The organism is Streptomyces sp. NBC_01429 (assembly GCF_036231945.1).
Taxonomy (GTDB): Bacteria; Actinomycetota; Actinomycetes; order Streptomycetales; family Streptomycetaceae; genus Streptomyces.
This window is the reverse complement of record NZ_CP109599.1, coordinates 4694693-4751797: the sequence shown is the minus strand read 5'-3', so window position 1 is coordinate 4751797 and position 57105 is coordinate 4694693. Positions and strand designations below refer to the sequence as shown.

The 57105-nt window shown below is 70.2% G+C and carries 53 protein-coding genes (2 of these 53 only partly in view); 13 read left to right on the top strand and 40 right to left on the bottom strand.

The window, feature by feature from the left end:
• Positions 1-247 carry the 3' portion of an EamA family transporter RarD gene (gene rarD, locus OG627_RS20795; protein WP_329067281.1) on the top strand. Its footprint begins 857 nt before the window's first position, so only the last 247 of its 1104 coding nucleotides appear in the window; its start codon lies off the left edge, out of view; it ends in the stop codon at positions 245-247.
• A 12-nt stretch (positions 248-259) separates the two neighbouring features.
• Here the strand turns inward: rarD and OG627_RS20790 are convergent, their stop codons facing one another.
• On the bottom strand, positions 260-898 hold the full coding sequence (locus OG627_RS20790) for a CGNR zinc finger domain-containing protein (RefSeq protein ID WP_329067279.1): 639 nt from the start codon (positions 896-898) through the stop codon (positions 260-262).
• 22 nt (positions 899-920) lie between these two features.
• Here OG627_RS20790 and OG627_RS20785 point away from each other — a divergent pair, with 22 nt between their 5' ends.
• On the top strand, positions 921-1379 hold the full coding sequence (locus tag OG627_RS20785; RefSeq protein WP_329067277.1) for a VOC family protein: 459 nt from the start codon (positions 921-923) through the stop codon (positions 1377-1379).
• A 255-nt stretch (positions 1380-1634) separates the two neighbouring features.
• Positions 1635-2567: a M28 family metallopeptidase gene (locus OG627_RS20780; protein ID WP_329067276.1), complete on the top strand. Its 933-nt coding sequence runs from the start codon at positions 1635-1637 to the stop codon at positions 2565-2567.
• An 82-nt stretch (positions 2568-2649) separates the two neighbouring features.
• Here the strand turns inward: OG627_RS20780 and OG627_RS20775 are convergent, their stop codons facing one another.
• From OG627_RS20775 to OG627_RS20760, 4 genes are all read right to left on the bottom strand, one after another.
• Positions 2650-3609, bottom strand: a complete 960-nt coding sequence (locus OG627_RS20775) for an ABC transporter permease (RefSeq protein WP_329067274.1) — start codon at positions 3607-3609, stop codon at positions 2650-2652.
• The gene (locus OG627_RS20770; RefSeq protein ID WP_329067272.1) at positions 3596-4660 is read right to left on the bottom strand and encodes an ABC transporter ATP-binding protein; all 1065 of its coding nucleotides are present in this window, start codon (positions 4658-4660) and stop codon (positions 3596-3598) included. Before OG627_RS20770 ends, OG627_RS20775 begins: the two co-directional genes overlap by 14 nt.
• Before the next feature lie 126 nt (positions 4661-4786).
• On the bottom strand, positions 4787-6091 hold the full coding sequence (locus OG627_RS20765; protein WP_329067270.1) for a LolA family protein: 1305 nt from the start codon (positions 6089-6091) through the stop codon (positions 4787-4789).
• Between the two features lie 354 nt (positions 6092-6445).
• The gene (locus OG627_RS20760) at positions 6446-7456 is read right to left on the bottom strand and encodes a polyprenyl synthetase family protein (protein WP_329067268.1); all 1011 of its coding nucleotides are present in this window, start codon (positions 7454-7456) and stop codon (positions 6446-6448) included.
• 155 nt (positions 7457-7611) lie between these two features.
• Here OG627_RS20760 and OG627_RS20755 point away from each other — a divergent pair, with 155 nt between their 5' ends.
• The 3 genes from OG627_RS20755 (at position 7612) to fahA (ending at position 12559) form a co-directional block, all read left to right on the top strand.
• Entirely contained in the window at positions 7612-9117 is a 1506-nt protein-coding gene (locus OG627_RS20755) for a peptide MFS transporter (protein ID WP_329067266.1), read from the top strand.
• Positions 9118-9162: 45 nt separating this feature from the next.
• Complete coding sequence (locus tag OG627_RS20750) at positions 9163-11166, top strand: CocE/NonD family hydrolase (protein ID WP_329067264.1); 2004 nt, start codon at positions 9163-9165, stop codon at positions 11164-11166.
• 169 nt (positions 11167-11335) lie between these two features.
• Positions 11336-12559, top strand: a complete 1224-nt coding sequence (gene fahA / locus OG627_RS20745; protein WP_329067262.1) for a fumarylacetoacetase — start codon at positions 11336-11338, stop codon at positions 12557-12559.
• An 81-nt stretch (positions 12560-12640) separates the two neighbouring features.
• On the opposite strand, the gene nuoN is transcribed toward fahA, so the two are convergent.
• Genes nuoN through OG627_RS20675 form a run of 14 tightly spaced genes read right to left on the bottom strand, consistent with a single transcriptional unit; the run spans position 12641 to position 28628 of the window.
• Positions 12641-14293 carry an NADH-quinone oxidoreductase subunit NuoN gene (nuoN, locus tag OG627_RS20740; RefSeq protein ID WP_329067260.1) on the bottom strand — a complete coding sequence of 551 codons (1653 nt, stop codon included), beginning with the start codon at positions 14291-14293 and terminating at the stop codon, positions 12641-12643.
• A complete protein-coding gene (locus OG627_RS20735; RefSeq protein ID WP_329067258.1) occupies positions 14290-15867 on the bottom strand; it encodes an NADH-quinone oxidoreductase subunit M in 1578 nt (525 codons plus the stop codon). The genes nuoN and OG627_RS20735 overlap by 4 nt, the downstream gene beginning before the upstream one ends.
• A gap of 6 nt (positions 15868-15873) precedes the next feature.
• Positions 15874-17769 (bottom strand): NADH-quinone oxidoreductase subunit L, encoded by a 1896-nt coding sequence (nuoL, locus tag OG627_RS20730; protein ID WP_329067256.1) that lies wholly within the window; start codon positions 17767-17769, stop codon positions 15874-15876.
• A 14-nt stretch (positions 17770-17783) separates the two neighbouring features.
• Positions 17784-18083 (bottom strand): NADH-quinone oxidoreductase subunit NuoK, encoded by a 300-nt coding sequence (gene nuoK / locus OG627_RS20725; RefSeq protein WP_114622923.1) that lies wholly within the window; start codon positions 18081-18083, stop codon positions 17784-17786.
• The gene (locus OG627_RS20720) at positions 18080-18892 is read right to left on the bottom strand and encodes an NADH-quinone oxidoreductase subunit J (protein WP_329067252.1); all 813 of its coding nucleotides are present in this window, start codon (positions 18890-18892) and stop codon (positions 18080-18082) included. Before OG627_RS20720 ends, nuoK begins: the two co-directional genes overlap by 4 nt.
• A complete protein-coding gene (gene nuoI, locus OG627_RS20715) occupies positions 18889-19470 on the bottom strand; it encodes an NADH-quinone oxidoreductase subunit NuoI (protein ID WP_329067250.1) in 582 nt (193 codons plus the stop codon). Before nuoI ends, OG627_RS20720 begins: the two co-directional genes overlap by 4 nt.
• A gap of 28 nt (positions 19471-19498) precedes the next feature.
• Positions 19499-20899, bottom strand: coding sequence for an NADH-quinone oxidoreductase subunit NuoH (gene nuoH, locus OG627_RS20710; RefSeq protein ID WP_329067248.1), 1401 nt, complete (start codon positions 20897-20899; stop codon positions 19499-19501).
• Positions 20896-23406 (bottom strand): NADH-quinone oxidoreductase subunit G, encoded by a 2511-nt coding sequence (locus OG627_RS20705; protein ID WP_329067246.1) that lies wholly within the window; start codon positions 23404-23406, stop codon positions 20896-20898. Before OG627_RS20705 ends, nuoH begins: the two co-directional genes overlap by 4 nt.
• Positions 23403-24764, bottom strand: coding sequence for an NADH-quinone oxidoreductase subunit NuoF (gene nuoF, locus OG627_RS20700; protein ID WP_329067244.1), 1362 nt, complete (start codon positions 24762-24764; stop codon positions 23403-23405). The genes OG627_RS20705 and nuoF overlap by 4 nt, the downstream gene beginning before the upstream one ends.
• Positions 24764-25576, bottom strand: a complete 813-nt coding sequence (gene nuoE, locus OG627_RS20695; RefSeq protein ID WP_329072831.1) for an NADH-quinone oxidoreductase subunit NuoE — start codon at positions 25574-25576, stop codon at positions 24764-24766. Before nuoE ends, nuoF begins: the two co-directional genes overlap by 1 nt.
• A gap of 35 nt (positions 25577-25611) precedes the next feature.
• Positions 25612-26976: an NADH-quinone oxidoreductase subunit D gene (locus OG627_RS20690; RefSeq protein ID WP_329067242.1), complete on the bottom strand. Its 1365-nt coding sequence runs from the start codon at positions 26974-26976 to the stop codon at positions 25612-25614.
• Positions 26976-27698, bottom strand: coding sequence for an NADH-quinone oxidoreductase subunit C (locus OG627_RS20685; protein ID WP_329067241.1), 723 nt, complete (start codon positions 27696-27698; stop codon positions 26976-26978). The genes OG627_RS20690 and OG627_RS20685 overlap by 1 nt, the downstream gene beginning before the upstream one ends.
• The gene (locus tag OG627_RS20680; RefSeq protein WP_329067240.1) at positions 27695-28249 is read right to left on the bottom strand and encodes a NuoB/complex I 20 kDa subunit family protein; all 555 of its coding nucleotides are present in this window, start codon (positions 28247-28249) and stop codon (positions 27695-27697) included. Before OG627_RS20680 ends, OG627_RS20685 begins: the two co-directional genes overlap by 4 nt.
• A gap of 19 nt (positions 28250-28268) precedes the next feature.
• A complete protein-coding gene (locus tag OG627_RS20675; protein ID WP_329067237.1) occupies positions 28269-28628 on the bottom strand; it encodes an NADH-quinone oxidoreductase subunit A in 360 nt (119 codons plus the stop codon).
• Between the two features lie 816 nt (positions 28629-29444).
• Between OG627_RS20675 and OG627_RS20670 the strand changes: the two genes are divergently transcribed.
• Entirely contained in the window at positions 29445-30326 is an 882-nt protein-coding gene (locus tag OG627_RS20670) for a C40 family peptidase (protein ID WP_329067236.1), read from the top strand.
• 277 nt (positions 30327-30603) lie between these two features.
• The gene (locus OG627_RS20665) at positions 30604-31155 is read left to right on the top strand and encodes a glycoside hydrolase family 25 protein (RefSeq protein WP_329067234.1); all 552 of its coding nucleotides are present in this window, start codon (positions 30604-30606) and stop codon (positions 31153-31155) included.
• 32 nt (positions 31156-31187) lie between these two features.
• On the opposite strand, the gene OG627_RS20660 is transcribed toward OG627_RS20665, so the two are convergent.
• Entirely contained in the window at positions 31188-32474 is a 1287-nt protein-coding gene (locus OG627_RS20660; RefSeq protein WP_329067232.1) for a geranylgeranyl reductase family protein, read from the bottom strand.
• A 107-nt stretch (positions 32475-32581) separates the two neighbouring features.
• Between OG627_RS20660 and OG627_RS20655 the strand changes: the two genes are divergently transcribed.
• Positions 32582-33103 carry a GNAT family N-acetyltransferase gene (locus OG627_RS20655; RefSeq protein ID WP_329067230.1) on the top strand — a complete coding sequence of 174 codons (522 nt, stop codon included), beginning with the start codon at positions 32582-32584 and terminating at the stop codon, positions 33101-33103.
• Between the two features lie 62 nt (positions 33104-33165).
• Here the strand turns inward: OG627_RS20655 and OG627_RS20650 are convergent, their stop codons facing one another.
• From OG627_RS20650 to OG627_RS20635, 4 genes are all read right to left on the bottom strand, one after another.
• Positions 33166-33858 (bottom strand): demethylmenaquinone methyltransferase, encoded by a 693-nt coding sequence (locus tag OG627_RS20650; protein ID WP_329067228.1) that lies wholly within the window; start codon positions 33856-33858, stop codon positions 33166-33168.
• A gap of 38 nt (positions 33859-33896) precedes the next feature.
• Positions 33897-35015, bottom strand: coding sequence for an acyltransferase family protein (locus tag OG627_RS20645; protein ID WP_329067226.1), 1119 nt, complete (start codon positions 35013-35015; stop codon positions 33897-33899).
• Positions 35015-37237, bottom strand: a complete 2223-nt coding sequence (locus OG627_RS20640) for a bifunctional polysaccharide deacetylase/glycosyltransferase family 2 protein (RefSeq protein WP_329072830.1) — start codon at positions 37235-37237, stop codon at positions 35015-35017. Before OG627_RS20640 ends, OG627_RS20645 begins: the two co-directional genes overlap by 1 nt.
• Before the next feature lie 97 nt (positions 37238-37334).
• Positions 37335-37727 carry a hypothetical protein gene (locus OG627_RS20635; protein WP_329067224.1) on the bottom strand — a complete coding sequence of 131 codons (393 nt, stop codon included), beginning with the start codon at positions 37725-37727 and terminating at the stop codon, positions 37335-37337.
• Between the two features lie 284 nt (positions 37728-38011).
• Here OG627_RS20635 and OG627_RS20630 point away from each other — a divergent pair, with 284 nt between their 5' ends.
• On the top strand, positions 38012-39061 hold the full coding sequence (locus OG627_RS20630) for a chitinase (RefSeq protein WP_329067223.1): 1050 nt from the start codon (positions 38012-38014) through the stop codon (positions 39059-39061).
• A 41-nt stretch (positions 39062-39102) separates the two neighbouring features.
• Here OG627_RS20630 and OG627_RS20625 read toward each other — a convergent pair whose 3' ends face one another.
• From OG627_RS20625 to OG627_RS20615, 3 genes are all read right to left on the bottom strand, one after another.
• Positions 39103-39519 carry an imidazolonepropionase-like domain-containing protein gene (locus OG627_RS20625; RefSeq protein ID WP_329067221.1) on the bottom strand — a complete coding sequence of 139 codons (417 nt, stop codon included), beginning with the start codon at positions 39517-39519 and terminating at the stop codon, positions 39103-39105.
• Positions 39520-39534: 15 nt separating this feature from the next.
• Complete coding sequence (gene mqnC / locus OG627_RS20620) at positions 39535-40749, bottom strand: cyclic dehypoxanthinyl futalosine synthase (RefSeq protein WP_329067220.1); 1215 nt, start codon at positions 40747-40749, stop codon at positions 39535-39537.
• Positions 40750-40958: 209 nt separating this feature from the next.
• The gene (locus OG627_RS20615; protein ID WP_329072828.1) at positions 40959-41771 is read right to left on the bottom strand and encodes a menaquinone biosynthetic enzyme MqnA/MqnD family protein; all 813 of its coding nucleotides are present in this window, start codon (positions 41769-41771) and stop codon (positions 40959-40961) included.
• A gap of 464 nt (positions 41772-42235) precedes the next feature.
• Between OG627_RS20615 and OG627_RS20610 the strand changes: the two genes are divergently transcribed.
• Positions 42236-42439 carry a cold-shock protein gene (locus OG627_RS20610; RefSeq protein ID WP_017948713.1) on the top strand — a complete coding sequence of 68 codons (204 nt, stop codon included), beginning with the start codon at positions 42236-42238 and terminating at the stop codon, positions 42437-42439.
• A gap of 188 nt (positions 42440-42627) precedes the next feature.
• Here OG627_RS20610 and OG627_RS20605 read toward each other — a convergent pair whose 3' ends face one another.
• The 6 genes from OG627_RS20605 to OG627_RS20580 all read right to left on the bottom strand — a co-directional run bounded on the left by OG627_RS20605 (position 42628) and on the right by OG627_RS20580 (position 47830).
• Positions 42628-44004, bottom strand: coding sequence for a dicarboxylate/amino acid:cation symporter (locus OG627_RS20605; protein ID WP_329067218.1), 1377 nt, complete (start codon positions 44002-44004; stop codon positions 42628-42630).
• A gap of 354 nt (positions 44005-44358) precedes the next feature.
• Positions 44359-44667 carry a DUF4229 domain-containing protein gene (locus OG627_RS20600; RefSeq protein WP_329067216.1) on the bottom strand — a complete coding sequence of 103 codons (309 nt, stop codon included), beginning with the start codon at positions 44665-44667 and terminating at the stop codon, positions 44359-44361.
• 94 nt (positions 44668-44761) lie between these two features.
• Complete coding sequence (locus OG627_RS20595) at positions 44762-45292, bottom strand: GNAT family N-acetyltransferase (protein ID WP_329067215.1); 531 nt, start codon at positions 45290-45292, stop codon at positions 44762-44764.
• A 13-nt stretch (positions 45293-45305) separates the two neighbouring features.
• The gene (gene mqnE / locus OG627_RS20590) at positions 45306-46484 is read right to left on the bottom strand and encodes an aminofutalosine synthase MqnE (RefSeq protein WP_443073512.1); all 1179 of its coding nucleotides are present in this window, start codon (positions 46482-46484) and stop codon (positions 45306-45308) included.
• Between the two features lie 99 nt (positions 46485-46583).
• Complete coding sequence (locus OG627_RS20585) at positions 46584-47036, bottom strand: Lrp/AsnC family transcriptional regulator (RefSeq protein ID WP_114625838.1); 453 nt, start codon at positions 47034-47036, stop codon at positions 46584-46586.
• Between the two features lie 95 nt (positions 47037-47131).
• On the bottom strand, positions 47132-47830 hold the full coding sequence (locus OG627_RS20580; protein WP_329067208.1) for a UbiX family flavin prenyltransferase: 699 nt from the start codon (positions 47828-47830) through the stop codon (positions 47132-47134).
• A gap of 83 nt (positions 47831-47913) precedes the next feature.
• On the opposite strand from OG627_RS20580, the gene OG627_RS20575 reads away from it, so the two are divergent.
• Positions 47914-48519, top strand: coding sequence for a rhomboid family intramembrane serine protease (locus OG627_RS20575; RefSeq protein WP_443073511.1), 606 nt, complete (start codon positions 47914-47916; stop codon positions 48517-48519).
• Positions 48520-48550: 31 nt separating this feature from the next.
• On the opposite strand, the gene mqnP is transcribed toward OG627_RS20575, so the two are convergent.
• Both mqnP and OG627_RS20565 read right to left on the bottom strand, forming a co-directional pair.
• Positions 48551-49456, bottom strand: a complete 906-nt coding sequence (gene mqnP / locus OG627_RS20570; RefSeq protein WP_329067206.1) for a menaquinone biosynthesis prenyltransferase MqnP — start codon at positions 49454-49456, stop codon at positions 48551-48553.
• Positions 49453-50904 carry a menaquinone biosynthesis decarboxylase gene (locus OG627_RS20565; protein WP_329067203.1) on the bottom strand — a complete coding sequence of 484 codons (1452 nt, stop codon included), beginning with the start codon at positions 50902-50904 and terminating at the stop codon, positions 49453-49455. The genes mqnP and OG627_RS20565 overlap by 4 nt, the downstream gene beginning before the upstream one ends.
• Positions 50905-51073: 169 nt before the next feature.
• Between OG627_RS20565 and OG627_RS20560 the strand changes: the two genes are divergently transcribed.
• Positions 51074-51490, top strand: coding sequence for a PLD nuclease N-terminal domain-containing protein (locus tag OG627_RS20560; RefSeq protein ID WP_329067202.1), 417 nt, complete (start codon positions 51074-51076; stop codon positions 51488-51490).
• A gap of 83 nt (positions 51491-51573) precedes the next feature.
• Here OG627_RS20560 and ccsB read toward each other — a convergent pair whose 3' ends face one another.
• From ccsB to OG627_RS20535, 5 genes are all read right to left on the bottom strand, one after another.
• Positions 51574-52659, bottom strand: a complete 1086-nt coding sequence (gene ccsB / locus OG627_RS20555) for a c-type cytochrome biogenesis protein CcsB (protein WP_329067200.1) — start codon at positions 52657-52659, stop codon at positions 51574-51576.
• Positions 52656-54473 carry a cytochrome c biogenesis protein ResB gene (resB, locus tag OG627_RS20550; protein WP_329067198.1) on the bottom strand — a complete coding sequence of 606 codons (1818 nt, stop codon included), beginning with the start codon at positions 54471-54473 and terminating at the stop codon, positions 52656-52658. The genes ccsB and resB overlap by 4 nt, the downstream gene beginning before the upstream one ends.
• 4 nt (positions 54474-54477) lie before the next feature.
• Positions 54478-55215 (bottom strand): cytochrome c biogenesis CcdA family protein, encoded by a 738-nt coding sequence (locus tag OG627_RS20545; RefSeq protein WP_329067195.1) that lies wholly within the window; start codon positions 55213-55215, stop codon positions 54478-54480.
• A gap of 67 nt (positions 55216-55282) precedes the next feature.
• On the bottom strand, positions 55283-55903 hold the full coding sequence (locus tag OG627_RS20540; protein ID WP_329067193.1) for a TlpA family protein disulfide reductase: 621 nt from the start codon (positions 55901-55903) through the stop codon (positions 55283-55285).
• 88 nt (positions 55904-55991) lie between these two features.
• Positions 55992-57105: the 3' portion of a hypothetical protein gene (locus OG627_RS20535; protein WP_329067191.1), read on the bottom strand. The gene runs 131 nt beyond the window's last position; 1114 of the gene's 1245 nt are visible here — the last part of the coding sequence; its start codon lies off the right edge, out of view; the stop codon is at positions 55992-55994.

Here is a 57105-nt window from a genome sequence, read left to right as displayed (position 1 = left end):
GGACGCGCTGCGCACGGCGCGCCACAACCGGGGCAAGGCGCTGCGACTGGCGGCGGAGGCGGCCCGGCGGACGGCCGCGGAGCAGGGACAGGAACAGGGACAGGGACAGGGACAGGGACAGGGACAGGAACAGAGACAGGGCGGCAGCAGGCCGGAGCGGAGCCAGGGCAACGGGCCGGAGCGGGAGGGCTCCCCCGCCCCTGCCCCCGCCCCCGCGGCCGCGCCGTCGCCGGACGCCCGCGCCTGAGGCCGTACGCGGCTACGCTCCCGGCGCCGGGGTCCCGCGTCCGCGCGCGCGGTGGGCGCGGGCCTTGTGGCGGTTTCCGCACCGCTCCATCGCGCACCAGCGGCGGTGCCCCGGGCGCGAGGTGTCGACGAAGAGCAGGGAGCAGTCGGGGGAGCCGCATTCGCGGATCCGGTGGGCGTACGGTCCGGTGAACAGCTCGACGGCGTCGCGGGCGACGGCCGACAGCAGCCCGGTCCCGGTGGCACCGGGCGCCCAGGCCCGGCGGCCGTCCCGGGTCATACGGGGGACGAGCGGGGGCCCGGCCGCCGCCGTGTTCAGCGTCGCGAGGTCGGCCTCGTCCGGGGTCAGGTCGTGGACGCGGGCCAGGGTCAGCCGCAGCAGCGCGTCCCGCACCGCGCGGGCGGCCCCCAACTCCGCCTCGCTCACGGACAGTTCGAGGCCGGGCGTCAGCCGGCTCCGCTGCGCCCACGCCACCAGCGCGTCCGGTTCGTCGAGCGCCTCGTGGCGCCCATAGGAGCCGGGGCCACCGGTCGTCAGCAGCTCCAGACAGAGCGCGCCCGCGTCGAAGCGGTACGGGCGGCCCTCGGGGGTGTGGAGCACGAGACCGGGCGCGGCCGGATCGCTCGCCCATTCCCTTGCGGACGCCTTCATGTAACCAGTATGAGTGGTTGCCATGACTGTGACACCCGTGCACTGGAAACTCGTCGTCAACGCGAACGATCCGCATGCCCAGGCCGACTTCTGGGCGGCCGCGCTGGGCTATCTCGCCGAGGACAACAGCGCGCTCATCGCCCGCCTGCTCGGGCTCGGCGCGCTCGCCGAGGCGGACACCGTCGCGTTCCACGACCGCCGCGCCTTTCGCGATCTGGTCGCCGTCCGCCATCCGGACGACCCGTACGAGGAGGCGACCGGCACCGGGCTCGGGCGGCGGATCCTGTTCCAGCGCATGTCCGAGCCGAAGACCGGCGGGAACCGGCTCCACCTCGACCTGCACCCCGGTCCGGGGCGGCGGGACGGGGAGGTCGAGCGGCTGGCGGGGCTGGGGGCGACGGTGCTGCGGCGGGTGAGCGAGCCCGGCGGGGAGTTCGTGGTGATGGCGGATCCCGAGGGCGACGAATTCTGCGTCGCGTAGGCGGGTGAGCGGTCCGGTCGGCGATCCGGTCGGCAGTCCGGTCAGCGGACGCCGCTGACCGGATCACCCTCTTGACGGGGGGTCAAGCTGTCGTTGACCATTCAGCACGCCGCACTCGCACATCCGTGCCACCAGTGCCACCAGTGCCACCAGTGCCACCAGCACGATGGGTACCACCTGTACGCCTCACGCCGTCGTCGTCGTGGGGCGTCCTACGTTCCACCCCCCACTCCCGTACGGAAGCCGGAGCCCCCCATGAAGTTCTCCGTTCCCGCCGTCGTCGGTCTCGCGCTCGCGGGGCTGATCGCCACCACCGCGCCGAGCGCGTCCGCCGCCCCCGCCCTCGCGGCGCCCGACATACCCGTCGCCAACGTGAAGGCGCATCTGACCCAGCTGTCGTCCATAGCCGCGGCCAACGGCGGCAACCGCGCCCACGGCAGGGCCGGTTACCTGGCGTCCGTCAACTACGTGAAGGGCAAGCTGGACGCGGCGGGGTTCACCACCACCGTGCAGCAGTTCACCTCCAGCGGGTCCACCGGGTACAACCTGATCGCGGACTGGCCGGGCGGCGACACGAACAGCGTTGTCATGTCCGGGTCGCATCTTGACTCGGTGACCGCGGGCGCCGGCATCAACGACAACGGCTCGGGCTCCGCCGCCGTACTGGAGACCGCGCTCGCCGTCTCGCGGGCGCAGCTCAAGCCCACCAAGCACCTCCGGTTCGCCTGGTGGGGCGCGGAGGAGCTGGGCATGGTCGGCTCCCGTTACTACGTCAACAACCTCCCGACCGCCGACCGGGCGAAGATCAGCGGCTATCTCAACTTCGACATGGTCGGCTCGCCGAACCCGGGCTACTTCGTCTACGACGACGACCCGACGATCGAGCAGACCTTCAAGAACTACTACGCGGGCCTCGGCATCCCGACGGAGATCGAGACCGAGGGCGACGGCCGCTCGGACCACGCCCCGTTCAAGAACGTGGGCATCCCGGTGGGCGGGCTCTTCAGCGGCGCCGACTACATCAAGACCGCCGCGCAGGCGCAGAAGTGGGGCGGCACCTCCGGGGTGGCCTTCGACGCCTGCTACCACCGCTCGTGCGACACCACGGCGAACATCAACGACACCGCGCTCGACCGCAACAGCGACGCCATCGCGTACGCCGTCTGGTCGCTGTCGGGCGCCAGCTGAGCCCTCGGCGCCCGCCTGTGGCACCCGCCCTCGGCAACCCGCCTGTGGCGTCCGTCGGACGGACGCCACAGGCGCTGCCGCCTCAGGCCGTGATGTCCCGCGTCGTGAACCGCGCCCAGGCCGCCGAGCCGAACACCGCCGCGTACAGCGCCTGGATCTCCAGGTTCTTGACGATGTCGTCCCAGTAGAACGGCGCGCGCAGCAGATCCGCGAACGACAGCCAGTAGTGCGAGAAGAGATACGGCTGTATGCCGTGCAGCTGCGGGATCGTGTCCAGGATCTGCACCGTGATCAGCAGCCCGACCGTGGCCGCCATGGCCGCGATACCGCTGTTGGTCAGCGTGGAGACGAACAGGCCGAGCGCGGCGAGGCCGGTCAGCGAGGCGGCGACGACCAGCGCGATCAGCAGCGCGCGTATCAGCCCGTCCCCGAACGAGATCCGGGTGCCCGAGATCGTGGTGACCTCGCCGAGCGGGAACAGCAGCGCGCCGACGACGAGCGCGGAGACCGCCACGACCACCGTCGCGACCAGGCAGAAGGCCATCGTGGCGGCGTACTTGACGAGCAGCAGCCGGGTCCGGCCCGCCGGGGCCACCAGCAGATAGCGCAGGGTGCCGCCGTGGGCCTCCCCGGCGATCGCGTCGCCCGCGACCACGCCCACGGCCATCGGGAGGAAGACGGGCAGCGTCGCGGCGAGCGCGGCGAAGACCAGGAACAGCCCGTTGTTGGTGATCTGGGTGAGGAAGGCGGGCCCGTGCGCCGCGCCCCCGTCGCTCACCCCGCCGCCCCCGCCCGTCTCGACCTTCACGGCGATACCGATGAGGACGGGGACGGCGGCGAGCACCCCCAGCAGGGCCAGGGTCCGCATGCGCCGGAAGGTCATGCCCAGCTCGGAGCGGAGCAGCCCGAGCGTCCACCACAGCCGCGGCGGGCGGCTGTCCACGGCACCGGCCGCCCCGGCCGCACCGGCCGTCTCAGCCGTCCCGGATGCCGCGGGCTCCCCGGCCGCCCCTGCCTGCCCGGTCGTCTCAGCCCGCGACATCGAAGCCCTCCCCCGTCAGCGCGACGAACGCGTCCTCCAGCGAGGCGCGCTCCGGGCCGAAGGCCCTCACCCGCACCCCTGCCAGCACCAGCGCGGCGTTCAGCTCCGCGAGATCCGCGTCCGCCGGGGGCTCGCAGGTCAGCCGGTCCTCCGTGACCACCACATCGGTGACGCCGCGCTCCTTCAGCACCCGCGCGGCCTCCCCCGGGTCGGGGGTGGTGACGCCGAGCCTGCCCCGGACCCCGGCCGCCAGGGCGGCGACCGTCCCCTGGGTGACCAGCCGGCCCCGGGTCATCACCGCGACATGCGTGCAGACCTGCTCGATCTCGTCCAGGAGGTGCGAGGAGAGGAAGACCGTCGTGCCGTCCGCCGCCAGCTCCCGCACCAGTGATCTGATCTCCCGCATGCCCTGCGGGTCCAGCCCGTTGGTCGGCTCGTCGAGCACCAGCAGCCGGCGCGGCCTGAGCAGCGCGGAGGCCAGCCCGAGCCGCTGCTTCATGCCGAGGGAGTACGCCCGCGCCTTCTTGCCGGCCGCGGCGGTCAGCCCGACCCGGTCCAGGGCCGCGGAGACCCGGGCGCCACGGGTGCGGGGATCGGCGCTCGGGTCGGCCGAGTCGTACCGTACGAGGTTGTCGCGGCCGGTGAGATACCCGTACAGCGCGGGCCCCTCGATCAGGGCTCCCACCTGGGGCAGCACGGCGCGGGCCGCGCGCGGCACCGGGCGGCCGAGCAGGGCGGCGGAGCCCGCGGTCGGCTCGATGAGGCCCATCAGCATCCGGATGGTGGTGGTCTTGCCCGAGCCGTTGGGCCCGAGGAAGCCGAAGACGCTCCCGGCGGGCACGGTCAGATCGAGGCGGTCCACGGCGAGCTGCCCGCCCCGGTAGCGCTTCGTGAGACCGCGTGTCTCGATGACCGCCCCGGGGCCGTCCGACGCGGTGTCCGCTTCAGTGTCCGACGCGGTGTCCGCCCCCGTGCGGTCCGATTCAGTGCCCCATGAAGTGCCGTCCGGTGCAGTGCCCGCCGCGATGCCCGATTCGATGGAATCCGTCATCTCCCCCGCACCTCCTTCTTCGCCTTCCGCGGCGCCACGCGCCCCGGCCACCCCGAGAACGGACCGGCCCCGGTCAGCGTTCCGCCCCGCCGCGCGACGTGCGCGGCGGGGCGGTCGGCCGTGGCGTCAGTTCGCCTGGTTCGCGGCCTTGACCAGCGCGTCCTTGGTGACCGCGCCGACGTAGACCTTTCCGTCGTCCGTCATCAGGGCGTTGACGAGGCGGGTCTGGACGACCGTGCCCGAGCCGAACTTCCCGGTGACCTTGGAGCCCAGAGCGTCCATCAGGCCCTGTGCCTCGCCGGTCAGGTCCTCCGCCTTCGGCGCGCCGGAGCGGGCGGCCTCGGCGCCCTTGCCCGCCGGCGCGTCCGCGCCGTCCGGGGCCGTCAGCTCGTAGACCGTGCTCCAGCCCTTGCCGATCGTCTTCACCTCGCCGGAGTCACCGACTCCGCTCAGCTCGCCCAGCAGCCCGCCGGCGTGACCCTCGTTCTTCGCGCTCTTGTCGTGCGCCGCCTCGTCCTCGTCCGCCCGCGTCACCTTCGTGCCCTTGGGCGGGGTGAAGTCGAAGGTGGAGGCGTCCGGCTTGGCGAAGTCGACCTTGGTGAAGCCGACATCGACGATGGCCTTGCCGCCGCCGCTGGAGGCGAGCGTGAACTTGAGCGGGGTGCCGGTCTTCGCGTCGACCGCGATCGTGACCGAGCCGACCGTCGAACCGGTCTGCTTGGGCTTGATGAGCAGCCGGTACGCGTCGTGCCCGGCGACCCGTGCCGTCCCGTCGACCGTCACGGAGGTCGTGTCGTCCGCCGCCTTCAGCACCTGCGCGGCGAGCTCCGAGGGCGTCACGTCCAGCTCCTCGGCCCCCTTGGAGCCCTTGGCGCCCGAACCCTTGCCCTGCTCGTCGCTCTGCGGGGCCTGCGCGTGGTACGCCTGGTTGGAGCCGCTGTCATACGCCCACACCTCGTCGCCGTTGCGGATGAGGCTGTACTCGGCGGCGTCCTCCACGATGGAGACCCGCTGCTTGTCGGGGCCGTCGGCCGCGACCCGCAGGGTGTGGGAGCCGGAGGCCAGCTCCAGCAGCTTGGACGCCGGGTCGGCGGTGGATCCGTCACCGCCGGAGCCGGAGCCCGCGTCGCCGAGCGCGCCGGCCATGCTGTCGAGACCGCTCAGCGCCGGCAGCCCCAGATCCGTGGTGATCTTCACGGAACCCGAGAGCTGCTGGGTGTCCGACGCGGCGATCTTCTCGATGAGCTGCCGCGCGCTGATGTCCGCCAGCTCGGGACCGCTGCCGCCGGCGGCGAGTGCCGGTACGAGCCCGATGGTCGCCGCGGCCACCCCCGCCACCGCGACGGGGAGCGCGTAACGCGTCGCCTTGCGGCGGAACGCGCCCGGCTCCCTGTCGTCCTCGGTGATTCGCGCGTTGTCGTTCGGTGCCATGTGTGCCCTACCTCCGTGGTCGGCGGCCTTCCGTCCGTTGCACTCGTCCACCCCGTGCCGCCATTCTCACCCGAATTGGTCAGGAGTGGTGTTGTCCATATGACCAAATCGGCGCCTCCGAAGCGTCAGCCCCCGGGAGCAACTTCCCGTACCCCTCTGGGATGACGTGGCGAGGAGATGCCCGCGGGTCGCCCCTAGGGGACACCCTGAACAGGGCGGAACGCAGGGCCGACCGGGGGACTCCCGGAGCCCGCTCGGCCGAAGGACCGGTCGAGGGGCAGGTCGAGGGGCCGGTCGAGGGCCCCCTCGGAGGCCCGGTCGAAGCCATCCGCTCGAAGACCACCCCGCAGGCGCTCAGCCCGCGCGGTGGACCACCGCGTCGCACAGCTCCACCAGCGCGGACTTCGCGTACCCCTCGGGCAGCGGCGTCAGGGTCGCCCGTGCCGCCTCCGCGTACCGCACGGTGTCGCGTCGCGCCTGCTCCAGCGCCGGATGGGCGCGCAGCCGGTCCAGGGCCTCGGCGAGCCGGGCGTCGTCCGCGAGGTCTCCGTCCAGCAGCGCGACGAGTTCCAGGTCCTCGGGGCGGCCGTGCGCCTCCGCCTGGGCGCGCAGCAGCAGCACCGGCAGCGTCGGGATGCCCTCGCGCAGATCGGTGCCGGGGGTCTTGCCGGACTCGTGCGAGTCGCTGGCGATGTCGAGGACGTCGTCGGCGAGCTGGAAGGCGACGCCGAGCCGCTCCCCGTACTGGGTGAGGATGTCCACGACCGACTCGTCCGCGCCCGACGCCATCGCGCCGAACCGGCCCGAGACGGCCATCAGCGAACCGGTCTTGCCGCTGAGCACGTCCAGGTAGTGCTCGACGGGGTCGCGGCCGTCGCGCGGGCCCGCCGTCTCCAGGATCTGCCCCGTCACCAGCCGCTCGAACGCCTCCGCCTGGACCCGGACGGCGTCGGGGCCGAGGTCGGCGAGGATGTGCGAGGCGCGGGCGAAGAGGAAGTCGCCGGTGAGGACGGCGACCGAGTTGCCCCAGCGGGAGTTGGCGCTGCCGACGCCCCTGCGGACGTCCGCCTCGTCCATCACGTCGTCGTGGTAGAGCGTCGCGAGGTGCGTCAGCTCGACGACCACGGCCGCCGGGACGACACCGGGCGCGTACGGATCCCCGAATTGTGACGCGAGCATGACCAGCAAGGGGCGGAACCGCTTGCCCCCCGCCCGCAGCAGATGCTGGGCGGCCTCCGTAATGAACGGCACATCGCTCTTGGTGGCATCGAGCAGCCCCGCCTCGACGGCCGCCAATCCGGTCTGGACATCGGCCTCAAGAGCCTGGTCCCGCACGCTCAGCCCGAACGGCCCGACGACGGTCACGAGAGGTACTCCTGTCTGCTGACGATCACACGGATTGTCGATGTGTCGCTGTCATCACTCAAGTCAGCGTATCCGGTCCCCTTTCGATCATCATGGGCGGCTTCCCGGCACCGCCGGTATGTTCGAGATCGGCCATACGATCAGGAGTAGCTGTTTTGTCCGGAACCACAATCGATCCCCCAGCCGGCGAGGACACCCCGCCCCCTCGCGACGACCGCGCCTTCCTCGGCCACCCCCGCGGGCTGCTCACCCTCTCGGGCCTGGAGGTCTGGGAGCGCTTCTCGTTCCTCGGGATGCAGGCGATCCTCGTCCTGTTCTTCGTGGCCACCGTCAAGGACGGCGGCCTCGGGATGGAGCCCGGCACCGCCGCCTCCATCTCCGCCGCGTACGGAACGCTCGTCTATCTGCTCTCGGTGGCCGGCGGCTGGCTCGCCGACCGCATCCTCGGCTCGTACCGCGCGGTGCTCTGGGGCGGTGTCCTCATCGCGCTCGGGCACTACGCCATGGCCGTCCCCGCCGACGCCATGACCTGGGCGGGCCTCGGGCTGATCAGCGCCGGTACGGGCCTGCTCAAGCCGAACGTCTCCGCCATGGTCGGCAAGCTCTACCGTACGGAGGACGAGCGCAGGGACGCCGGTTTCGCCCTCTACTACATGGCCATCAACATCGGCGCCTTCCTGGGCCCGCTGGTCACCGGCTGGCTCGGCGACCACGCGAGCTGGCACTGGGCGTTCTCCGCCGCCGCCGCGGGAATGACGCTCGGGCTGATCCAGTACGTGGCGGGCCGCCGTCACCTGGCCGGGCGCAAACACGCCGCCGAGTTCGCCCTCGCGCCGGAGCCGATGCGCCGGGCCGTACGGCTGATGACCGCGGGCGCGGCCGTGGTCGCCGTGGTGGCGGTGGCGCTCTCGCTGGCCGGGTGGCTCACGATCGCCCGCTTCGCCGACGTGCTCACCGTGATCGCGGTGATCGCGCCGGTCGTCTACTTCGCGGTGATGTTCAGAAGCCCCCGGGTGACCGCGGAGGAGCGCGGCAGGCTGCGCCCGTACGTGGTGCTGTTCCTGGCGTCCGTCTTCTTCAACTTCATCCTCTTCCAGGCGTACTCGACGATGATCCTGCTGGCCTCCACCAACGCCGACACCTCGATCCTGGGCTTCACCTTCCCGGCCGGCTGGTACGCGTCCGCCCTCGGCGCCTTCGAGGTGGCGCTCGCGCCCGTCGTCGCGGCGGTCTGGGTGCGGATGGGCCGGAACCAGCCGCACGCCTCGAACAAGATCGCGATCGGGGTGATCCTCGGCGGGCTGTCGTTCCTGCTCATGGTCCTGCCCACCTCCGGACACGGCGGGACCGACTACCGGATGGCCGCCTGGTGGATCGTCGGCTCGTACCTGCTGCTGGGGCTCGGCGACATCCTGGTGGAGACCTCCGGCCTCTCCGCCTCCACCAAGCTCGCCCCGAGGGCCTTCGCCAGCCAGACCCTGGCGCTGTGGTTCCTCTCGCTGGCGCTCGCCAACGGCATCCAGGCCCAGACCGTGAAGCTGTACGGCCATGTCTCGCAGCCCGCGTACTTCGGCGTCAACGGCGCCATCGCCGTGGTGGCCGGCCTGGCCGTGATCGCCGCCGCGCCCTGGATGCGCCGCACCATGCACCCCGTCCACTGACACTCCCCGTTCCACCGCCCCCGACCCGCCCCCGAGGTGACCGGCATGTCCCCCGCCATCCGCACCGACTTCCCGTACGGGACGACCCACGAGGACGTCCGCGTCCCGCTCTCCGACGGCACCCGCCTCTACGCCAGGATCTGGCGCCCGGTCACCGACGAGCCCGTCCCCGTCCTGCTCGAATACCTGCCCTACCGGCTGAGCGACTGGACGGCGCCGCGCGACTGGCAGCGCCACCCCTGGTACGCGGGCCACGGCTACGCCTCCGTACGGGTCGACGTACGCGGGCACGGCAACAGCGAGGGGCTGCCGGGCGACGAGTACGACGCGACCGAGCTGGCCGACGGCGTCGAAGTGATCAACTGGCTCGCCGCGCAGCCCTGGTCCAGCGGCAAGGTGGGCATGTTCGGCATCTCCTGGGGCGGCTTCAACTCGCTCCAGCTCGCCGCCCTCGCGCCCGAACCGCTGAAGGCGATCGTCACCGTCTGCTCCACCGACGACCGTTACGACAACGACGTCCACTACATGGGCGGCTCGGTCCTCGCCGTCGACATGCACGCCTGGGCGGCCACCATGCTGGCCTTCGTCTCCCGGCCGCCGGACCCGCTGTACGCCGGGGACGGCTGGCGCGCGATGTGGCTGGAGCGCCTCGAAGCCGTCGATCCGTTCCTCCACACCTGGCTGGACCACCAGACCAGGGACGCCTACTGGCGACACGGCAGCGTCTGCGAGGACTACGGCGCGATCAAGGCGGCCGTCCTGGCCGTCGGCGGCTGGCACGACCCGTACCGCGACACCGTGCTGCGGCTGGTAGAGCGGCTGGAACCGGGCCGGGTACGCGGGCTGATCGGGCCGTGGTCGCACCAGTACCCGGACCGGGGGCTGCCGCCGGGGCCCTCGATCGGCTTCCTCCAGGAGACGCTGCGCTGGTGGGACCACCACCTCAAGGGCGCGGAGACGGGGATCATGGAGGAGCCGCTGCTGCGCTCCTGGATCAGCGCCTCGCACCCGCCCGCGACCGTCTACCCGGAGCTGCCGGGCCGCTGGGTCGGCGACACCGCGTGGCCCTCGCCGCATGTCACGGTCGTGCCGTACGCCTTCCGTGGCGAGCCGGTCGTCGTCGACTCGCCGCAGCACACGGGGCTGGACGCGGGCCGCTTCTTCCCGTTCGGCAATGACGCGGACCTGCCGCCGGACCAGCGGGACGAGGACGCCAAGTCGGCGTGTTTCGACTTCCAGGTCGAGGGCGAGCGGATCGAGATCCTCGGCCGCCCCCGGATCAGGCTGCGGCTGCGGCTGGACGTCCCGGCGGGGCAGGCCGTCGCCCGGCTGTGCGACGTCGCGCCGGACGGCTCGTCCACCCTGGTCACGCGCGGCGTGCTGAACCTCTCGGCGCGGAACGGCCGGGACCGGGCCGAGCCGTGGCCGCCGGGCGCGACCGAGGACGTCACCTTCGAGCTGAACGGCATCGGGCACACCTTCCCGCCCGGCCACCGCGTCCGGCTCGCCGTCTCGTCCGCGTACTGGCCGTGGATCTGGCCGCGCGCGGAGTCGGCGGGCTTCACCCTCGACCCGGCGGGCAGCGCGCTCGAACTGCCCGTACGGGCACCGGTGGCGGAGCCGCGCCCCCTCACGTTCGAGCCCGCGGAGCAGTCCGAGCCGCTGGGCGTGGTCTTCCCGGCGACGCTGGACGAGGAGCGGCCCGAGCGGCTGGTGGTCCGCGATGTCGCCAAGGGCACCTGGCGGCTGGAGGTCGACCCGCGCTACGGCGGCTCCCGCGTCTACCCGGACGGTCTCGAATTCACCGAGGACGCGCTGGAGACGTACACGATCCAGGAGAACGACCCGCTGTCGGCGCACACCCGGTCGGACTGGACGATCCGGCTGCACCGGCCCGAACTGGGCTGGGACACCCGGGTGCGGACCCGCTCCGAGATCAGCTGCGACGCGGAGTCCTTCCTCACCACCAACGAGGTGATCTGCCACGACGGCGACGAGGTGGTCTTCCACCGGACCTGGGAGAAGCGGATTCCGCGCACGGCGGGCTGAGGGCCTGTCGGGTACGACGCGCCCCGGGGAGGGGCTACCGCCGGTAGTCCCTCCCGGCCGTCCGAACACCGGCGCCCATTCGGTCAATGCGGGCTTTTTATCACTGCCGCCGCTGGGCAACACCGACGTAACGTGTCCTGCATCGACCCGGAAAGCGAGGCAGTACCCCATGCCCGAGCAGAGCCCGCTCGAACCGGCCGAGGGCGACCCCTTCGGCCCGCACAACCTGCCGTACGGAGTCTTCTCCACACCCGCCGAGCCCGACCGCCGCCGGCTCGGGGTCCGCATCGGCGACCACGTACTGGACGCGGGAGCGGCGGCACACGCCCTGGGCTCCCCCTACGCGGCGCTGCTCGACCGGCCGAGCCTCGACCCCCTGATGGCCGCGGGGCGTACGGCCTGGCGCGATGTGCGCCGCGCCCTCACCGCGTGGGTCACGGTGCCCGCGCACCGGCCCGCCATAGAACCGCTCCTCCATCCGCTCGGCGCGGTCACCCTGCATCTGCCGTACGAGGTCGCGGATTACGTCGACTTCTACGCGAGCGAGCACCACGCCACCAACGTGGGCCGGATCTTCCGCCCCGACGGCGCGGCGCTGACCCCCAACTGGAAGCATCTGCCGATCGGTTACCACGGCCGGGCCGGTACGGTCGTGGTCTCCGGTACGGAGGTGCGGCGCCCGTCCGGGCAGCGCAAGGCGCCCGCCGACCCGGCGCCCGTCTTCGGGCCCTCCGTGAAGCTGGACATCGAGGCGGAGGTCGGCTTCGTCGTCGGCACCCCGTCCCGGCAGGGCGACGCGGTGGAGCTGACCTCGTTCCGCGACCACGTCTTCGGTCTCTCGCTGCTCAACGACTGGTCGGCGCGCGACATCCAGGCGTGGGAGTACGTGCCGCTCGGCCCGTTCCTGGGCAAGTCCTTCGCCACGTCCGTCTCCGCGTGGGTGACCCCGCTGGAGGCGCTGGACTCGGCCCGGGTGGCTCCCCCGGCCCGCGCCGAGGCGCTGCTGCCCTATCTGGACGACGCGGACGACGAGGAGCCGGGCGGCTTCGATCTGCGGATCTCCGTGGCGCTGAACGGCGAGGTGATCTCCGAGCCGCCCTTCTCCACGATGTACTGGACGGCGGCCCAGCAGCTGGCCCATATGACGGTGAACGGCGCCTCGCTCCGTACGGGCGACCTCTTCGCCTCCGGCACGGTCAGCGGCGCCGGACGCGAGCAGCGCGGCTCGCTGCTGGAGCTGACCTGGAACGGCACCGAGCCCCTCGAACTCCCCGACGGCAAGCGGACCTTCCTGGAGGACGGCGACGAGGTGACGCTGACGGCCTGGGCCCCGGGACCGGACGGCACACGGGTCGGCCTGGGCGAGGTGACGGGCCGGATCGCGTCCGCGTGAGCCCCGGCCCCGCCCCGTCACGTACCGCTGGGCCCGGCGCCTCCTCGGGGGAGGTGCCGGGCCCAGCCGGGCGTACGGGCTCTACCGGACGAAGACGCCCGCCTGGCCCGCCAGGTCCAGGAAGTACTGCGGGGCCACGCCCAGGACCAGGGTGACGAGGACACCCACGGCGATGGCCGTCATGGTGAGCGGCGAGGGCACCGCGACCGTCGGGCCCTCCGGCTTGGGCTCGCTGAAGAACATCAGCACGATGACGCGGATGTAGAAGAACGCGGCGATCGCCGAGGCGATCACACCGATCACCACCAGCGCGCCCGCGCCGCTCTCCGCCGCCGCCTTGAAGACCGCGAACTTCCCCGAGAAGCCCGAGGTCAGCGGGATGCCGGCGAAGGCGAGCAGATAGATCGCGAAGACCGCGGCCACCAGCGGCGAACGCCGCCCGAGCCCGGCCCACTTGGACAGGTGTGTCGCCTCGCCGCCCGCGTCGCGCACCAGCGTGACCACCGCGAACGCGCCGATCGTGACGAACGAGTAGGCCGCCAGATAGAAGAGGACGGACGAGATGCCGTCGGCCGTCCCGGCGATCACACCGGCCAGGATGAACCCGGCGTGCGCGATGGACGAGTAGGCCAGAAGCCGCTTGATGTCGGTCTGGGTGATGGCGACGATCGCGCCGCCCAGCATGGTGACGATGACGACGCCCCACATCACCGGCCGCCAGTCCCAGCGCAGCCCCGGCAGCACGACGTACAGCAGGCGCAGCAGCGCGCCGAAGGCGGCGACCTTGGTCGCGGCGGCCATGAAGCCGGTGACCGGGGTGGGCGCGCCCTGGTAGACGTCGGGGGTCCACATGTGGAACGGCACCGCGCCGACCTTGAAGAGGAGCCCCATCAGGACCATCGCGCCGCCGATGAGCAGCAGCGCGTCGTTGCCCATGGTGTCGGCGAGCGCCGGGCTGACGTTCTTGACGGTGCCGTCGACGACCTCGGCGATGCGCGCGTACGACACGGAGCCCGCGTACCCGTAGAGCAGGGCGATGCCGAAGAGGAGGAACGCCGAGGAGAAGGAGCCGAGCAGGAAGTACTTGACCGCCGCCTCCTGCGACAGCAGCCGCTTGCGGCGGGCGAGGGCGCACAGCAGGTAGAGCGGGAGGGAGAAGACCTCCAGCGCGATGAAGAGCGTCAGCAGGTCGTTGGCCGCCGGGAAGACCAGCATGCCGGCGACCGCGAACAGGGCGAGCGGGAACACCTCCGTGGTGGTGAACCCGGCCCTGACCGCGGCCTTCTCGCTGTCGCTGCCCGGCACGGCCGCGGCCTGCGCGGCGAAGGAGTCGACGCGCTTGCCGTGGCTCTCCGGGTCGAGCCGGCGCTCGGCGAAGGTGAACACGGCGACGACCGAGGCGAGCAGGATGGTGCCCTGGAGGAAGAGCGCCGGGCCGTCGACGGCGATGGCGCCCATGGCCGCGATGTGCTTCTTGGTCGTGCCGTATCCGTCGGCCGCGAGGGCGACCACCGCCGCGAAGGAGGCGGCCAGCGCGACCAGGGAGAGGAACAGCTGCGCGTGGTAGCGGCCCTTGCGGGGCACGAATGCCTCGATCAGGATGCCGAGGACCGCGGCCCCCAGCACGATGAGCACCGGGGACAGCTGCGCGTACTCGATCTTGGGGGCCGGGATCGTGGCGATTCCGTCGGCCGCCGCGGTTGTCCACAGGCTGTGGACGACAGTCGCACTCATGGAGCGGCCTCCACCTCGGGCTTGGGATCGGTCTTCTGGACGTCGGACATCGTGTGTTCCACCGCCGGGTTGACGATCTCGGTCAGCGGCTTCGGATAGACGCCGAGGAAGAGAAGCAGCGCGATCAGCGGGGTGACCACCACCAGCTCCCGGAGCCGCAGGTCCGGCATGGACCTGACCGCGTCCTTCACCGGTCCGGTCATGGTCCGCTGGTAGAGGACGAGGACGTAGAGCGCGGCGAGGACGATGCCGAGGGTGGCGATGACGCCGACCACCGGATACCGGCTGAACGTCCCGACCAGGACCAGGAATTCACTCACGAACGGGGAGAGCCCCGGCAGCGAGAGGGTGGCGAGGCCGCCGATCAGGAACGTGCCGGCGAGGACCGGCGCGACCTTCTGCACTCCGCCGTAGTCCGCGATGAGGCGGGAGCCGCGCCGCGAGATCAGGAATCCGGCGACCAGCATCAGCGCGGCCGTCGAGATCCCGTGGTTGACCATGTAGAGCGTGGCGCCCGACTGGCCCTGGCTGGTCATCGCGAAGATGCCCATGATGATGAAGCCGAAGTGCGAGATCGACGCGTAGGCGATCAGCCGCTTGATGTCGCGCTGGCCGACCGCGAGCAGCGCCCCGTAGACGATGCTGATCAGCGCCAGTACGAGGATCGCCGGGGTGGCCCACTTCGAGGCTTCGGGGAAGAGCCCGAGGCAGAAGCGGAGCATCGCGAAGGTGCCGACCTTGTCGACCACGGCGGTGATCAGTACGGCGACGGGCGCGGTGGCCTCGCCCATCGCGTTGGGCAGCCAGGTGTGCAGCGGCCACAGCGGCGCCTTGACGGCGAACGCGAAGAAGAAGCCGAGGAAGAGCCACCGCTCGGTGCCGGTCGCCATCGACAGCGAGCCGTTGGCCCGCGCCTCGGCGATCTCGGAGAGCGAGAAGGTCCCGGCGACGACATAGAGGCCGATGACGGCGGCCAGCATGATCAGCCCGCCGACCAGGTTGTAGAGGAGGAACTTGACGGCCGCGTACGAGCGTTGGGTCGCCGCCGCCTCGTCCCCGCCCGCGTGGGCGCGGTCGCCGAAGCCGCCGATGAGGAAGTACATCGGGATGAGCATGGCTTCGAAGAGGATGTAGAAGAGGAAGACGTCGGTGGCCTCGAAGGAGAGGATCACCATCGCCTCGACCATCAGGATCAGCGCGAAGAAACCCTGCGTCGGCCGCCAGCGGCGGTTGGGGCGGGCGTCTTCGAGCGGGTCGGCGTCGTGCCAGCCGGCCAGGATCACGAACGGGGTCAGCAGGGCGGTCAGCGCGAGCAGCGCCACCCCGATCCCGTCCACGCCCAGCTCGTAGCGGACCCCGAAGTCCGCGATCCAGGCGTGCGATTCGGTGAGCTGGTAGCGGGCGCCGCCGGGTTCGAAGCGGACCAGTACGAGGACGGCCAGCGCGAGCGTGGCGAGCGAGAAGAGCAGCGCCAGCCACTTGGCGGCGGTGCGCCGGGCCGCAGGGACGGCCGCCGTGGCGATCGCGCCGACCGCGGGGAGGACCGCCGTCGCGGTGAGAAGAGGGAACGACATGTCCGGTTACACCGCCCTCATCAGCAGGGTCGCGGCGATGAGCACTGCCGTACCTCCGAACATCGAGACCGCATAGGTGCGGGCGTAGCCGTTCTGCAGCTTGCGCAGCCGGCCGGAGAGCCCGCCGAACGAGGCCGCGGTGCCGTTGACCACTCCGTCGACCAGGGTGTGGTCCATGTAGACGAGCGAGCGGGTGAGGTGCTCGCCGCCGCGCACCAGGACCACATGGTTGAAGTCGTCCTGGAGGAGATCGCGGCGGGCGGCGCGGGTGAGCAGCGAGCCGCGCGGCGGGGCGACCGGTACGGACGCGCGTCCGTACATCAGCCAGGCGACGGCGACCCCGATCACCAGGACGACCATGGTGGCGCCGGTGACGACACCCGCGCTGATCGGCGCGTCCCCGTGGTCGTGTCCCGTGACGGGCTCCAGCCAGTGCAGGAAGCGGTCGCCGATGGAGAAGAACCCGCCGGCGAACACCGAGCCGAAGGCCAGGATGATCATGGGGATGGTCATGGACCTCGGGGACTCGTGCGGCTTCGGCTGCTTCCCCTGCGCGTCGGGCTGCCAGCGCTTCTCGCCGAAGAAGGTCATCAGCATCACGCGCGTCATGTAGAAGGCGGTGATCCCCGCGCCGATCAGGGTGACGGCGCCGAGGATCCAGCCCTCCGTGCCGCCCTTGGCGAAGGCCGCCTCGATGATCTTGTCCTTGGAGAAGAAGCCGGACAGTCCCGGGAAGCCGATGATCGCCAGATAGCCGAGACCGAAGGTGATGAAGGTGACCGGCATGTACTTCCGCAGGCCGCCGTACTTGCGCATGTCCACCTCGTCGTTCATGCCGTGCATGACCGAACCGGCGCCGAGGAAGAGCCCGGCCTTGAAGAAGCCGTGCGTCACCAGATGCATGATCGCGAAGACGTAGCCGATCGGGCCGAGGCCCGCCGCGAGGATCATGTAGCCGATCTGCGACATCGTCGAGCCCGCGAGGGCCTTCTTGATGTCGTCCTTCGCGCAACCGACGATCGCACCGAAGATCAGCGTCACCGCGCCGACCACCACGACCACCAACTGGGCGTCGGGGGCCGCGTTGAAGATCACTCCGGACCGGGTGATCAGATAGACGCCGGCCGTCACCATCGTCGCCGCGTGGATCAGGGCCGAGACCGGGGTCGGGCCCTCCATCGCGTCACCGAGCCAGGACTGGAGCGGCACCTGGGCGGACTTGCCGCAGGCGGCCAGCAGCAGCATCAGGCCGATCGCCGTCAGCTTGCCCTCCGTGGCGTCCCCCGTGGCGGCGAACACCGGGCCGAAGGCGAACGTCCCGAAGGTGGTGAACATCAGCATGATGGCGATCGACAGACCCATGTCACCGACACGGTTGACGAGGAACGCCTTCTTCGCGGCCGTGGCCGCGCTGGGCTTGTGCTGCCAGAACCCGATGAGCAGGTACGAGGCGAGCCCGACGCCCTCCCAGCCCAGGTACAGCAGCAGGTAGTTGTCGGCGAGGACCAGGATCAGCATCGCCGCCAGGAACAGGTTGAGATAGCCGAAGAAGCGGCGGCGCCGCTCGTCGTGCTCCATGTACCCGATGGAGTAGATGTGGATCAGCGTGCCCACACCGGTGATCAGCAGGACGAAGGTCATCGACAGCTGGTCGAGCTGGAAGGCGATGTCCGCCTGGAACCCCTCGACCGGGACCCAGCTGAACAGGTGCTGGTGCAGCGAGCGTTCGTCGCCGCTCCTGCCGAGCATGTCGCTGAAGAGCACGACGCCGATCACGAAGGACGCGGCGGCCAGCAGTGTGCCGAGCCAGTGGCCCGCGCGGTCGAGCCGGCGGCCACCGCACAGCAGGACCGCCGCTCCGATCAGAGGCGCCGCGACGAGCAGCGCAATCAAGTTCTCCACGATTCAGCGACCCCTCAGAGCTTCATCAGGCTGGCGTCGTCGACCGAGGCCGAGTGGCGGGAACGGAACAGCGACACGATGATCGCGAGCCCGACCACGACCTCCGCGGCGGCGACGACCATCGTGAAGAAGGCGATGATCTGGCCGTCGAGATTGCCGTGCATCCGGGCGAAGGTCACGAACGCGAGATTGCAGGCGTTGAGCATCAGCTCGATGCACATGAACACCACGATCGCGTTGCGCCTGATCAGCACACCGGCCGCGCCGATGGTGAACAGCAGGGACGCGAGATAGAGGTAGTTGACCGGATTCATCGCTTCGCCTCCTCCTCGTCCCGGCCGAGCCGGTCCGCCGAACGCTGCTCCAGCGCCTTGATGTCGGCGATGGCCTCGGCGGACACGTCGCGGATCTGGCCCCGGCCCTTCAGCGTCCTGTTGACCGTCAGATCGGACGTGGTGCCGTCCGGCAGCAGGCCGGGGATGTCCACCGCGTTGTGCCGGGCGTAGACGCCGGGGGCGGGCAGCGGCGGAAGCTGGACGCCCGCGCGGACCCGGGCCTCGGCCATCTCGCGCTGGGTCAGCGCGCGTTCGGTGCGCTCACGGTGGGTGAGCAGCATCGCCCCGACGGCCGCGGTGATCAGCAGCGCGCCGGTGATCTCGAAGGCGAAGACGTACTTCGTGAAGATCAGCGCGGCCAGGCCCTGCACATTGCCACCGGCGTTGGCCTGGGCGAGACCCGTGAACGAGTTCAGCGAGGCGTTGCCGATACCGGCGATGAGCAGGACGCCGAAGCCGAGCCCGCAGGCGGCGGCCCACCAGCGCTGGCCCTTGAGCGTCTCCTTGAGGGAGTCCGCCGCCGAGACACCGACCAGCATGACCACGAACAGGAACAGCATCATGATCGCGCCGGTGTAGACGACGACCTGGACGACGCCCAGGAAGTACGCCCCGTTGGCCAGGTAGAACACCGCGAGGACGATCATCGTCGCGGCCAGACAGAGCGCGCTGTGCACGGCCTTCTTCATCAGGATCGTGCAGAGCGCGCCGACCACGGCGACCGTGCCGAGGATCCAGAACTGGACGGCCTCACCGGTCGAAGTGGCCGAAGCGGCGAGGGTGTTCATGCCTCGGCCCCCTCGTCGTGCGGCTTCTCGCCCTTGCTGACGGCGACCTGCGGAACCGTCCCCGGCGCGGCCTCGGTGACCAGGCCCCGGTAGTAGTCCTGCTCGTCCGTCCCCGGGAAGATCGAGTGCGGCGACTCGACCATGCCCTCGTCGAGTCCCGCGAGGAGCTGCTCCTTCGTGTAGATGAGGCTCTCGCGGCTGCTGTCGGCCAGCTCGAAGTCATTGGTCATCGTGAGCGCCCGGGTGGGGCACGCCTCGATGCACAGCCCGCAGAAGATGCAGCGCGCGTAATTGATCTGGTAGACGCGGCCGTAGCGCTCGCCAGGCGAGTAGCGCTCCTCCTCCTGGTTGTCCGCGCCCTCCACGTAGATCGCGTCCGCCGGGCAGGCCCAGGCGCACAGCTCGCAGCCGATGCACTTCTCCAGGCCGTCCGGATGGCGGTTCAGCTGGTGGCGGCCGTGGAAGCGCGGCGCCGTCACCTTCCGCTCCTCCGGATACTGCTCGGTCAGCCGCTTCTTGAACATGGCCTTGAAGGTCAGCCCGAAGCCGGCCACCGGATTACGAGGGGGACGCGGCACGTCTCCCTCATGGGACTCATGCGAAGAGTCAGACACTGTCAGCCTCCTTTCCGTCACTCTCGGTTCCGTCACTCACAGTATTGACCCCACCACTGACAACCAGCTCCCGCTCACGTCGGGGCTGCCGTCGCGGGACGGGCGGCAGCGTCTGTCCCGGCAGCGGAGGTACGGGGAAACCGCCGGCCATCGGGTCGAAGGCGGGTGGCTCCGGTTCGTTCTCCGCGGCGGCCTTCTCCTTCCGGTCGCGGAAGATGTCCGCGACGAAGGAGAGCAGCAGGAGCGTGATGATCGCCCCGGCGACGTACAGCAGGATCTGCTGGAAGCCGTAGTTCTCGTTGCGCAGGACCCGTACGGTCGCGACGAGCATCAGCCAGACCAGCGAGACCGGGATCAGGACCTTCCAGCCGAGCTTCATCAGCTGGTCGTAGCGCACCCGCGGCAGCGTGCCGCGCAGCCAGATGAAGAAGAACAGCAGCAGCTGGACCTTGAGGACGAACCAGAGCATCGGCCACCAGCCGTGGTTCGCGCCCTCCCAGAAGGTGGAGATCGGCCACGGGGCGCGCCAGCCGCCCAGGAAGAGCGTGATAGCGACGGCCGAGACGGTCACCATGTTGATGTACTCGGCGAGCATGAACATCGCGAACTTGATCGACGAGTACTCGGTGTTGAAGCCGCCGACGAGGTCGCCCTCGGACTCCGGCATGTCGAACGGGTTGCGGTTGGTCTCCCCGACCATCGTGATGATGTAGATGATGAAGGAGACCGGCAGCAGCAGGACGTACCAGCGGTCCGCCTGCGCCTCGACGATCGCCGAGGTCGACATCGACCCGGAGTAGAGGAAGACCGAGGCGAACGCGGCGCCCATCGCGATCTCGTACGAGATCATCTGCGCGCACGAGCGCAATCCGCCGAGCAGCGGATACGTCGACCCCGAGGACCAGCCCGCGAGGACGATGCCGTAGATGCCGACCGAGGCCACCGCGAGGATGTAGAGCATCGCGATCGGCAGGTCGGTGAGTTGCATCGTGGTGCGCTGGCCGAAGATCGAGACCTCGTTGCCCGCCGGGCCGAACGGGATCACGGCGATCGCCATGAACGCGGGGATCGCGGCGATGATCGGCGCGAGGACGTAGACCACCTTGTCCGCGCGCTTCACGATGACGTCTTCCTTGAACATCAGCTTGGCGCCGTCGGCGAGCGACTGGAGCATGCCCCAGGGGCCGTGCCGGTTGGGGCCGATGCGCAGCTGCATCCAGGCGACGACCTTGCGCTCCCACACGATGGAGAAGAGCACGGTCACCAGCAGGAACGCGAAGCAGAACACGGCCTTGACGACCACGAGCCACCACGGGTCCCGGCCGAACATCGACAGGTCCTCGGCGGCCAGCACGGCCGGTGGCGCCGCCGCGAGTTGGGCGAGGGCGGTCATGCGCGCACCTCCGGTGTCGCGTCGGCCGGGGCGGCCGAGCCTGCTGGGGCGATACGGACCAGGGCGCCGGGGGTGGCCCCGGTGTCCGCGAGGACGCCGGACCCCGTGGAGTTCAGCGGCAGCCAGACCACCCGGTCGGGCATCGCCGTCACCCGCAGCGGGAACGTGACCGCGCCCGCCGGGCCGCTGACCGCGAGTTCGTCGCCGTCCTTGACGCCGGTCTCCTCGGCCGTCGCGGCGGAGAGCCGGGCGACCGCCGCGTGGCGGGTACCCGCCAGGGCGTCGTCGCCCTCCTGGAGCCGTCCCAGGTCGAGCAGGAGCCGGTGGCCGGCGAGGACCGCCTCGCCGGTGGCGGCGCGCGGGACCGGCCGGGCCGAGGCCGGCGGCTCGGTGGCGCGTGGCCCGTCCCAGCCGCCGAGCCGGTCCAGTTCACCGCGTACGGCGCGCAGGTCCGGCAGTCCCAGATGCGTGTCCAGCGCGTCCGCCAGCATGTGCAGGACGCGCGCGTCGCTCGGGGCGAGGCGGCGTGTCATCTGCTCCGGCTTCAGCGAGGCCTCGAACAGCCGCGCCCTGCCCTCCCAGTTGAGGAAGGTGCCGGGCTTCTCAGCGACGGCCGCCACCGGGAGGACCACGTCGGCCCGTTCGGTGACCTCGCTCGGCCGCAGCTCCAGCGAGACGAGGAAGCCGACCGCGTCCAGCGCGGCCCGCGCGCCCGCCGGGTCGGGCAGGTCCGTGATCTCGACGCCCGCGACGAGCAGGGCGGCCAGCTCGCCGGTGGCGGCGGCCTCCACGATCTGGCCGGTGTCGCGCCCGTACCGGTGCGGCAGTTCGCGTACGCCCCAGACGGCCGCCGTCTCCTCGCGGGCCCTCGGGTCGGTCGCGGGACGGCCGCCGGGCAGCAGCGACGGGAGCGCGCCCGCCTCCAGCGCGCCGCGCTCGCCCGCCCTGCGCGGGATCCACACCAGCCGGGCGCCGGTCGCGGTGGCCGCGCGCGCGGCGGCGGTCAGCCCACCGGGCACGGCCGCCAGCCGCTCGCCGACGACGATCACGGCGCCGGGCTCGCGCAGCGCCCCGGCGGCCCGCTCGCCGTCCTGGTCGAGACCGGTACCGGACGCCAGGGCGTCCAGCCACTCGGTCTCGGTACCGGGCGCGGCGGGCAGCAGCGTGCCGCCCGCCTTCTCCAGGCCCCGGGTGGCGAACGGCGCGAGGGAGAAGCTGCGCTGGCCGCGCTTGCGGTGCGCCTTGCGCATCCGCAGGAAGACGCCGGGCGCCTCCTCCTCGGACTCGAAGCCCGCGAGCAGGACCGCCGGAGCCTTCTCCAGCGTGGTGTACGTGATCCCCGTACCGTCCAGATCGCGTCCCCGGCCCGCGACATGGGCGGCCAGGAAGTCGGCTTCCTCGCTGCTGTGCACGCGCGCGCGGAAGTCGATGTCGTTGGTGTCGAGGGCGATCCGCGCGAACTTGGCGTACGCGTAGGAGTCCTCGACGGTGAGCCGGCCGCCGGTCAGCACACCGGCCCGGCCGCGCGCGGCGCCCAGCCCGCGCGCGGCGGCCTCCAGCGCCTCGGGCCAGCTCGCCGGTTCGAGGACGCCGTCCGCGTTCCGCACCAGCGGGGTGGTCAGCCGGTCGGGCTTCTGCGCGTAGCGGAAGCCGAACCTCCCCTTGTCGCAGATCCACTCCTCGTTGACCTCGGGGTCGTCGGCCGCCATCCGCCGCATGACCTTGCCGCGCCGGTGGTCCGTGCGGGTCGCGCAGCCGCCCGCGCAGTGCTCGCAGACGCTCGGCGAGGACACGAGGTCGAAGGGGCGGGAGCGGAAGCGGTAGGCCGCCGACGTGAGCGCGCCGACCGGACAGATCTGGATGGTGTTCCCGGAGAAGTACGACTGGAACGGGTCGCCCTCGCCGGTGCCGACCTGCTGGAGCGCGCCGCGCTCGATCAGCTCGATCATCGGGTCGCCCGCGACCTGGTTGGAGAAGCGGGTGCAGCGCGCGCACAGCACGCAGCGCTCGCGGTCCAGCAGCACCTGCGTGGAGATCGGCACCGGCTTCTGGAACGTGCGCTTCTTGCCCTCGAAGCGGGAGTCGGCGGAACCGACCTGCATCGCCTGGTTCTGGAGGGGGCACTCGCCGCCCTTGTCGCAGACCGGGCAGTCCAGCGGGTGGTTGATGAGCAGCAGCTCCATCACCCCGCGCTGGGCCTTCTCCGCGACCGGCGAGGTCAGCTGCGACTTGACGACCATGCCGTCGGTGCAGGTGATCGTGCAGGAGGCCATCGGCTTGCGCTGGCCCTCGACCTCGACGATGCACTGGCGGCAGGCACCGGCCGGGTCGAGCAGCGGATGGTCGCAGAAGCGCGGGATCTCGATGCCGAGCAGCTCGGCCGCACGGATCACCAGCGTCCCCTTGGGGACGGAGATCTCCACGCCGTCGATGGTCAGCGAGACGAGGTCCTGGGGCGGGACCGCCGCCTCGCCGCCGCCTGCGGGGGCGGATGCGGTGACTGTCATGCGTTCACCTCCAGGTGCGGGTTCTGGTCAGCCCACGCGGTGGACTTGGCGGGGTCTAGGGGGCAGCCCTTGCCGGTGACGTGCTGCTCGTACTCCGCGCGGAAGTACTTGAGCGAGGAGAAGATCGGGGAGGCGGCGCCGTCCCCGAGCGCGCAGAACGACTTGCCGTTGATGGTGTCGGCGATGTCGTTCAGCTTGTCGATGTCCGACATCCGGCCCTTGCCGGCCTCGATGTCGCGCAGCAACTGGACCAGCCAGTAGGTGCCTTCGCGGCACGGCGTGCACTTGCCGCACGACTCGTGGGCGTAGAACTCGGTCCAGCGGGTGACGGCCCGTACGACGCAGGTCGTCTCGTCGAAGCACTGGAGCGCCTTGGTGCCGAGCATGGAACCGGCGGCGCCCACGCCCTCGTAGTCCAGCGGGACGTCGAGGTGCTCCTCGGTGAACATCGGGGTGGAGGAGCCGCCCGGGGTCCAGAACTTGAGGCGGTGGCCCGCCCGGATGCCGCCGCTCATGTCGAGGAGCTGGCGCAGGGTGATGCCGAGCGGGGCCTCGTACTGGCCGGGGCTGGTGACATGGCCGCTGAGCGAGTAGAGCGTGAAGCCCGGGGACTTCTCGCTGCCCATCGACTTGAACCAGTCCTTGCCCCGGTTGAGGATCGCGGGAACGGACGCGATGGACTCCACGTTGTTCACCACAGTGGGGCAGGCGTAGAGGCCCGCCACCGCCGGGAAGGGAGGACGCAGCCTGGGCTGTCCGCGACGGCCCTCCAGGGAGTCCAGCAGCGCGGTCTCCTCGCCGCAGATGTACGCGCCGGCGCCCGCGTGCACGACGACGTCGAGGTCGAGTCCGCTGCCGAGGATGTTCTTGCCGAGATAGCCCGCCGCGTACGCCTCGCGCACCGCTTCGTGCAGCCTGCGCAGGACGGGGACGACCTCGCCGCGCAGATAGATGAACGCCTGCTGCGAGCGGATCGCGTAACAGGCGATCACGATGCCCTCGATGAGCGCGTGCGGATTGGCGAAGAGAAGGGGGATGTCCTTGCAGGTTCCCGGTTCCGACTCGTCCGCGTTGACGACGAGATAGTGCGGCTTGCCGTCGCCCTGCGGGATGAACTGCCACTTCATGCCGGTGGGGAAGCCGGCGCCGCCCCTGCCACGCAGGCCCGCGTCCTTGACGTACGCGATGAGGTCGTCGGGCGCCATGGCGAGGGCTTTGCGCAGGCCCTGGTAGCCGTCGTGCCGCTCGTAGGTGGCCAGGGTCCAGGACTCCGGCTGGTCCCAGAAGGCCGACAGGACCGGGGCGAGGAGCTTCTCCGGGCTGGTTCCGTTCTCGCCGAGCTGAGTCGCCATGGTCATCACTCCCCCTCCTCGGCGGCGGGTCCGGCCGGGTGATCCGGGTCGGAGGCCGAGGTCTGCTGCGGCGCGTCGGACGAGCTGAGGTGCTGCGAACCGGGCTGCGGTTCGTCCTGCGGGTGGTCGCCGTCGCGGGGGCGGACGACGCGCTGCGGGGCCTCGCCCTTGGCGAGGCGCAGCCCGATCAGCGACGCGTGCCCGGCGCCTCCGGTGGCCGCGACGGCGCCGGGACGCTCGTCGGGGAAGCCGGCCAGTATCCGCGCGGTCTTCTTGTACGTGCACAGCGGGGCGCCGCGGGTGGGCTCGACGGTGTGGCCGTCGCGCAGGTCGTCGACGAGCCGCTTGGCGCTCTGCGGCGTCTGGTTGTCGAAGAACTCCCAGTTGACCATCACCACCGGGGCGAAGTCGCAGGCCGCGTTGCACTCGATGTGTTCGAGCGTGATGCTGCCGTCCTCGGTCGTCTCGTCGTTGCCGACGCCGAGGTGCTCCTTGAGCGCGTCGAAGATGGCGTCGCCGCCCATCACCGCGCAGAGCGTGTTGGTGCAGACGCCGACCTGGTAGTCGCCGCCGGGCCGGCGCCGGTACATGGAGTAGAACGTCGCGACGGCGGTGACCTCGGCGGTCGTCAGACCGAGCAGCCCGGCGCAGAAGGCCATCCCCGTACGGGAGACGAAGCCCTCCTCGGACTGCGTCAGGTGCAGCAGCGGAAGCAGCGCGGACCGGCTGTCCGGGTACCGGGCGATGATCTCCTTCGCGTCGGTCTCCAGCCGGGCGCGCACATCGGCCGGGTAGTCCGGGGCGGGCAGCTGGGGCATGCCCAGGCTGACCTCGGAGTTGGGCGGTGTGGCTGTCACCGGTCGACGCCTCCCATCACGGGGTCGATGGACGCCACGGCCACGATGACGTCGGCGACCTGGCCGCCCTCGCACATCGCCGCCATGGACTGGAGATTGGTGAACGAGGGATCGCGGAAGTGGACCCGGTAGGGGCGGGTGCCGCCGTCGGAGACGACATGCGCGCCGAGTTCGCCCTTGGGCGACTCCACGGCCGCGTACGCCTGACCGGCCGGGACCCGGAAGCCCTCCGTCACCAGCTTGAAGTGATGGATCAGAGCCTCCATGGACGTGCCCATGATGTTCTTGATGTGGTCGAGCGAGTTGCCCAGCCCGTCGGGCCCGAGCGCCAGCTGCGCCGGCCAGGCGATCTTCTTGTCGGCGACCATCACCGGGCCCGGCTCCAGGCGGTCGAGGCACTGCTCGACGATCCGCAGCGACTGGCGCATCTCTTCGAGCCGGATGAGGAAGCGGCCGTACGCGTCGCAGGTGTCGGCGGTCGGGACGTCGAACTCGAAGGTCTCGTAACCGCAGTACGGGTCGCTCCTGCGCAGGTCGTGCGGCAGCCCGGCGGAGCGCAGGATCGGTCCGGTGGCGCCGAGCGCCATGCAGCCGGTCAGGTCGAGATGGCCGACGTCCTGCATACGGGCCTTGAAGATGGGGTTGCCGGTGGCGAGCTTGTCGTACTCCGGCAGGTTCTTGCGCAGGGTCTTCAGCAGCTCGCGCAGCTGGTCGGTGGCGCCGGGGGGCAGGTCCTGGGCGAGTCCGCCGGGGCGGATGAACGCGTGGTTCATCCGCAGTCCGGTGATCAGCTCGTAGGCATCGAGAATCAGTTCACGATCGCGGAAGCCGTAGATCATGATCGTCGTCGCGCCCAGCTCCATACCGCCGGTGGCGATACAGACGAGGTGCGAGGAGAGCCGGTTCAGCTCCATCAGCAGGACGCGGATGAGGGTGGCCCGGTCGGGGACGGTGTCCTCTATGCCGAGCAGCTTCTCGACGCCCAGGCAGTACGCCGTCTCGTTGAAGAACGACGTCAGGTAGTCCATGCGCGTGACGAAGGTGGTGCCCTGCGTCCAGTTGCGGAATTCGAGGTTCTTCTCGATACCGGTGTGCAGATAGCCGATACCGCAGCGCGCCTCGGTGACGGTCTCGCCGTCGATCTCCAGGATCAGCCGCAGCACTCCGTGGGTGGAGGGGTGCTGGGGACCCATGTTGACGACGATGCGTTCGTCGTCGGCCTTGGCGGCGGACTGGACGACCTCGTCCCAGTCGCCGCCGGTGACCGTGTACACGGTGCCCTCGGTGGTCTCCCGGGGAGTGGCGTCCTCGGGGAACGTGTCGCCGGGTGCCTCGCCTTGGGGTGCGTGGGGTGCTGACATCAGGAGTACGACCTCCGCTGGTCCGGAGCCGGGATCTGGGCGCCCTTGTACTCGACGGCGATGCCACCGAGCGGGTAGTCCTTGCGCTGCGGGAAGCCCTGCCAGTCGTCCGGCATGAGGATCCGCGTCAGCGCGGGGTGGCCGTCGAAGATCAGGCCGAAGAAGTCGTACGCCTCGCGCTCGTGCCAGTCGTTGGTCGGATAGACCGACACCAGGGACGGCACATGCGGGTCGGCGTCCGGTGCGGAGACCTCGACGCGGATCAGCCGGCCGTGGGTGAGCGAGCGCAGGTGGTAGACGGCGTGCAGCTCGCGGCCCTCGTCACCGAGGTAGTGGACGCCGGACACCCCCGTACACAGCTCGAAGCGCAGGGCCGGGTCGTCGCGCAGGGTGCGGGCGACCTGGACGAGGTGCTCGCGGGCGACGTGGAAGGTGAGTTCGCCGCGGTCGACGACCGTCTTCTCGATGGCGTTCTCGGGGAGGAGGCCCTGTTCCTCCAGCGCGCCTTCGAGTTCGTCGGCGATCTCGTCGAAGGATCCGCCGGGACCGCCGTACGGCCGGGGGGTCGCGCCCGGGAACGTCACGGTCCTGACCAGACCGCCGTAGCCCGAGGTGTCGGCGCCGTTCTTGGCGCCGAACATGCCCTTCTGCACGCGGATGGCCTCGCCGGTGTCGTCGCGCGGGACGGGAACGCCGTCCCCGGGTCGCTGCTCGTCGCTCACCGCAGGAGCCCTTTCATCTCGATCAACGGCAGCGCGTTGAGGGCGGCTTCCTCCGCCTCACGGGCCGCTTCCCGCGCGTTGACCCCGAGCTTGGATCCCTGGACCTTCTCGTGGAGCTTGAGAATGGCGTCCATCAGCATCTCCGGTCGGGGCGGGCAGCCGGGCAAATAGATGTCAACCGGGACGACATGATCCACACCCTGCACAATCGCGTAATTGTTGAACATTCCGCCCGATGAGGCACAAACACCCATGGAGATCACCCACTTGGGATTGGGCATCTGGTCGTAGACCTGTCGCAGCACCGGCGCCATCTTCTGGCTCACCCGTCCGGCCACGATCATCAGATCGGCCTGGCGCGGCGAACCGCGGAAGACCTCCATGCCGAACCGCGCCAGGTCGTAGCGGCCGGCGCCGGTCGTCATCATCTCGATGGCGCAGCAGGCGAGGCCGAAGGTCGCGGGGAACATGGACGACTTCCGCACCCAGCCGGATGCCTGTTCGACGGTGGTCAGCAGAAAACCACTCGGCAGCTTCTCTTCGAGTCCCATTGGTTCCCCCTCAGCCCCTTCAGTCCCATTCCAGACCGCCGCGCCGCCACACATACGCGTAGGCGACGAAGACGGTGAGCACGAAGAGCAGCATCTCCACGAGCCCGAAAATCCCCAGGGAGTCGAAGGTGACCGCCCAGGGGTAAAGGAAGACGACCTCGATATCGAAAATGATGAAGAGCATCGCCGTCAGGTAGTACTTGATGGGGAATCGGCCGCCCCCGACCGGTGTCGGTGTGGGCTCGATGCCACACTCGTACGCGTCAATTTTCGCCCGGTTATAGCGTTTTGGGCCGATAAGCGTGGCCATGACCACGGAGAAGATCGCAAACCCGGCCCCCAGGGCGCCGAGCACGAGGATGGGTGCGTAGGCATTCACGCCCCTCAGCTCCTTCCAGTCGTCCTTGACCGTTGGATCGCACCGGGCGGTTCACATCGCCGCCCCGGCACGGATCACTGAAGATCGCGTACATGTGAGGCAGTTCACAAGCCCGACTGCCCCGCATCCTATGCCGAGTGGTCTGTGATCTGCGACACGGGGTACAGCAACGTCTTTGTGATCTCCACCACCTGACGAAGGATCATGAAGTCGGATGAGCGGTGATCTTCGTACGCGAAGCCGCCACGCGATCACCAGATGTGACATTCGAGCCCGTTACCGCTGGTCGGAGGCGTGTCGCCCTATCAAGTGATGCAACCTACAAACAAATTGGCGATGAGACGCTTTTGAGTGATAAGGCGCCGGGGCTCACTCCCGCGAGGGGAGAGCGAGGACGGAAGTGGACACGTGCACGCATTCACGAGCAAGAGGCACGGGGCGGCGGAGCGCGACGAAAGCGCGGGGCGACGACAAGGGGAGAGCGACGGGAGGGTGACGGGAGAACGATGAAGCCGGGATCGCCGGCGGCCGTGATCGCGGCGCCCCCCGAACAGTGACCCTCCTGTGACCTGCACCACTCCGCCCCACCCCCCGGAGAAGCGGGCTTGGCCATGAGTTCGAAGGGGTGGTAGGTGGCGGGCAATTCGGACCTTTAGCGGAAAGACCATGATCAAGGCCATGATCGCGATTGCCCGGTTTGACCGTTACGGCGTCAATAAGGGTCATCAGTAACCGGATTCAGAGATTCCGAACGTAACTGTGGCGCAACCCACGTTTCTTGACGAGAACCGGGTTCGGCCTGATAGCCGTGTACTCATGTCCCACACCGCTCACATACCCAGCCACCGGAAACCCCGCCGGAGTGCGCCGAAGGTCACCGTTCTCCGTGCCGGAGTCGCCGGTGGCGTACTCAGCACGATCGCGGTAGCCGGTGCCGCCGGACCGGCCAACGCCGAGCCGGTGACCCAGACCATCGAGATGCCGACCCTCACCTCCGGGCTCGCGAGCGACTTCGCCAAGTCCGCCGACGCCACCCAGCGGGTCGCCAACAACCTGGACCTGCGGGCCCAGGAGAGCGCCGCCATCACCAAGGCCGCGAAGGCCGCCAAGACGGCCCACGCCGAGGCGGAGCGCAAGGCCGAGGCCGAAAAGAAGAAGAAGGCCGCCGCCGAGGCCCGCGCCAAGGCCGCCGCCGAGGCCGAGCGCGCCTCGCGCGACGCCCAGCGCACCACGCTCGCCGCCGCCGACTCGGGCTCGAACCAGAGCTCCGGCTCCAGCTCCTCGGGGTCCAGCACCGGCAGCTCCACCACGACCACGGCCTCGACCGTCACCTCGCAGGCCACCGGCTCCGCCGCCGCCGTCGTCTCCTTCGTCCAGTCGCACGTCGGCGACGCGTACATCATGGGCTCCACCGGCCCCAACGCGTGGGACTGCTCGGGCCTCGTCCAGGCCGCGTACAGCCAGATCGGGGTGGACCTCCCGCGTGTCTCGCAGTCGCAGTCGACGGCCGGCACGCAGGTCTCCCTCAGCAACCTCCAGCCCGGCGACATCCTCTACTGGGGTGGTGCGGGCAGCGCGTACCACACGGCGATCTACATCGGCGACGGCCAGTTCGTCGGCGCGCAGAACCCCAGCAAGGGCGTCGTGCAGGCGTCGCTGGACTACGACCCGCCGAGCGGCGCCGTCCGCGTCCTCTGACGCGTACCGCCACCGCTCCGCACCAGGCCTGAGGCCCGTACCCCGCTGCTCGGGGGGTACGGGCCTCAGTCGTACCCGAGTTCGACACGTCCCCGGCACGAATGGCGGACACCGGCCAAACGCGCACCGAGGGGCCCCGCGTGGGTAGGAGAGGAACAGCCGTCCAACGGGACGGCGGTGAACGGATCAGATCGCTTGCGCGTAGTAGTGAGTCAGTACCGCCTTGGATCACACCTCGCACCAAGGGCGATCTTCATGCCCGGGAGGAACCCCCCACATGACCACCAAAGGCATCGACGTCTCGTCCCACCAAAGCTCCACCTACAGCACGGCCGGCCTCGACTTCGTCTTCGTCAAGGCCACCGAGGGCACGTCGTACATCAACCCCCGGATGACCGCCCAGGCCGCGCACGCCCGCGCCGCCGGACTCGTCGTCGGCTTCTACCACTTCCTGCGGCCTGGCGACATGAAGGCGCAGGCGAAGTACTTCGTGGAGAAGTGCGCCAGCATCGAGCACGACCCGCTGTTCGCCGACTGGGAGGACGACGGCGTCTCCAACGCCCAGAAGGACGCCTTCATCGCCGAGGTGAAGCGGCTGCGCGGCGCCACCCACCGCGTCGGCCTCTACTGCGGCCAGTACTACTGGCTGCACCGCGACACGACGGGCAACGCGGGCGACGCGCTGTGGATCGCGGACTACGTGACCGCCGGAAAGCCCCGGATCAAGGCCGCGTGGAAGTTCCACCAGTACACCGACAGCCCGGTCGACACGAACGTCGGAGCGTTCGCCGACCGGGCCGCGCTGCGCAGCTGGGCGAAGAAGGGCTGAGGGACGTGCCCGCCCGCCGCCCCTCCCGCCGTTCAGGCCTTCGGAGCCACCTTCGACAGTCCGTTGATCACGCGGTCCATCGCGTCGCCGCCCGTCGGATCGGTCAGGTTCGCCAGCATCTTCAGGGTGAACTTCATCAGCAGCGGGTGGGTCAGCCCGCGCTCGGTCGCGATCTTCATGATCTTCGGGTTGCCGATCAGCTTCACGAAGGCGCGGCCCATCGTGTAATAGCCGCCATAGGTGTCCTTGAGCACCTTCGGATAGTGCAGAAGGGCCAGTTCGCGCTGGGCGGGGGTGGAGCGGGCATGGGCCTGGACGATCACGTCCGCCGCGATCTGCCCCGACTCCATGGCGTAGGCGATGCCCTCGCCGTTGAACGGGTTGACCATGCCGCCCGCGTCACCGACCAGCAGCAGGCCCTTGGTGTAGTGCGGCTGGCGGTTGAACGCCATCGGCAGCGCGGCGCCCCGGATCGGCATCGTCATGTTGTCCGGGACGTACCCCCACTCCTCCGGCATCGACGCGCACCACGCCTTGAGCACCTCGCGCCAGTCCAGCTCCTTGTACGCGGAGGAGGAGTTGAGGATGCCCAGGCCGACGTTGGACGTGCCGTCGCCCATGCCGAAGATCCACCCGTAGCCGGGCAGCAGCTTGTCCTCGCCGGGGCCGCGCCGGTCCCACAGCTCCAGCCAGGACTCCAGGTAGTCGTCGTCGTGGCGGGGCGAGGTGAAGTACGTGCGCACGGCCACGCCCATCGGCCGGTCCTCGCGCCGGTGCAGCCCCATGGCGAGCGACAGCCGTGTCGAGTTGCCGTCGGCGGCGACGACCAGGGGCGCGCGGAAGGTGACCGGGGTCTTCTCCTCGCCGAGCTTGGCGTGCACGCCGGTGATCCGGCCGGTGCGCTCGTCCAGGATCGGGGCGCCGACGTTGCAGCGCTCGTGCAGCCGCGCGCCGGCCTTCTGCGCCTGCCGGGCCAGCTGTTCGTCGAAGTCGTCGCGCTTGCGGACCAGCCCGTAGTCCGGATACGTGGCGAGATCGGGCCAGTCGAGCTGGAGCCGGACGCCGCCGCCGATGATCCGCAGGCCCTTGTTGCGCAGCCAGCCGGCCTCCTCGGAGATGTCGATGCCCATCGACACCAGCTGCTTGGTGGCGCGCGGTGTCAGACCGTCGCCGCAGACCTTCTCGCGCGGGAAGGCCGTCTTCTCCAGCAGCAGGACGTCCAGGCCGGCCTTGGCCAGGTAGTACGCGGTGGTCGAGCCGGCCGGTCCCGCGCCGACGACGATCACATCCGCGGTGTTCTCGGAGAGGGGCTCGGTCACAGCGGGTTCTCCCGAAGACTCGAAATGGTGTACCGACTGGCACTCGACATGTGCAGTCTATGGGTGCGTACCGATCTCCCCAGTGAAGGGCTGCCCTCGTGGACCACATGACCAAGCCGCTCCCGGTGTTGCAGCTCCGCGTCCCGACGGACGAGGACGCGTTCCATTGGCACCGGGTCTTCAACGACCCCGAGGTGATGGAATTCCACGGCGGCGCGCCCGCCGAACTGTCGGTGTACGCGGAGCTGACCGCGCGCCAGCGCAGACACGACGCGGAGCGCGGCTTCTGCTTCTGGACGATGCTGGACGAGCACGGCGAGGTCATCGGCTTCACCGGCGCCCAGCCCTGGCCGCACGAGACCCTGGGGCCGGTCGGCGAGATCGAGATCGGCTGGCGCCTGGGCCGGGCGTACTGGGGCCGGGGCTATGCCACGGCCGCGGCGCGGACCACGGTCGAGCGGGTACGGGCGGCGGGCGTCGAGCGGATCGTGGCGATGGTCAACTCGCGCAACGAGCGCTCGGCGGCGGTGGCGCGGCGGCTGGGCATGGAGCCGGCCGAGACCTATCCGTTCACCTCGAAGCAGCACGAGACGGAGCAGCGGGCGCTCTGCTTCCGGCTGGACCTGTGAGACGCGGGTGAGGGAGGGGGCGCGCTCGTACGGTCGCGCCCCCTCCCTCGGCCCCCGGCGGCTCAGGCGCGGACGCCCCGGTGCAGCGCCACGATGCCGCCCGTCAGGTTGCGCCAGGCCACCTTGGACCAGCCCGCGCCCTGGAGCCGCGCCGCGAGGCCCGGCTGGTCGGGCCAGGCGCGGATCGACTCGGCGAGGTAGACGTACGCGTCGGGGTTGGAGGACACGGCGCGCGCGGTCGGCGGCAGCGCGCGCATCAGGTACTCCTCGTAGACGGTCCGCAGCGGCGCCCAGCTCGGATGCGAGAACTCGCAGATCACGACCCGGCCGCCCGGCTTCGTCACCCGGTACAGCTCGCGCAGCGCGAGGTCCGTGTCCTGGACGTTGCGCAGCCCGAAGGAGATCGTCACCGCGTCGAAGACCTCGTCGGCGAAGGGCAGCTTCGTCGCGTCCCCCGCCGTGAACGGCATCCAGGAGTGCCGCTTCTTGCCCTCGCGGAGCATGCCGAGCGAGAAGTCGCAGGGCACGACGTACGCGCCGGTGACGGCGAAGCTCATCGAGGAGGTCGCGGTGCCCGCCGCCAGGTCGAGGACCTTCTCCGCCGGGCGCGCGTTCACCGCCTTGGCGACCTCCTTGCGCCACCGGCGGTCCTGGCCGAGCGAGAGCACATCGTTGGTCAGGTCGTAGTTCGCCGCCACGTCGTCGAACATCGAGGCGACTTCGTGCGGCTGCTTGTCCAGGGAGGCTCGGGTCACGCACTCCATTGTGGCAGTGCGCGACCCGCCGCCCGCGTTCAGGGCAGCAGCCTCGGCCGCCGTTTCGCGGCGACGTCCTCCACCCAGCCGAAGAGCGCGACGGCCACCGCGATCAGCACCCAGGCGATCCCGAACTGGAACCACATGCTGTCGAGCGGCAGATCCCGCTCGAAGGCGGGGATGTCCCACATCAGGTCGATCAGCGGCACACTCGCCATCAGCGCCACCTCGTGCCAGAGATAGACCGTCACCGCGCGGGCGTTGAAGACCGTGACGATCCGGTCGGCCACCGGCCGCCGCGCCAGCCACCCGAAGTCCGGCCGGAACCGCAACAGCAGCAGCACGAACCCCGCTGACCACAGCGCCTGCGCGAGCGGGATGTCGTCCAGGTCGTACGTCCCGTCCACCTCGTGGCCGAAGGCCCACCACGCGCCGACGGCCATCAGCGGCGCCGCCGCCGCGAGCACGGCCCCCGGGCGCAGCCGGTCGGGCACGCCGTCGCGGTGCGCGAAGCCGAGCAGCCAGCAGAACAGGAAGACCGACAGATCGCTGAGCGCGGAGCCGAGCCGCCCGTCCGGCACGCTCCACACCGTCTCGAAGACCACGACAGGGACGAGGGAGAGCAGGAGCACGGGAAGGGGCGCCAGGCGGAACAGCCGCAGCAGGACGGGCGACAGCAGCACGAACCACAGATATGTCCGCAGGTACCAGAGCACCGCCCACGCCTGCTCGCCCCACGCGTCGCCCGGCGGGTCCCCGACGGGCAGCACCCAGTAGAGGGCGTCGGCGCCCGGCAGCCAGCCGTGCTTCGCCATGGCCACGATCAGGACGGCCCCGAACACCCACAGCGGGACCAGCAGCCGCCGCAGCCTGCCCCGGATCACCTTGGCCGCGGGCCGCTCCAGGGAGCGCGCCATCAGCGACCCGGCGAGGGCGAACATCACCCCCATGGAGGGGAAGACCAGCCCCAGCCAGGGCCACTCGAAGGTGTGGTACGTGACGACGCGGATCAGCGCGACGGCGCGCAGCGCGTCGAAGTACCGGTCCCGGCCCGCGCGCGGAGGGGACGGCGTGGGTGCGGGCGCGAGTGCGGGTGCGGGCCGCGGCAACGGTACGGGGGCGGCGGCGGGCGCCTCCCTGCGGTGCGCGCCCGCCATCAGGCCGCCCCCGTCCCGGCTCGTGGCGTACCGACCTCGCCCGTGCGCTTGAGCTTCTGCCAGCGCAGCCGGCCGCCGGTGAGCGCCGTGACCGACGAGTGGATCAGCACGAGATACATCAGCTGGCGGTAGGCGACCTGTTGCAGCGGCAGCATCAGCAGATACCGGTACTTCTCCCGGTCCAGCCGGAACGCGTAGGCGGCGCAGAGCAGTTGCACCAGCAGCACGGCGAGCCACGCCAGCAGCGACGCCTTGAAGTCCACGAAGATCATCGCGTAGACGGTGAACACGTCGATGAGGGGCGCGAAGACGGGCGTCACGACCTGGAAGAGCACCACCAGCGGCATCCCCACCCGGCCGAACCGCCCCGAGGGTCCCTTGTCCAGGACCGACCCCCGGTGCTTCCACAGCGCCTGCATCGTGCCGTAGCTCCAGCGGTAGCGCTGGCGCCACAGCTGCCCGATGCTCGCGGGCGCCTCGGTCCAGGCCCGTGCGTGCTCGGCGTAGACGACGCGCCGGCCGGCGCGGTGCAGGGCGATGGTGATGTCGGTGTCCTCGGCGAGGGTGTCCTCGCTCATCCCGCCGACCGCGAGGACGGCCTCCCGGCGGAAGGCGCCGATCGCGCCGGGGATGGTGGGCATGCAGCGCAGCAGGTCGTACATCCGGCGGTCCAGGTTGAAGCCCATCACGTACTCGATGTGCTGCCAGGCGCCGATGACCGTGTCGCGGTTGCCGACCTTGGCGTTGCCCGCGACCGCGCCGACCTCCGGGTCGCCGAAGGGCTGGACGAGCCGGCGCACGGTGTCGGGCTCGAAGACGGTGTCGCCGTCCATCATCACGACGATGTCGTATCCGGCCTGCCGTACGCCGTTGTTGAGCGCGGCGGACTTCCCGGCGTTCTCCTGGCGGATCACCCGGACGTTCGGCAGCCCCAGCGACTCAGCGATCTCGGCGGTGCCGTCGGTGGAGCCGTCGTCCACGACGACGATCTCGATCGGATGCGTGCTCGCGGCGAGGGAGTTGAGCGTATTGGCGATGCACTCCTTCTCGTTGTACGCGGGGACGATCACGCTCACCGGTTCGTACACCGGCGGCCCCCACGAGAAGCGCCGTCTGTTGCGCTGCCGGTAGTGGCGGCGGGCGAGGACGAGCATCAGCCCGAACCGGGCCATCACGGCGACCCCGACGACCGCGAGACCGGTGGCGAGACCGGGTACGGACCACTCGGCGACGGCGACGGCGGCGATCAGGGCCCGGCCCTCCCAGAGGGTGGTGCCGGTGGCCTTGTGGTGGGCGCTCCGCTCGGGGTCGGCCCGGTCGTCCTGGTTCCCCTGCGGCCCGGGTCCGGCGCCGGGCTGCTGGGCCAGTTGCTGGTCCTGCTGCTGGTCCTGCTGCCTGTTCTGGCGCTGGGCGCCGCTGACAGTCGTGAAGGTGTACCCCTTCGCCTTCATCTTCTTGATGTAGCGGGGCAGCGCCACCAGCGTCTCGTCGCGGTCGCCGCCCGCGTCGTGGAAGAGCACCGCCGCGCCCTTGCCGCTCTTCGGGGTCGCCCACTCGATGATCTTGCCGACCCCCGGAAGCTGCCAGTCCTCGCTGTCGGTGTCGATGAAGACGCTGGTGTACCCCATCGCGCCGAGCCTCTTGTAGACCGGCCAGCTCTCGTTGTCGATCGCGTCGTTCGTGGAGGAGTACGGGGCCCGGAACAGCGTCGTCGTGATCCCGGCGGCCCCCGCCAGCGCCAGCTGCGTCTGGGCTATTTCCCGCTTGACGCGCGAGGCGCTCTGATACGAGAGATCGACGTGGGTGAAGGTGTGGACGCCGACCTCGTTGCCGTCGGCGACCATTTGTCTCACCACGCCCGGATAGCGGGAGATCATGGAGCCGATCAGGAAGAACGTACCGGGTACGTCGTTGTCGTCCAGGATCTTGAGGACCTTCGAGGTGTACGTCGGATCGGGCCCGTCGTCGAAGGTCAGCACAATGGTCTTGTCGGCCACGGACCCGGTGCGCGCCCGCCCGTTCTCGAAGGTGAGGAAAGGCCCGCCGTCGGTAATGGATTCGGGCACGTCGCTGTTGCTCGCGTCGGACCGTACGCGCTGGTCGCCGCCGACCTCGGACCGCAGATAGCCGTCCAGCAGCAGCACGCTGACCAGCCCGACCAGAAGCAGCAGGGCGACGATCACGCGCGGCCTGGGCACCGCCTGTCCGCGGACGCGCTCCATCCGGCTGGGCGTGGCGTGGCGGGGCTTGGCGGTACCGGACTTGGCGGGGCCTGAGTCGGCGGGGCCGGACTCGTGGGGAGGGGGCTGCGTCATCGGATCAGTTGCCGCTGCCGGTGGAGGCGGACGGGGACGCCGAGGCGGCGGCCGAGGGCTGTCCGCTCGGCGGCGCGGACGGAGGCGCCTCGCCCGTGCCGGGCGGCGGCCCCTCCCCCGGCGGTACGTTCCCGCCGCCGCCCCCGGCGGCGGCCGGTCCCCCGCCGAACGGCGAGATCTCCGACGGCGTCAGCGAGATACCGCCCATGAAGGCCAGCCCGAGCACGGCCACGTATCCGATACAGACGACCCCGAACAGGATCCCCGCGCGGCGCAGCAGCCGGGACCGGCGCCCGGAGGCGTCGACGAATACGGGGCCTTCCTGGGGGCCGGAGCCACGCTTGCGGCGCCGGCCGCGTGCCACGGGCCTTTTTTCGAGGGCGGGGTCAGAATGCATGCGAGCACGTTGGCGGGCGCCGATGTGTGAAACCTGTGTATTCAGCGGCGCATTGCTATGAAAGAACCCGCTACCTGTCAGCACGCTGAGAGACGAGGGATTGCCGGATTCCCCCTCTCCGCCCCTCTCATCAGCTAACCAGCCCTTCATGAGAGGAAGTTGAAGAACACCTGCGCCGCGATTCCCGCCAACTGTGCGATGCGTCACCACATTCGGCCGCACATTCAGCCGTGAGACGCTCATTTCTCTCCCTTGTTTCCCTCACGAGAGCGGGTGCGTTCGGCATGCGGATTTCCCCGAGACGGAGTTCCGGCCGGCTGGCCGGACTGCTCGCGCTGGGTCTGGTCTGCGCCGCCTGTTCCACGGGCACCGCCGCCGACACCGGCCAGGAGCCGGCGCCGCGCGCGGCACCCTCCCGGCCCGGCGGGACGGCCGACGGCGCGACCGGCGGGGCCACCACCACGGCCTTCGCGCCCTACGTCAGCGCCACCACGGTCGCCGCCACCGACGCGGCCGGCTCACCGAGCACGTACAACCTGGCCTTCTCCGTCGCGGCGGACGCGGACAGCTGCACCCCGACCTGGGGCGGTACGGCGGCGTACGACAGCGCGGCCGTGCAGTCCCGTACGGCGGCGCTCGCCTCCTCCGGCGCCGATCTGCGGGTCTCCTTCGGCGGCGCGGCCGGCACCGAACTCGCCCTCGCCTGCGGCAGCGCCGACAAGCTGGCGGCGGCGTACGCGAAGGTGCTCGACGCGGTCGGCGCGAGCAAGGCGGACTTCGACATCGAGGGTGACGCGCTGACCGACACCGCGTCCGTCGCCCTGCGCGACAAGGCGCTCGCCAAACTCCAGCGGACCCGCGACCTCGACATCACGTACACCCTGCCGGTGATGCCGGACGGCCTGGAGAAGACCGCGACGGCGGTCCTCTCCGACGCCGTGGAGCGGGGCGTGGAACTGTCGGCCGTCAACATCATGGCGATGAACTACAGCACATCGGATGACGGGGACATGGGCGACTACGCGGAGCAGGCGGCCCGCGCCGCCCACGACCAGATCTCCGGCATCCTCGGTCTGTCGTCGGCCGAGACGTGGAAGTCGCTCCACATCACGGCCATGATCGGCGTCAACGACGTGGCCGCCGAGACCTTCACCCTCGCGGACGCCGCCCAACTGCGCCGTTTCGCCCGGAGCGAGGGCGTGGGCGCGCTCTCCATGTGGGCGTCCTTCCGCGATCAGCAGTGCGCGGCCGGGGTGTCGACGGCCAAGGCGTCCGACACCTGTAGCGGCGTCGAGCAGAAGGCGGGTGACTTCGCGAAGGCGCTGGCGGGCTGAGCCCGCGGCCACGAGTCCGGCGAGGTCCGCACGAGGGGGCCCTACGCCCTGCGGTGCACCAGCCGCCCCGCGCACACCGTCGCGACGCACCGGCCGTCCGCGTCGAACACGGCCAGGTCGGCGCGTCGCCCCTCCGCCAGCTCCGGGCGGCGCACGGCGGGCAGCACCAGGACGCCCACCCGGGCCGCTGCGGCCCGGATCCCCGGCTCCGCCGCGTACCGTTCCAGCACCGCCGCCGCTCCCCGCTTCAGCACCTCGTGCACCCGCTCGCGCGGGCTCGGCGCGTCGGGCAGCGGCCCCTCGTGGACCAGAGCGGGCCCGAGGGTCCCGTGCCAGGTCCGCACCCGGGCGCCGGGGAACCGCTCGCGCAGCTCCTCGTACGTGCCGACGGCGCCGATCCGGTCACCGGCCACGACCACGGCGCGGCCCGGCTCGTCGGCGACATGCAGGGTCTCCAACGTGAACGCTCCGGCTCAGTTGGAGGAGATGAGCTTCAGCTCGGGGTGCGCCGTACCGCCCTCGATCGCGGTCGACGAGATGTGCGAGACGACGCGCTCGTCGACCGGGTCGTTCGCCGGGTCGTCGTGCACGACGAGGTGCTCGTACGTCGTGGCGCGCTGCGCCGGGACGCGGCCCGCCTTGCGGATCAGGTCGATGATCTCCAGCCGGTTGGAGCGGTGCCTGGCGCCCGCCGACGAGACGACGTTCTCCTCCAGCATGATCGAGCCGAGGTCGTCGGCGCCGTAGTGCAGCGACAGCTGGCCGACCTCCTTGCCGGTGGTCAGCCACGAGCCCTGGATGTGCGCGACGTTGTCGAGGAAGAGGCGCGCGATCGAGATCATCCGCAGGTACTCGAAGAGCGTGGCCTGCGTCCGGCCCTTCAGCTTGTTGTTCTCGGGCTGGTAGGTGTACGGGATGAACGCGCGGAAGCCGCCCGTCCGGTCCTGTACGTCGCGGATCATCCGCAGGTGCTCGATGCGCTCGGCGTTGGTCTCGCCGGTCCCCATCAGCATCGTGGAGGTGGACTCGACGCCCAGGCCGTGCGCGATCTCCATGATCTCCAGCCAGCGCTCGCCGGACTCCTTGAGCGGCGCGATCGCCGTGCGCGGCCGGGCGGGCAGCAGCTCGGCGCCCGCGCCGGCGAAGGAGTCGAGACCGGCGGCGTGGATCCGCTGGATGGCCTCGTCGACCGGCACCTTGGAGATCCGGGCCATGTGCTCGATCTCGGAGGCGCCCAGCGAGTGGATGACCAGCTGCGGGAACTCCTTCTTGATCGCGGCGAAGTGCTGCTCGTAGTACTCGACGCCGTAGTCCGGGTGGTGGCCGCCCTGGAACATGATCTGCGTACCGCCCAGCTCGACGGTCTCCGCGCAGCGGCGCAGGATGTCGTCGAGGTCGCGGCTCCAGCCCTTGTCGGTGTCCTTGGGCGCGGCGTAGAAGGCGCAGAACTTGCACGCCGTCACACAGACGTTGGTGTAGTTGATGTTGCGCTCGATGATGTACGTCGCGATGTGCTCGGTCCCCGCGTACCGCCGCCTGCGTACCGCGTCGGCGGCGGCGCCCAGCGCGTGCAGGGGGGCGGAGCGGTACAGATCGAGCGCTTCCCCGGGGGTGATGCGGCCGCCGGCGGCGGCGCGGTCGAGGACGCCAGTGACGTGTTCGGACGTGAGGTCGGCCTTCTCGGTCACTGGGGTGGGTCCTTCCCGAGGTGGTGCGGTGCGAGGGGGTGGAGCGTGCGGTCGGAGCGTGGGCGGTGACGACCGATCCAGCCTACGCCAGGGCATTCGTCCGCCCGGTGCGCGGGCTTGACGGCCCGGCGCGGGCGGTTCGGCGCCCCGGTGCCGGCGCCTCGGTGTGGGTGCCTCGGTGTGGGTGCCCCCGTGCCGGTGCCGCCGTGTCAGCGCTTGAGCAGTTCCACGTGGACATCGGCCGGGAACCCCGTCGTCGGACCGACCCGGCGCGCGAACTCCCGCACGCCCGCGAGCTGGTCGGGGCCGAAGCGGAAGTCGAGCGTCGTGAAGTAGCGCTCCAGCAGCTCCGCGTCGAAGGCTTCCCAGCGCGCGGCCTGCTTGGCGACCTGGCCGACCTCCTCCAGGGAGAGGTCCCGGGAGGCGAGGAACGCCTCGTGGGCCTTGCGCACGTGCCACGGCTCGCGCGCCAGATAGTCCTTGCGCGCCGCCCAGACCGCGAAGACGAACGGCAGCCCCGTCCAGTCCTTCCACATCTGCCCCAGGTCATGGACCTGGAGGCCGAGCTTGGGCGCGTCGTGCAGCGAGGCGCGCAGCGCGGCGTCGCCGATCAGGACACCGGCCTCGGCCTCCTGCATCATCAGGCCGAGGTCCGGCGGGCAGGTGTAGTAGTCGGGCCGCACCCCGTACTTCTCGCCGAGCAGCAGCTGCGCCAGCCGGACCGACGTACGGGAGGTGGAGCCGAGCGCCACCCGGGCGCCGTCGAGCTGCTCCAGCGGCACCTGCGAGACGATCACGCAGGACATGACCGGCCCGTCGCAGCCGACCGCGAGATCGGGGAAGGCGACGAGATCGTCGGCGTTGCGGAGGAATTCGACCAGGGTGACGGGGGCGATATCCAGCTCGCCCCGAATCAGCTGTTCGCTGAGCTTCTCCGGGGTGTCCTTCGTCAGCTCCAGGTCGAGCAGGAATCCGGTCCTGGCGAGTCCCCAATAGAGGGGGAGGCAGTTCAGGAACTGGATATGCCCGACGCGGGGACGGGTACGGCCCGGGTCGCGGCGGACGTCGGAGCCGGAGTCCGATCGGGAGTCCGATCCGGAGCCCGGACCGGCGCCGGTACCGGAGCCGGGCGGCGCCGCCGCCCGCGTCGCGTCTGCCGTGTCCGCCGTACCTGCCGCTGTGTTTTCCTCGGGACTGTCCACATCGCGAGGCTAGACCCGTGTCGTACCAGGGACGGATCCGGGGGCGCTCAGGGGCCCGCGCGGCGCCCGATTCGTCAGCACGGAAGGCCCTGTACAAACGTCCGGGTGAAGTGATCTTTCCCTCTACCGCTGCCCACATGCTGCGTGCTAGGCTCGCCGCAAGTTGCAGTTTGGTTTCCCTTGCAGTACAGAGCCTGCGGAGCATGTGACCCGCAGGCTTTTGTAGTTTTCAGACTTCTTTGCAGGTTCTGGAGCAGGGCAACCCTTTGGCCCAAGGAGGGCTTATGGCTACCGGAACCGTCAAGTGGTTCAACGCTGAAAAGGGCTTCGGCTTCATCGCCCAGGACGGCGGCGGCCCGGATGTCTTCGTCCACTACTCCGCGATCAACGCGACCGGCTTCCGCTCCCTTGAGGAGAACCAGGTCGTGAACTTCGACGTCACTCAGGGTCCGAAGGGCCCGCAGGCGGAGAACGTCACCCCGGCCTAGTTGCCCGGGTCGGCGATCGCGCACGACTTACGCAGTAACCAAGGAGCCCTGCTCCCCCACTCGGGTGGGGGAGCAGGGCTCCTGCCTGTGTGTGCGGAGCAGGGGCGGGACCGGTGCCGTACGGGCGCAGCCGGGGCCGTGATTCGTATACGAACCCCGGCCCCGCCCGCCAGTGGTCCCCGGGACGGTCAGACGGCGACCGGCACCTTCTCCTCGTGCGTGGCACCGGCGCCGCCGAACTCGTCCACCGGCGAGGCCGAGGCCGAGTTGTACGCGTCGTGGTCGAGGATCTTCTCGCGCGCCGCGACGACGACCGGGACCAGCGCCTGGCCCGCCACGTTGGTGGCCGTCCGCATCATGTCCAGGATCGGGTCGATGGCCATCAGCAGCCCCACGCCCTCCAGCGGGAGGCCGAGCGTCGAGAGGGTCAGCGTCAGCATGACCGTCGCGCCGGTGAGCCCGGCGGTGGCCGCCGAGCCGACGACCGAGACGAAGGCGATCAGCAGATAGTCCTGGATGCCCAGCTGGACGTCGAAGATCTGCGCGATGAAGATCGCGGCGAGCGCCGGGTAGATCGCCGCGCAGCCGTCCATCTTGGTCGTCGCGCCGAACGGCACGGCGAAGGACGCGTACTCCTTGGGGACGCCGAGGCGCTCGGTGACCTTCTGCGTGACGGGCATGGTGCCGACCGAGGAGCGCGAGACGAAGGCGAGCTGGATGGCCGGCCAGGCACCCTTGTAGAACTGGAGCGGGTTGACCTTGGCGACCGTCGCGAGCAGCAGCGGGTAGACGCCGAAGAGGACCAGCGCGCAGCCGATGTAGACATCGGCGGTGAAGGTCGCGTACTTGCCGATGAGGTCCCAGCCGTAGTCCGCGATGGCGAAGCCGATGAGGCCGATGGTGCCGATCGGGGCGAGCCGGATGACCCACCACAGGGCCTTCTGGAGGAGTTCCAGCACGGCCTCGCTGAGGGTCAGGATCGGCTGCGCCTTCTCGCCGAGCTTCAGGGCGGCGATGCCGGCGACGGCGGCCATGAAGACGATCTGGAGCACCTTCAGCTCGGTGAAGGGGGTGATGACGTCCGTCGGGACGATGCCGGTCAGGAAGTCGATCCAGGAGCCGGAGCCCTCGGGCGCCTTGCCGTCCCTGGGGGTGAGGCCGGTGCCGGCGCCGGGGTTGGTGATCAGGCCGATCGCCAGGCCGATGGCGACCGCTATCAGCGAGGTGATCATGAACCAGAGCAGGGTGCGGGAGGCGAGCCTCGCCGCGTTGTTGACCTTGCGCAGATTGGTGATCGACACCAGGATCGCGAAGAACACGAGCGGCGCGACGGCCAGCTTGAGCAGCTGGACGAAGATGCTGCCCGTCTTGTCGAGCGTCGTGTACAGCCAGCCGACGTCCTGGCTGCGGGCGAGCCAGCCGAGCAGGACACCGAGGACCAGACCGGCGACGATCTGCGCCCAGAACGGGACCCTGGGGAGTCTCGGCCCCCCGGAACCGGAACGGGGAGAGCCGGACGGCTCATCGGCGGGGGCCGGGGACGTGGGCGCGGGGGTCGCGGACACGGACACACTCCAGACGTGGCGTATCAGGTCATACGGGAACGGGACAGGGGTGCGGCGCGCGCCTCGAAGAGGGCGCCGCTGCATGATGCCGGGTCAGACCGAACGGCAACAGACCGCGGACATACAGCGGCAGAGATCGACATGCAGGCGCGCCACGAGCGGGGAGCCCATGTCGTGGCGGGGACGCACTGCTGTCTTCATGTCGAACACGTTAACACTTGAACTTTGAGAACCTCAAAGCTCGCCTTTGGGTCACGTCGGACGGGGCCGCGAAACACCGCACCCCGGCTCCGGAGGTCTCCGGAGCCGGGGTGCGGTGGGGTGTCGTACGGGCGCGGAACGCGCGGCGGGCGCCTACTGGAGGGCGCCGTCCTCCTGCGTGCGGCTGCTCTCCAGCCGGGCGTCCAGCCTGGACTTCGCGTGGTCGACCTTGGGGGCGAGCTGCTCGGACATCGCGTCGCGCTGCTTGCGCAGCAGGACGAAGCTGAGCGGCGCCGAGATGATGATGGCGAGCAGCGGCACCCACACGAAGTTGGAGTCGCCGAGACCCTTGGGCAGGACGCCGAACTGCACCAGGAGGGCGACAGCGGCGAAGCAGAGGACGAAGATGCCGAAGCGCATCGCCGTGTACCGGATGGTGGCGTTCGTCTTCGCAGCGGTCACAGCGGGCCTTCTCTCTTCCTGATGCTTGCGCGTATCCGGCTGGTGCCTGCGCGTATCCGAGTGCGTGTTGCCCGAACAGTCAAGCACGCCCCGTTCAGTACCGGTTCAGCGGGAGCGTCATCATGATGTCGTCGCGGTCGTCCCCCGGGGCGACCCTGATCGCGTCGGGCACCCGCCCGACCTCCTTGTAGCCGCACCCGGCGTAGAACGCGTCCAGGCCCGTACCGCCCCGGCAGGTGAGCCGGATCGACTCGATGCCGTCGATGGACCGGGCGGATCCGGCCGCCGCCGCCAGGAGGTCGCGGCCGTATCCCCGGCCCTGGTGGCGCGGGTGCACCATGACCGTGTACAGCCAGAGCCAGTGGCGCATCAGCTGGTGGGTGTTGAGCACGAGGAACGCCGTCGCCGCGACGGCGCCCTCCTCGTCGTACCCGACCAGCAGCCGGCAGCGGCCCTCGGCCATCGCGGCGAAGTGCTTGACCAGCTCGGGCCGGATCGCCTCGGCCGTCACCGGCGGTACGAAGCCGACCGCGCCGCCCGCGTGGGTGACGTCGACCCACAGGGCGAGGATGCCGTCGCGCAGGGCGCGGTCGACCGGCGGGTCCAGCGTGAAGGTGAGTGCCATCGAACCGGCCGCCTCAGACCCGCATCGGCTGGGGAGACTCGCGACGGTCCGCGTCGGGACCGGGGTACTCGCGGATGATCTCGTACCGGGTGTTGCGCTCGACGGGACGGAAGCCCGCGTCGCGGATCAGGTCGAGCAGGTCGTCACGGCCGAGCTTGTTGGGCGTGCCGTAGTTGTCCGCGTCGTGGGTGATCTTGTACTCGACGACGGAGCCGTCCATGTCGTCCGCGCCGTGCTGGAGCGCGAGCTGCGCGGTCTGGACGCCGTGCATCACCCAGAAGACCTTGACGTGCGGCACGTTGTCGAAGAGCAGCCGGGAGACCGCGAAGGTCTTCAGGGCCTCGGCGCCGGTGGCCATCGTCGTACGGGCCTGGAGGCGGTTGCGGACCTTGCCGTCCTTCATGTCCACGAAGTCGTGCTGGTAGCGCAGCGGGATGAAGACCTGGAAGCCGCCGGTCTCGTCCTGGAGTTCGCGCAGCCGCAGCACGTGGTCCACCCGGTGGCGGGGCTCCTCGATGTGGCCGTAGAGCATCGTGGCCGGGGTCTTGAGCCCCTTCTCGTGGGCCAGCCGGTGGATGCGCGACCAGTCTTCCCAGTGGGTGTTGTGGTCCACGATGTGCTGGCGGACCTCCCAGTCGAAGATCTCGGCGCCGCCGCCGGTCAGGGATTCCAGCCCGGCCTCGATCAGCTCGTCGAGGATCTCGGAGGCCGAGAGTCCCGAGATCGTCTCGAAGTGGTGGATCTCGGTGGCGGTGAACGCCTTCAGGGAGACCTGCGGGAGGGCTTCCTTGAGCGCGCTGAGCGAGCGCGGGTAGTAGCGCCAGGGCAGCGTGGGGTGCAGGCCGTTGACGATGTGCAGCTCGGTGAGGCTCTCGCCCTCCATCGCCTTGGCGAGGCGGACGGCCTCCTCGATGCGCATCGTGTACGCGTCCTTCTCGCCCGGCTTGCGCTGGAACGAGCAGTAGGCGCAGGACGCCGTGCACACGTTCGTCATGTTGAGGTGACGGTTGACGTTGAAGTGGACCACGTCGCCGTTCTTGCGCGTGCGCACCTCGTGCGCGAGGCCGCCGAGCCAGGCCAGGTCGTCCGACTCGTAGAGGGCGATGCCGTCCTCACGGGTCAGCCGCTCACCGGCCCTGACCTTCTCCTCCAGCTCGCGCTTGCGACCTACATCCTGGACAGATGCAGTCATCAGGCCGCCTCCCATACGTCTACCAATCGGGCCGTCCGAGCCTACGCCCCCCGACCGACAACACCCGAGGCGGCCCTCCGGCGGAGCCCGGGCGCGGGCTCACTCCTCGGGAAGTTCACCGACCCGGTTCTCCCACTTCGTGGAGAGAACGATGGTGGTACGGGTCCGGGAGACGCCCTTCGTGCCGCTCAGCCGGCCGATCGTCTTCTCCAGGCCGTCCACGTCACCGGCCCTGACCTTGAGCATGTACGAGTCGTCGCCCGCGATGAACCAGCAGTCCTCGATCTCCCCGAGATCGCGCATCCGGCGGGCCACGTCCTCGTGGTCGGCCGCGTCGGAGAGGGAGATCCCGATCAGCGCGGTGACACCGAGCCCGAGCGAGGCCGAGTCGACCGTCGCGCGGTAGCCGGTGATGACGCCCGCCGTTTCGAGCCGGTTGATGCGGTCGGTGACGCTGGGCCCGGAGAGCCCGACGAGCCGGCCCAGCTCGGCGTAGGAGGCTCTGCCGTTCTCCCTGAGTGCCTGGATGAGCTGCCTGTCCACGGTGTCCATGGGAATGAAGCCTTCCATTGTTCAGATATCAAGCGAGTATACACAGCTAATCTAAGGCATGGGTAGCCCAATACCTGCGAATTAGCGGATTGAACTTAGCTGTCGGCGCGGGAACCGCCCAGTTCGCCTTCCCAGCGGCGGTACAGCCCGTGCGCCACCCCCGCCGCGTCCAGCACCCGCCCGGCGACGAAGTCCACCAGGTCCTGGATGTGCGTCGCGCCCGCGTAGAACGCCGGGGAGGCGGGCAGCACCACGGCCCCGGCCTCGTCCAGCGCCACGAGGTGCCTGAGCGTCTGCCCGTTCAGCGGCGTCTCCCGTACGGCGACGACCAGCCTGCGGCGCTCCTTCAGGGTCACGCTCGCCGCGCGCTGGAGCAGGTCCTTCGAGAGGCCGAGCGCCACCCCGGCCACGCACGCCGTCGACGCGGGCACGATCAGCATCCCCTGGACGGGATACGAGCCGGAGGACGGCCCGGCGGCCAGGTCACCGGCGCTCCAGTGCCGCACGTCGTCCAGGCACGGGTCGAAGGTGTCCGGCTTCCCGTCGGCGCCCCGCGCCAGCCAGGTCCGCAGATCGTCGCGCCAGTGCGCGTCGCGGAAGGCGATGCCCGTCTCGTCCAGCAGCGTCAGCCGCGACGCGCGGCTCACCACGAGATCCACGCGCTGTCCGGCGTCCAGCAGACCGCGCAGCACGGCGGCGGCGTACGGCGTCCCCGACGCGCCGGAGACCCCGACGACCCAGGGCCGCCGGGGCTGTCGCGGGCTCTGCTGGTCTGCGTACGGTCCGGGCTTCACGGATCCGAGCCTATCCGGCGCCCCCGGGCCGGAACCGACAGCGGCCCCCGGACGTTCAGAGGACAGGACCGAGGGGGGCTGAGATGCCGTATCCGACCGTGGATTCGACCCAGAAGGGCCGGGCCGCGCGCATGAAACCGGCCGCGGCGCTGATGATCGGCTGGGTCGCGCTGCTCTGGGTCATCGAGGCGGTGAACAGCTCGACGGACGCGCTCGCCACCTACGGGCTGAGCCCCCGGGAGTTCGGCGAGCTGCGCGACGTCATCCCGATGGCCTTCCTGCACCACGGCTTCGACCACCTCATGTCCAACACCGTGCCGCTGCTGATCCTCGGCTTCCTCGCCGCGCTGACCGGGCTGCGCCGCTTCGCCGCCGTCGTCCTCACCATCATGGTCGTCGGCGGTCTCGGCGTCTGGATCACCGCGGCCGACCACACGGTGACGGCGGGCGCCTCGGGCGTCGTCTTCGGTCTGCTCGGCTATCTGCTGGTGCGGGGCTTCGTCGATCGCAACGCGGTGGACATCGTCACCGGTCTGCTGGTGCTCCTGTTCTACGGCTCCGCGCTGTGGGGCGTGCTGCCGACCAACTCGGCCGTCAGCTGGCAGGGCCATCTCTTCGGGCTGATCGGCGGGGTGATGGCGGCGTTCATGTACCGCAGGCCGCCGCCGATCAACGAACGAATAAGCTGACGGCCCGTCAGTCCTGGCGGGCCCGGTCGGCTCAGACCGTGAGGCCGCGCGCCAGCAGATCGCACAGCGCGCACACGAACAGGGCGATCCCGATGAAGCCGTTCACGGAGAAGAACGCCCGGTTCAGCCGCGAGAGGTCGTGCGGCTTCACGATCGTGTGCTCGTAGAGGAAGGCTCCGCCGACGATCGCCAGCCCGATCCAGAAGAACGCCCCGGCGTCCGTGGCCACCGCGTACCAGACCAGCAGCGCCGAGGTGACGACATGGGCGCAGCGCGCCCCGTACAGCGCGGCCGGGATGCCGAAGCGGGCCGGCACGGACTTCACTCCGTGCGCGCGGTCCGCCTGGACGTCCTGGCAGGCGAAGATCAGGTCGAAGCCGCCGATCCAGACGCCGACCGCCAGTCCGAGGATCACCGCGTCCCAGGACCAGCTCCCGGTCACCGCGAGCCAGGCGCCGACGGGGCCCATGGCCTGGGCGATGCCCAGGATGGCGTGCGGGAAGTTCGTGAACCTCTTCCCGTACGGATAGACCACCATCGGGATCACCGCGACGGGCGCCAGCGCCAGGCACAGCGGGTTGAGCGCGGCGGCCGCGCCCAGGAAGACGGCGAGGGCGATGAGCGCGCCGGTCCAGGCCGACCGCACCGACACCGCGCCCGTCACCAGCTCACGGCCCGCCGTGCGCGGGTTACGGGCGTCGATCTCGCGGTCGATGATCCGGTTGCAGGCCATCGCGAACGTACGGAGTCCGACCATGGCGACCGTGATCAGCAGCAGCCGGCCCCAGAGGATGTCGCCGTCGAGCTGGAACATCGCGGTGAGCGCGGCGATATAGGCGAACGGCAGGGCGAAGACCGAGTGCTCGATCATCACCAGCCGCAGAAAGCCCCTGGTCCTGCTCGGCGGTTGCGGCAGTGCCGCGGCGGCGCTGGTCACAGCCCGTACTCCCTCCACCGGCGGTCGACCTTCGCCGCCGTCTCCGGGTCGGACTCGACCATCTCCGGCCAGCCCCCGTCCCGTGTGTACCCCTCCTCGGGGAGCTTGCGCGTCGCGTCGATGCCCGCCTTGCCGCCCCAGAACTGCTGGTAGGAGGAGTGGTCGAGATGGTCGACCGGTCCCTCCACCACGGTGAGGTCGCGCGCGTAGTCGGTGTTGCCGAGCGCCCGCCAGGACACCTCGTGCAGATCGTGGACATCGCAGTCCGCGTCGACGACCACGATCAGTTTGGTCAGCGACATCATGTGCGCACCCCAGATCGCGTGCATCACCTTCTGCGCGTGCTTGGGGTACTTCTTGTCGATCGAGACGATCGCACAGTTGTGGAAGCCGCCGGACTCGGGCAGGTGGTAGTCCACGATGTCCGGCACGATGATCTTCAGCAGCGGCAGGAAGAACCGTTCCGTCGCCCGTCCCAGCGGCCCGTCCTCGGTCGGCGGCCTGCCGACCACGATCGACTGGAGCAGCGGGCGCCTGCGCATCGTCACGCAGTCGATGGTGAGCGCCGGGAACTCCTCCTGCGGGGTGTAGAAGCCGGTGTGGTCCCCGAACGGGCCCTCCGGCAGCGTCTTCCCCGGCTCCAGCCACCCCTCGATGACGACCTCGGCGTTGGCCGGGACCTGGAGCGGCACGGTCTTGCAGTCGACCATCTCGATGCGCCGGCCCTGCAAGAAGCCCGCGAAGAGGTACTCGTCGATGTCGCCGGGCAGCGGCGCGGTGGAGGCGTACGTCACGGCGGGCGGACAGCCGAAGGCGATCGCGACGGGCAGCCGCTCGCCGCGCTTCGCGGCCACCTGGTAGTGGTTGCGGCTGTCCTTGTGGATCTGCCAGTGCATCCCGATGGTGCGCCGGTCGTGTCGCTGGAGCCGGTAGAGCCCGAGGTTGCGGACGCCGGTCTCGGGGTGCTTGGTGTGCGTCAGCCCGAGGTTGAAGAACGACCCGCCGTCCTCGGGCCAGGTGAACAGCGCGGGCAGCTGGTCGAGGTCCACGTCGTCGCCGGTGAGGACCACTTCCTGGACCGGCGCGTCCTTGATCTTCTTCGGCGGTACGTGCGCCATGGAGCCGAGCTTGCCGAACGCCTCGCGCACCCCGATGAAGCCCTGCGGCAGCTCCGGCTTGAGCAGCCCGCCGATCTTGTCGCTGATGTCGCTGTACGCCTTCAGCCCGAGCGCCTTGAGCAGCCTGCGGTCCGTGCCGTACACGTTCATCGCCAGGGGCATCGAGGAGCCCCGTACGTTCTCGAAGAGGAGCGCGGGCCCACCGGCCTTGTGCACCCGGTCGACGATCTCCCCGACCTCCAGGTACGGGTCGACTTCGGCCTTGATGCGCTTGAGGTCGCCGTCGCGCTCCAGCGCCCGGAGGAGCGAGCGAAGATCGTCGTAAGCCATGCGCTCCAGTGTGTCATCCTCCCCCGCGCGATCTTCCGGGGGCGGCACGGTGGCGCGCGGGGAACGTCGTCGGCTCCTACGGGTCAAGGTCCTGGCGCCCACTCGTTACTCTTGACGTATCAGGGGGGCCGTTACCCGGTCTCGATCTCCATGCGCAGGGGGGACCTCCATGCTTCGGGTGCTGATGTTTCTGGTGCCGCTGGCTCTCAGCATCTACGCCTTCATCGACTGCATCACCACCGATGAGAAGGAGATCCGTTTTCTCCCGAAACCCATCTGGGCGATCCTGGTGCTGCTCTTTCCGCTGGTCGGCTCGGTCTCCTGGCTGATCGTCGGCCGGGACCGCACGACCCCGGCCCGCCGGGGCGGCTGGATCGCGCCGGACGACAACCCGGAATTCCTCAAGTCCCTGAAGGACGAGAAGGACGACAAGGGCGAGAAGAAGGAGAGCGAGGAGAGCGGTGCCGGCTCCTCGCATCTGGAGCAGTGGGAAGCCGACCTGCGCCGCCGCGAGGAGGAGATCGAGCGCCGCGAGAACGGCAAGGGCAGCACCGGCAGCGCGGACGACACTCCGCCGAAGCCCTGAAGACGGGTTCCACGTAAGGACGTACGAAGGAAGGCGCCCCCGCCGGGTTCCGTGGCGGGGGGCGCCTTCCTGTGTCCGTACGGTCAGACGCCCGCGTACGAGTGCTTGCCGGTCACGAAGATGTTCACGCCGTAGTAGTTGAACAGCCAGCAGCCGAAGGCGAGCAGCGCCAGATAGGCGGCCTTGCGGCCCTTCCAGCCTGCGGTGGCGCGGGCGTGCAGATAGCTGGCGTACGCGACCCAGGTGATGAAGGACCAGACCTCCTTGGGGTCCCAGCCCCAGTAACGGCCCCAGGCGTCGCCCGCCCAGATCGCGCCCGCGATGATGGTGAAGGTCCACAGCGGGAAGACCGCGGCGTTGACGCGGTAGCCGAACTTGTCGAGCGTCGCCGAGGCGGGCAGCCGCTCCATGACGGAGGTGGCGAAGGCGCCGGGCTGGAGACCGGCGGCGAGCTTCGACTCGTAGCGCTCACGGAAGAGGTAGAGGACCGTGGCGGCGGCGCCGACGTAGAACACGGCGCCGCAGAAGATCGCGGTGGAGACGTGGATCCACAGCCAGTACGAGTGGAGCGCGGGGACGAGCTGGTCGCTGTCGGTGTAGAGGACGGTGACGGCGAGGCCGAGGTCGAGCAGGACCGTGGTGACCAGCGGCAGGCCGAGCCAGCGGACGTTCTTCTTCATCACGAGGAACGCGAGATAGACGCTCACGGCCACCGTGGAGAAGGTGATGTTGAACTCGTACATGTTGCCCCACGGCGCCCGCTGCACGGACAGCGCGCGGGCGAGCACACCGGCGGCCTCGATCGCCCAGGCGAGGACGGTGAGGGAGATGGCGATCCGGCCGTACAGATCGCCCTGCTCGTCGCCGCCGGCCGCGCCGGGGCCGTCCGGGATGTCGCGGGTTCCGGGCGCGGAGCGGGTGATGACCTTCGGCCGCTCCAGGACGGCCGTACCGCCCTTGCGCTCCTTCTCCGCCTTCGCGGGGCTCACGGCGGCGGAGTCGGCGTCACCGGTGAGCGCGGCGGCGGTTCTGGCGGTCTTGGAGCGGCTGCCGAACAGCCACTCGGCGATGTGCGCGAAGAAGGCCAGCATGTAGACGGCCATCGACGAATAGATCAGCACATTGCTGGTGTTCGCCAGATTCTCATTGGTTGCGGCGGCGAGATTCACTTCTCGGCCCCTCCGGCATTCTCTTCTGCGGAATCAGGCGCGGTGGGCGCCTCTGAATTGAGGGTGTAGGCCAGATCGGCCAGTTCCTCGGGGAGCTTGGCGGACTCGCTGCGGCCGAGTCCCGCCATCTCCACGACGGTGACGCCGTCGGCGGCCCGTACCGTACGGACCCAGATCCGGCGGCGCTGGATGAAGAGCGAACCGGCGAGGCCGACGATGGCGGCGACCGCTCCGGCGAGCGCCCAGCCGTCACCCGGCTGGTGCGAGATCTGGAAGCTGGCCCACTCCTTGACGTCCTTCTCGAAGGTGATGGATCCGGCGCCGTCCGGCAGCGTGAGCTTGTCGCCCGGCAGCAGGGTCTTCTTCAGGACCTCGCCCTTGGAGTCCTTGAACGCCTTCATCTTGCGGGTGTTGAGCTGGTACACGTTCTGCGGCAGCCCGGCGTCCACGCCGAGGTCACCGTGGTAAGCGCCGACGTTGAGCACCGGGAAGTCGAGGGCGGGGAACCGGGAGAACATCGTGGTGGCGCCGCCCTCGCCGCCGCCGTAGGTCGGCACGAAGAACGCGGCGAAGCCGAGCTGCTCCTTCTTGCCGTTCTTGTCGCGGTAGCCGTCCATCACCTTGATGGCGCCCGTGGAGGAGACGTTGCTGTCGATGGGCAGCAGCGGGACGGCGCCCTTGAAGACCACCGCGCCCTTGCCGTCCCTGACGGTGACGACGGGGGCGTACCCGTGGCCGATCAGGTAGACCTTCGAGCCGTCGACCACGAGGGGCTTGTTGACCTCGATGGACGTCTTCTTCTCCGTACCGCCGGGTCCCTCGCTGTAGTGGACATCGGCCCGGTAGACGCGCGGGGTCCCCAGCTGCGGCCCGCTGCGCTCGTACGTCCCGGTGAACTTGTCCAGGCCGAAGCTGAACGGTGCGAGGTTCTCCGTGTCGAACAGGGAGCCGGACTTGAAGTCGTCGTACTGGGTGAGGGTGTTGGAGAAGCCGTCGCCCTCGACGATCAGCTTGCCGCCCTCGGACTTGAACAGCTGTCCGGTGGCGAAGGCGGTGAGCAGCACGATCAGCGAGATGTGGAAGATCAGGTTCCCCGCCTCGCGGAGGTAGCCCTTCTCCGCGGCCACGGCGTCACCGACGGTGTGGGCGCGGTAGCGGCGCTTCCTGAGCATCGCGAGCGCGGCCTCGCGGGCCGCCTCCGGCTCCGCCGTCGTGCGCCAGGTGGTGTACGCGGGCAGCCGGGTGAGCCGTTTGGGCGCGCCCGGCGGCCGGCCGCGCAGCTGGCCGACGAACTGCCAGGTGCGCGGGACGATGCAGCCGATCAGGGAGATGAACAGCAGGATGTAGATCGCGGAGAACCACACCGAGCTGTAGACGTGGAAGAGCTGGAGCTTGTCGTAGATCGGGGCGAGCGTCTGGTGCTGGTCCTTGAAGTCCTGGACCTTCAGCTCGTCCACGCTGCTCTGCGGGATCAGGGAGCCGGGGATGGCGCCGAGGGAGAGCAGGAAGAGCAGGATCAGCGCCACGCGCATGGAGGTGAGCTGTCGCCAGAACCAGCGGATCCAGCCGATGACGCCGAGGGTGGGGCCGCCGATGGCGGTCTCCTCGCGCTCCTCGCGGGGGGCGGTGGAGAGCTGGGACCCGGCGTCGCCGAGTTCGCGGGCGTCCCGCGCGTCGCGGGCGTCGCGGGCGACGGACCCGGCCGTTCTGCCGGCGGCCCCGGCGATGCCGCTGTCCTTGCCCGTACCCGTATCCGCACCCCGGCTCGTATCCGTGCCGTCGTGCCCGGTGTCGCTCGTCGAAGCCTTGCTCATGGAACTAGATCCCTACCGTGAAGCCGTTCGACCAGGTCTGCATCTGCTGCACGATGACGTCCCACGCGCCGGTGAGCAGCAGCAGGCCGGTCGCGATCATCATTCCGCCGCCGATGCGCATGACCCAGGCGTAGTGGCGCTTGACCCAGCCGAAGGCACCCAGGGCCTTGCGGAACGCCACCGCGGCGAGCACGAACGGCAGGCCGAGGCCGAGGCAGTACGCGACCATCAGTATCGCGCCGCGGCCCGCGTCCGCCTCGCTGAGCGCGAGGGTGTTGACGGAGGTGAGCGTGGGCCCGAGACAGGGCGTCCAGCCCACCCCGAACATCACTCCGAGCAGCGGGGCGCCGGCGAGGCCGCCCACCGGCCGCTTGTGGAGGCGGAATTCGCGCTGGGTGAACCAGGGCATGAGCCCCATGAAGAAGAGCCCCATGAGGATCATCAGCACGCCGAGCACCTTGGAGATGACCCCCTGGTACTCCATGAGGGTCGCGCCGAAGAAGCCGAAGAGCGCGCCGCCCGACACGAAGACCGCCGTGAAGCCGGCCACGAAGAGCGTGGCACCCGCGACCATCCGGCCGCGTCTGGCGTCCGCGAGATCGGTGCCGCTGACCCCGGTGACGTACGAGAGGTAGCCCGGTACGAGCGGCAGGACGCACGGCGAGAAGAACGAGACGAGGCCGCCCAGCACCGCGATCGGGAAGGCGAGCGCGAGCGCTCCGCTGAAGACCGTCTGGTTCATGCCGGGCGCCCCGGCGCGCATGCGTGCCGCGCGCCCCGCCCCGGGCGTACGGGCCGTACGTACCGCATCACTTCTCCGCGATCAGCGGGTCGATCATCTTGCGCAGCTTCTCCTCGTTGAGCGCCATCAACGAGCGGGCCGCGATCTTCCCCTGCCGGTCGAGCACGATCGTGGAGGGGATGGACTGCGGGTTGAGACTGCCCTTGGGGAAGCCGTTCACAATCAGCTTGCCCGTCGGGTCGTACAGGCTCGGGTACGCGACGCCGTAGTCCTTCTCGAAGGCGATCGCCGGGCCCTTGTTCGGGTCCCGGGTGTTGATCCCGACGAAGGCGACCCCCTCCGCCTCGGTCTCCTTGGCGACCTTGGCGAAGTGCGGGGCCTCGGCGCGGCAGGGCGGGCACCACGAGCCCCAGACGTTCAGCACGACGACCTTGCCCTTGAGGTCGGCCACGTCGAACTGCTCGCCTTCGAGGGTCTCGCCCGCGATCTTGTTGATCGGCCGGCGGTCGGCGACCGCGGCGGTGGAGATGCCGCCGGCGTTCGTCACGAAGTTGGTGTCGCCGCCGCCCCCGGACTTACCGCCGCTCGTGCACGCCGACAGCGTCAGCGCGGCGACGACGGCCGTGACCGGCAGGATGGCGCGAGGACGGCGGCCGGGGCGGCGTCGGGGGGCGCGACCTGAGTTCATGTGAAAAGTTTCGCATGGGCGTTTCGCGGATCTTGCGCACCCCCCTGATCCCGCCGGAGCGACCGGAGAGACGGTGGTCAGGCGGTGGTCAGGCGGTCTTGAAGAAGGAGTTCCAGCCGCCGTCGGGGGCCTGTCCCGGGTTCAGGGTGCGGAGCTTCTCGACGACGGCGGGGTCCTGGGCGTCGAGCCAGTCGGTGAACTGGCGGAACGACACCAGCCGTACGTCCTTCTTGCCCGCGATCTTCTTCAGCGCCTCCTCGACGGCGTCCATGTAGATCCCGCCGTTCCACTGCTCGAAGTGGTTGCCGATGAAGAACGGCGCGCGGTTCGACTCGTACGCCCGGTCGAAACCGGCCAGATAGGCCCCGGCGGCCTGCTCGCGCCACTCCGCGTACCGCGAGGTCATGCCGTTGGTCGAGTTCTTCGACTGGTTGGCGAGCATGTTGTAGTCCATGGAGAGGACTTCGAAGCCGTGGCCGGGGAACGGCACCGCCTGGAGCGGGAAGTTCCAGACGCCGTTCAGCTTGGACGGCCAGATCTGGGTGCCGCCGGGCGAGCTGGCGTCGTAGCGCCAGCCCAGCTTCTTCGCCGTCGGCAGCAGGTTCTCCTGGCCGAGCAGGCAGGGCGTACGGCCGCCGGTCAGTTCCTTGCGGTAGTCGAAGGGCAGCGGGTCGAGATCGGTCCAGCCCGTGTTCGTACGCCACTCGGTGACGAAGGAGACGGCCTGGTCGATCTCGCTCTGCCACTGGGCCGGTGTCCAGTTGCCGACCGTGCCGGAGCCGCCGCAGAAGTGCCCGTTGAAGTGCGTGCCGATCTCGTGGCCGTCCAGCCACGCCTGCCGGACGTTCTTGAGGGTGTCCTTGATGTGCGCGTCGGTGAGGTACCCGATGTCGGACGCGCCGACGGGGTTGTTGGGCGGGCGGTAGAGGGTCTTCTTCGACTCCGGCAGGAGGTAGATGCCCGAGAGGAAGAAGGTCATCGCCGCGTCGTGGTCCTTGGCGAGTTCCAGGAAGCGCGGGAAGAGACCGTTCCCGACCTCGCCCGCGCCGTCCCAGGAGAAGATCACGAACTGCGGCGGGGTCTGCCCCGGCTCCAGCCGGACCGGCGCGGACGGCTGGTGCGGCTGCTTTCCGGTGTCGGAGGTGGAACCGTCACCGATGAGGCGGGCGTCCTCGCCCTTGGGACTCGCACCGTCCGTCGGG

Coding starts and splice junctions, on each gene's coding strand:
- OG627_RS20790 (WP_329067279.1), bottom strand. CDS start 898: ATGAAGGCGTCCGCAAGGGAATGGGCGAGCGATCCGGCCGCGCCCGGT.
- OG627_RS20785 (WP_329067277.1), top strand. CDS start 921: ATGACTGTGACACCCGTGCACTGGAAACTCGTCGTCAACGCGAACGAT.
- OG627_RS20780 (WP_329067276.1), top strand. CDS start 1,635: ATGAAGTTCTCCGTTCCCGCCGTCGTCGGTCTCGCGCTCGCGGGGCTG.
- OG627_RS20775 (WP_329067274.1), bottom strand. CDS start 3,609: ATGTCGCGGGCTGAGACGACCGGGCAGGCAGGGGCGGCCGGGGAGCCC.
- OG627_RS20770 (WP_329067272.1), bottom strand. CDS start 4,660: ATGACGGATTCCATCGAATCGGGCATCGCGGCGGGCACTGCACCGGAC.
- OG627_RS20765 (WP_329067270.1), bottom strand. CDS start 6,091: ATGGCACCGAACGACAACGCGCGAATCACCGAGGACGACAGGGAGCCG.
- OG627_RS20750 (WP_329067264.1), top strand. CDS start 9,163: ATGTCCCCCGCCATCCGCACCGACTTCCCGTACGGGACGACCCACGAG.
- fahA (WP_329067262.1), top strand. CDS start 11,336: ATGCCCGAGCAGAGCCCGCTCGAACCGGCCGAGGGCGACCCCTTCGGC.
- nuoN (WP_329067260.1), bottom strand. CDS start 14,293: ATGAGTGCGACTGTCGTCCACAGCCTGTGGACAACCGCGGCGGCCGAC.
- OG627_RS20735 (WP_329067258.1), bottom strand. CDS start 15,867: ATGTCGTTCCCTCTTCTCACCGCGACGGCGGTCCTCCCCGCGGTCGGC.
- nuoK (WP_114622923.1), bottom strand. CDS start 18,083: ATGAATCCGGTCAACTACCTCTATCTCGCGTCCCTGCTGTTCACCATC.
- OG627_RS20720 (WP_329067252.1), bottom strand. CDS start 18,892: ATGAACACCCTCGCCGCTTCGGCCACTTCGACCGGTGAGGCCGTCCAG.
- nuoH (WP_329067248.1), bottom strand. CDS start 20,899: ATGACCGCCCTCGCCCAACTCGCGGCGGCGCCACCGGCCGTGCTGGCC.
- OG627_RS20705 (WP_329067246.1), bottom strand. CDS start 23,406: ATGACAGTCACCGCATCCGCCCCCGCAGGCGGCGGCGAGGCGGCGGTC.
- nuoF (WP_329067244.1), bottom strand. CDS start 24,764: ATGACCATGGCGACTCAGCTCGGCGAGAACGGAACCAGCCCGGAGAAG.
- nuoE (WP_329072831.1), bottom strand. CDS start 25,576: ATGCCCCAGCTGCCCGCCCCGGACTACCCGGCCGATGTGCGCGCCCGG.
- OG627_RS20690 (WP_329067242.1), bottom strand. CDS start 26,976: ATGTCAGCACCCCACGCACCCCAAGGCGAGGCACCCGGCGACACGTTC.
- OG627_RS20680 (WP_329067240.1), bottom strand. CDS start 28,249: ATGGGACTCGAAGAGAAGCTGCCGAGTGGTTTTCTGCTGACCACCGTC.
- OG627_RS20670 (WP_329067236.1), top strand. CDS start 29,445: ATGTCCCACACCGCTCACATACCCAGCCACCGGAAACCCCGCCGGAGT.
- OG627_RS20665 (WP_329067234.1), top strand. CDS start 30,604: ATGACCACCAAAGGCATCGACGTCTCGTCCCACCAAAGCTCCACCTAC.
- OG627_RS20655 (WP_329067230.1), top strand. CDS start 32,582: ATGACCAAGCCGCTCCCGGTGTTGCAGCTCCGCGTCCCGACGGACGAG.
- OG627_RS20645 (WP_329067226.1), bottom strand. CDS start 35,015: ATGGCGGGCGCGCACCGCAGGGAGGCGCCCGCCGCCGCCCCCGTACCG.
- OG627_RS20640 (WP_329072830.1), bottom strand. CDS start 37,237: ATGGAGCGCGTCCGCGGACAGGCGGTGCCCAGGCCGCGCGTGATCGTC.
- OG627_RS20635 (WP_329067224.1), bottom strand. CDS start 37,727: ATGCATTCTGACCCCGCCCTCGAAAAAAGGCCCGTGGCACGCGGCCGG.
- OG627_RS20630 (WP_329067223.1), top strand. CDS start 38,012: ATGCGGATTTCCCCGAGACGGAGTTCCGGCCGGCTGGCCGGACTGCTC.
- OG627_RS20610 (WP_017948713.1), top strand. CDS start 42,236: ATGGCTACCGGAACCGTCAAGTGGTTCAACGCTGAAAAGGGCTTCGGC.
- OG627_RS20595 (WP_329067215.1), bottom strand. CDS start 45,292: ATGGCACTCACCTTCACGCTGGACCCGCCGGTCGACCGCGCCCTGCGC.
- mqnE (WP_443073512.1), bottom strand. CDS start 46,484: ATGACTGCATCTGTCCAGGATGTAGGTCGCAAGCGCGAGCTGGAGGAG.
- OG627_RS20585 (WP_114625838.1), bottom strand. CDS start 47,036: ATGGACACCGTGGACAGGCAGCTCATCCAGGCACTCAGGGAGAACGGC.
- OG627_RS20575 (WP_443073511.1), top strand. CDS start 47,914: ATGCCGTATCCGACCGTGGATTCGACCCAGAAGGGCCGGGCCGCGCGC.
- OG627_RS20565 (WP_329067203.1), bottom strand. CDS start 50,904: ATGGCTTACGACGATCTTCGCTCGCTCCTCCGGGCGCTGGAGCGCGAC.
- OG627_RS20560 (WP_329067202.1), top strand. CDS start 51,074: ATGCTTCGGGTGCTGATGTTTCTGGTGCCGCTGGCTCTCAGCATCTAC.
- resB (WP_329067198.1), bottom strand. CDS start 54,473: ATGAGCAAGGCTTCGACGAGCGACACCGGGCACGACGGCACGGATACG.
- OG627_RS20545 (WP_329067195.1), bottom strand. CDS start 55,215: ATGAACCAGACGGTCTTCAGCGGAGCGCTCGCGCTCGCCTTCCCGATC.
- OG627_RS20540 (WP_329067193.1), bottom strand. CDS start 55,903: ATGAACTCAGGTCGCGCCCCCCGACGCCGCCCCGGCCGCCGTCCTCGC.